The 47,143-nt window shown below is 37.1% G+C and carries 47 protein-coding genes and 3 pseudogenes; 9 read left to right on the plus strand and 41 right to left on the minus strand.

Going from position 1 to position 47,143, the window contains the following annotated elements; all coding sequences use genetic code 11:
• Positions 1-149: 149 nt before the first annotated feature.
• Positions 150-392 (plus strand): helix-turn-helix domain-containing protein, encoded by a 243-nt coding sequence (locus KVG29_RS10295; protein ID WP_252228356.1) that lies wholly within the window; start codon positions 150-152, stop codon positions 390-392.
• 124 nt (positions 393-516) lie between these two features.
• On the opposite strand, the pseudogene KVG29_RS10300 reads toward KVG29_RS10295, so the two are convergent.
• From KVG29_RS10300 to KVG29_RS10315, 4 genes and pseudogenes are all read right to left on the minus strand, one after another.
• A pseudogene (locus KVG29_RS10300) lies at positions 517-810 on the minus strand (DUF2442 domain-containing protein).
• A 675-nt stretch (positions 811-1,485) separates the two neighbouring features.
• Entirely contained in the window at positions 1,486-2,526 is a 1,041-nt protein-coding gene (locus KVG29_RS10305) for a substrate-binding domain-containing protein (protein WP_252228358.1), read from the minus strand.
• A gap of 71 nt (positions 2,527-2,597) precedes the next feature.
• The gene (locus tag KVG29_RS10310; RefSeq protein WP_252228359.1) at positions 2,598-3,584 is read right to left on the minus strand and encodes an ABC transporter permease; all 987 of its coding nucleotides are present in this window, start codon (positions 3,582-3,584) and stop codon (positions 2,598-2,600) included.
• Between the two features lie 35 nt (positions 3,585-3,619).
• Positions 3,620-5,119, minus strand: coding sequence for a sugar ABC transporter ATP-binding protein (locus KVG29_RS10315; protein ID WP_252228360.1), 1,500 nt, complete (start codon positions 5,117-5,119; stop codon positions 3,620-3,622).
• A 277-nt stretch (positions 5,120-5,396) separates the two neighbouring features.
• On the opposite strand from KVG29_RS10315, the gene KVG29_RS10320 reads away from it, so the two are divergent.
• Positions 5,397-6,176, plus strand: coding sequence for a DeoR/GlpR family DNA-binding transcription regulator (locus tag KVG29_RS10320; protein WP_252228361.1), 780 nt, complete (start codon positions 5,397-5,399; stop codon positions 6,174-6,176).
• 6 nt (positions 6,177-6,182) lie between these two features.
• Entirely contained in the window at positions 6,183-7,667 is a 1,485-nt protein-coding gene (locus KVG29_RS10325; protein WP_252228362.1) for a sugar ABC transporter ATP-binding protein, read from the plus strand.
• Positions 7,668-8,310: 643 nt separating this feature from the next.
• Here the strand turns inward: KVG29_RS10325 and KVG29_RS10335 are convergent.
• From KVG29_RS10335 to KVG29_RS10350, 4 genes and pseudogenes are all read right to left on the minus strand, one after another.
• Positions 8,311-10,007: pseudogene (locus KVG29_RS10335) on the minus strand (AAA family ATPase).
• Between the two features lie 99 nt (positions 10,008-10,106).
• Positions 10,107-10,358, minus strand: a complete 252-nt coding sequence (locus KVG29_RS10340) for a type II toxin-antitoxin system Phd/YefM family antitoxin (RefSeq protein WP_252228365.1) — start codon at positions 10,356-10,358, stop codon at positions 10,107-10,109.
• Between the two features lie 144 nt (positions 10,359-10,502).
• On the minus strand, positions 10,503-11,420 hold the full coding sequence (locus tag KVG29_RS10345) for a plasmid pRiA4b ORF-3 family protein (protein WP_252228366.1): 918 nt from the start codon (positions 11,418-11,420) through the stop codon (positions 10,503-10,505).
• Positions 11,421-11,504: 84 nt separating this feature from the next.
• Complete coding sequence (locus tag KVG29_RS10350; protein WP_025747282.1) at positions 11,505-11,756, minus strand: hypothetical protein; 252 nt, start codon at positions 11,754-11,756, stop codon at positions 11,505-11,507.
• Between the two features lie 709 nt (positions 11,757-12,465).
• Between KVG29_RS10350 and KVG29_RS10355 the strand changes: the two genes are divergently transcribed.
• Positions 12,466-13,071 carry a hypothetical protein gene (locus KVG29_RS10355; RefSeq protein ID WP_252228367.1) on the plus strand — a complete coding sequence of 202 codons (606 nt, stop codon included), beginning with the start codon at positions 12,466-12,468 and terminating at the stop codon, positions 13,069-13,071.
• A 201-nt stretch (positions 13,072-13,272) separates the two neighbouring features.
• Here KVG29_RS10355 and KVG29_RS10360 read toward each other — a convergent pair whose 3' ends face one another.
• The 5 genes from KVG29_RS10360 to KVG29_RS10380 form a co-directional block, all read right to left on the minus strand.
• Positions 13,273-13,716: a PPC domain-containing DNA-binding protein gene (locus KVG29_RS10360; protein ID WP_252228368.1), complete on the minus strand. Its 444-nt coding sequence runs from the start codon at positions 13,714-13,716 to the stop codon at positions 13,273-13,275.
• Positions 13,717-13,979: 263 nt separating this feature from the next.
• Positions 13,980-15,044: an ADP-ribosylglycohydrolase family protein gene (locus KVG29_RS10365; RefSeq protein ID WP_252228369.1), complete on the minus strand. Its 1,065-nt coding sequence runs from the start codon at positions 15,042-15,044 to the stop codon at positions 13,980-13,982.
• A gap of 66 nt (positions 15,045-15,110) precedes the next feature.
• The gene (locus tag KVG29_RS10370) at positions 15,111-15,944 is read right to left on the minus strand and encodes a carbohydrate ABC transporter permease (RefSeq protein WP_252228370.1); all 834 of its coding nucleotides are present in this window, start codon (positions 15,942-15,944) and stop codon (positions 15,111-15,113) included.
• Between the two features lie 14 nt (positions 15,945-15,958).
• The gene (locus KVG29_RS10375) at positions 15,959-16,900 is read right to left on the minus strand and encodes a carbohydrate ABC transporter permease (protein WP_252228371.1); all 942 of its coding nucleotides are present in this window, start codon (positions 16,898-16,900) and stop codon (positions 15,959-15,961) included.
• 75 nt (positions 16,901-16,975) lie between these two features.
• Entirely contained in the window at positions 16,976-18,379 is a 1,404-nt protein-coding gene (locus KVG29_RS10380) for an ABC transporter substrate-binding protein (RefSeq protein WP_252228372.1), read from the minus strand.
• A 165-nt stretch (positions 18,380-18,544) separates the two neighbouring features.
• On the opposite strand from KVG29_RS10380, the gene KVG29_RS10385 reads away from it, so the two are divergent.
• From KVG29_RS10385 to KVG29_RS10395, 3 genes are all read left to right on the plus strand, one after another.
• Positions 18,545-18,895 carry a helix-turn-helix domain-containing protein gene (locus tag KVG29_RS10385; RefSeq protein ID WP_420840554.1) on the plus strand — a complete coding sequence of 117 codons (351 nt, stop codon included), beginning with the start codon at positions 18,545-18,547 and terminating at the stop codon, positions 18,893-18,895.
• A 544-nt stretch (positions 18,896-19,439) separates the two neighbouring features.
• Positions 19,440-19,679: a type II toxin-antitoxin system Phd/YefM family antitoxin gene (locus KVG29_RS10390; RefSeq protein ID WP_252228374.1), complete on the plus strand. Its 240-nt coding sequence runs from the start codon at positions 19,440-19,442 to the stop codon at positions 19,677-19,679.
• Positions 19,663-20,079 carry a type II toxin-antitoxin system VapC family toxin gene (locus tag KVG29_RS10395; protein WP_252228375.1) on the plus strand — a complete coding sequence of 139 codons (417 nt, stop codon included), beginning with the start codon at positions 19,663-19,665 and terminating at the stop codon, positions 20,077-20,079. Before KVG29_RS10390 ends, KVG29_RS10395 begins: the two co-directional genes overlap by 17 nt.
• A gap of 109 nt (positions 20,080-20,188) precedes the next feature.
• Here KVG29_RS10395 and KVG29_RS10400 read toward each other — a convergent pair whose 3' ends face one another.
• The 7 genes and pseudogenes from KVG29_RS10400 to KVG29_RS12635 all read right to left on the minus strand — a co-directional run.
• A complete protein-coding gene (locus KVG29_RS10400) occupies positions 20,189-20,500 on the minus strand; it encodes a nucleotidyltransferase domain-containing protein (protein WP_252228376.1) in 312 nt (103 codons plus the stop codon).
• A 105-nt stretch (positions 20,501-20,605) separates the two neighbouring features.
• On the minus strand, positions 20,606-20,818 hold the full coding sequence (locus KVG29_RS10405) for a hypothetical protein (RefSeq protein ID WP_252228377.1): 213 nt from the start codon (positions 20,816-20,818) through the stop codon (positions 20,606-20,608).
• On the minus strand, positions 20,815-21,072 hold the full coding sequence (locus KVG29_RS10410; RefSeq protein ID WP_252228378.1) for a hypothetical protein: 258 nt from the start codon (positions 21,070-21,072) through the stop codon (positions 20,815-20,817). The genes KVG29_RS10405 and KVG29_RS10410 overlap by 4 nt, the downstream gene beginning before the upstream one ends.
• Positions 21,073-21,129: 57 nt before the next feature.
• Entirely contained in the window at positions 21,130-21,603 is a 474-nt protein-coding gene (locus KVG29_RS10415) for a hypothetical protein (RefSeq protein ID WP_338084643.1), read from the minus strand.
• The gene (locus tag KVG29_RS10420; RefSeq protein WP_252228379.1) at positions 21,597-21,788 is read right to left on the minus strand and encodes a hypothetical protein; all 192 of its coding nucleotides are present in this window, start codon (positions 21,786-21,788) and stop codon (positions 21,597-21,599) included. Before KVG29_RS10420 ends, KVG29_RS10415 begins: the two co-directional genes overlap by 7 nt.
• Positions 21,785-23,053 (minus strand): hypothetical protein, encoded by a 1,269-nt coding sequence (locus KVG29_RS10425; protein ID WP_252228380.1) that lies wholly within the window; start codon positions 23,051-23,053, stop codon positions 21,785-21,787. Before KVG29_RS10425 ends, KVG29_RS10420 begins: the two co-directional genes overlap by 4 nt.
• 216 nt (positions 23,054-23,269) lie before the next feature.
• Positions 23,270-23,410 (minus strand): annotated as a pseudogene (locus KVG29_RS12635) (UDP-N-acetylglucosamine 2-epimerase (non-hydrolyzing)); the annotation flags it as partial.
• A gap of 250 nt (positions 23,411-23,660) precedes the next feature.
• Between KVG29_RS12635 and KVG29_RS10430 the strand changes: the two are divergent.
• Both KVG29_RS10430 and KVG29_RS10435 read left to right on the plus strand, forming a co-directional pair.
• The gene (locus tag KVG29_RS10430) at positions 23,661-24,002 is read left to right on the plus strand and encodes an AbrB/MazE/SpoVT family DNA-binding domain-containing protein (protein ID WP_252228381.1); all 342 of its coding nucleotides are present in this window, start codon (positions 23,661-23,663) and stop codon (positions 24,000-24,002) included.
• On the plus strand, positions 24,002-24,298 hold the full coding sequence (locus tag KVG29_RS10435; protein ID WP_252228382.1) for a type II toxin-antitoxin system RelE/ParE family toxin: 297 nt from the start codon (positions 24,002-24,004) through the stop codon (positions 24,296-24,298). Before KVG29_RS10430 ends, KVG29_RS10435 begins: the two co-directional genes overlap by 1 nt.
• A 26-nt stretch (positions 24,299-24,324) precedes the next feature.
• On the opposite strand, the gene KVG29_RS10440 is transcribed toward KVG29_RS10435, so the two are convergent.
• The 21 genes from KVG29_RS10440 to murJ form a co-directional block, all read right to left on the minus strand.
• Positions 24,325-24,864 carry a hypothetical protein gene (locus KVG29_RS10440; protein ID WP_252228383.1) on the minus strand — a complete coding sequence of 180 codons (540 nt, stop codon included), beginning with the start codon at positions 24,862-24,864 and terminating at the stop codon, positions 24,325-24,327.
• Between the two features lie 19 nt (positions 24,865-24,883).
• Positions 24,884-25,093 (minus strand): hypothetical protein, encoded by a 210-nt coding sequence (locus KVG29_RS10445; protein ID WP_252228384.1) that lies wholly within the window; start codon positions 25,091-25,093, stop codon positions 24,884-24,886.
• Positions 25,078-26,022: a DUF5685 family protein gene (locus KVG29_RS12525; RefSeq protein WP_252228385.1), complete on the minus strand. Its 945-nt coding sequence runs from the start codon at positions 26,020-26,022 to the stop codon at positions 25,078-25,080. The genes KVG29_RS10445 and KVG29_RS12525 overlap by 16 nt, the downstream gene beginning before the upstream one ends.
• 53 nt (positions 26,023-26,075) lie before the next feature.
• Positions 26,076-27,011 (minus strand): DUF1848 domain-containing protein, encoded by a 936-nt coding sequence (locus KVG29_RS10455; RefSeq protein WP_252228386.1) that lies wholly within the window; start codon positions 27,009-27,011, stop codon positions 26,076-26,078.
• A gap of 13 nt (positions 27,012-27,024) precedes the next feature.
• On the minus strand, positions 27,025-27,486 hold the full coding sequence (locus tag KVG29_RS10460) for a hypothetical protein (RefSeq protein ID WP_252228387.1): 462 nt from the start codon (positions 27,484-27,486) through the stop codon (positions 27,025-27,027).
• A 36-nt stretch (positions 27,487-27,522) separates the two neighbouring features.
• Entirely contained in the window at positions 27,523-28,050 is a 528-nt protein-coding gene (locus tag KVG29_RS10465; protein ID WP_252228388.1) for a hypothetical protein, read from the minus strand.
• 383 nt (positions 28,051-28,433) lie between these two features.
• On the minus strand, positions 28,434-28,706 hold the full coding sequence (locus tag KVG29_RS10470; RefSeq protein WP_252228389.1) for a hypothetical protein: 273 nt from the start codon (positions 28,704-28,706) through the stop codon (positions 28,434-28,436).
• Positions 28,690-30,033: an SIR2 family protein gene (locus KVG29_RS10475; protein WP_252228390.1), complete on the minus strand. Its 1,344-nt coding sequence runs from the start codon at positions 30,031-30,033 to the stop codon at positions 28,690-28,692. The genes KVG29_RS10470 and KVG29_RS10475 overlap by 17 nt, the downstream gene beginning before the upstream one ends.
• A 196-nt stretch (positions 30,034-30,229) precedes the next feature.
• A complete protein-coding gene (rfbD, locus tag KVG29_RS10480) occupies positions 30,230-31,066 on the minus strand; it encodes a dTDP-4-dehydrorhamnose reductase (RefSeq protein ID WP_252228391.1) in 837 nt (278 codons plus the stop codon).
• A gap of 14 nt (positions 31,067-31,080) precedes the next feature.
• Positions 31,081-32,100: a dTDP-glucose 4,6-dehydratase gene (gene rfbB / locus KVG29_RS10485; RefSeq protein WP_252228392.1), complete on the minus strand. Its 1,020-nt coding sequence runs from the start codon at positions 32,098-32,100 to the stop codon at positions 31,081-31,083.
• A 15-nt stretch (positions 32,101-32,115) separates the two neighbouring features.
• Positions 32,116-32,667, minus strand: coding sequence for a dTDP-4-dehydrorhamnose 3,5-epimerase (gene rfbC / locus KVG29_RS10490; protein WP_252228393.1), 552 nt, complete (start codon positions 32,665-32,667; stop codon positions 32,116-32,118).
• Between the two features lie 15 nt (positions 32,668-32,682).
• Entirely contained in the window at positions 32,683-33,561 is an 879-nt protein-coding gene (gene rfbA, locus KVG29_RS10495) for a glucose-1-phosphate thymidylyltransferase RfbA (RefSeq protein WP_252228394.1), read from the minus strand.
• Positions 33,562-33,691: 130 nt separating this feature from the next.
• Complete coding sequence (locus tag KVG29_RS10500) at positions 33,692-34,831, minus strand: coenzyme F420 hydrogenase/dehydrogenase beta subunit N-terminal domain-containing protein (protein ID WP_252228395.1); 1,140 nt, start codon at positions 34,829-34,831, stop codon at positions 33,692-33,694.
• A 5-nt stretch (positions 34,832-34,836) separates the two neighbouring features.
• Entirely contained in the window at positions 34,837-35,988 is a 1,152-nt protein-coding gene (locus KVG29_RS10505; RefSeq protein ID WP_252228396.1) for a polysaccharide pyruvyl transferase family protein, read from the minus strand.
• A 14-nt stretch (positions 35,989-36,002) separates the two neighbouring features.
• Positions 36,003-37,400: a glycosyltransferase gene (locus KVG29_RS10510; RefSeq protein ID WP_252228397.1), complete on the minus strand. Its 1,398-nt coding sequence runs from the start codon at positions 37,398-37,400 to the stop codon at positions 36,003-36,005.
• A gap of 698 nt (positions 37,401-38,098) precedes the next feature.
• Positions 38,099-39,397, minus strand: coding sequence for an O-antigen ligase family protein (locus KVG29_RS12640; RefSeq protein ID WP_420840553.1), 1,299 nt, complete (start codon positions 39,395-39,397; stop codon positions 38,099-38,101).
• A gap of 799 nt (positions 39,398-40,196) precedes the next feature.
• Complete coding sequence (locus tag KVG29_RS10515; RefSeq protein ID WP_252228398.1) at positions 40,197-41,030, minus strand: glycosyltransferase family 2 protein; 834 nt, start codon at positions 41,028-41,030, stop codon at positions 40,197-40,199.
• On the minus strand, positions 41,017-42,021 hold the full coding sequence (locus KVG29_RS10520; protein ID WP_252228399.1) for a glycosyltransferase family 2 protein: 1,005 nt from the start codon (positions 42,019-42,021) through the stop codon (positions 41,017-41,019). The genes KVG29_RS10515 and KVG29_RS10520 overlap by 14 nt, the downstream gene beginning before the upstream one ends.
• Before the next feature lie 846 nt (positions 42,022-42,867).
• Complete coding sequence (locus KVG29_RS10525) at positions 42,868-43,941, minus strand: glycosyltransferase family 4 protein (protein WP_252228400.1); 1,074 nt, start codon at positions 43,939-43,941, stop codon at positions 42,868-42,870.
• A 90-nt stretch (positions 43,942-44,031) separates the two neighbouring features.
• Positions 44,032-44,694, minus strand: a complete 663-nt coding sequence (locus KVG29_RS10530; protein WP_252228401.1) for a nucleoside-diphosphate sugar epimerase/dehydratase — start codon at positions 44,692-44,694, stop codon at positions 44,032-44,034.
• Between the two features lie 600 nt (positions 44,695-45,294).
• Positions 45,295-46,851, minus strand: a complete 1,557-nt coding sequence (gene murJ, locus KVG29_RS10535) for a murein biosynthesis integral membrane protein MurJ (protein WP_252228402.1) — start codon at positions 46,849-46,851, stop codon at positions 45,295-45,297.
• Positions 46,852-47,143 lie beyond the last annotated feature (292 nt).

Below are 47,143 nucleotides of genomic sequence, written 5' to 3' on the forward strand. Positions count from 1 at the left end.
TTTTAAAGGAATATTATTTATATTTAAGCACCACCCACTCTGGGGAGGTATTTGAAAAATATACCTAAAAAATCAGTTATATTCAGCAACTAAAGCTGATTTTGTATAAAAATTTTTGACACTACGTCCAAAATGGAGAGGTATATACTATGACTATTAAAAAAGCGATTTCTTTGAGGATCTTACAACTATGTAAAGAAAACAACATAACTATAAATAAACTTGCAAACTTGGCAGGCATACCTCAGTCAACACTTAATGATATCGTACATGGAAAAAGCAAGAATCCCACTGTAAAGACGATATACTATATTTGTTTCGGATTAGGAATCAGAATGAAAGATTTTTTCGACTCTGATTTGTTTTCTGATTTAACCGATGATGATGACTAATCAAATTCCAAAAAAAGCCGCTCAAAAACTGGTTAAATTATCAGCTTTTGAGCGGCTTCTTCATAACCAACCTGTTCCAGCTGTGCCCCACCACAACTGGGCTTTTTAATTTTTGCATCTGCTTTCACTGATCTGATTTGTTAATATCACGAATATCCAAATGCCTTGCCCATGAAGTAGGGTTATAAGCTTTGCTATTTTCATAAAGAACTTCCAGATCAATGTCCGCATGGTTGCTCCACTCAATGCTGTCAAAACTGACACGTACTGTTGTAAACATTTTCTCATTTTTTAGCTCCTGGAAAATACCTTTATCCAAATAGGGCTTTATATCAAATATCCTTCGCTCACCATTTTCAAAAGTCAAAAGTAATTGATAATCCTATAACGGTTTTACTTCAATAACAGATAAATACACGAATCATCATCCCTTATTTCAACGGTTCAATCTTAAACACACACTTCCGCCATCATACTGTTGTTTTTAAACGATATTGCTTTGGAAATCTTTCATCATATACGTGCGCAGGAGACTCCATCTTCTTCAAGATGGAGAGGCATGCGCTCTTTCCTCCTTTCTAACATTAACGTCTTTGCCCTCTCTATAAGTTTTAAGCTGCTATGTTTTGCACTGTCATGTATCTTCTACCCTGAAAGACTTCTTACAGCAAAATACCCGCTACTCCTTAAACCCGTTATTATCACAACCATACCTTCGTATTCTACTCTGTCGTATCGCCTAAAACCATATGCTTGCTTAATTGTGTTAATCAGTTGGTACCAACGGTTTTCCCGCCTTTGAAATCACATACATCACTTACTTACAAGCTCAGCAGAAACTTCCACTCCGTATAGCTCCTTAGTTTGTTCATAAATGTCTCCGGTACCAATTCCCCTGGTATATTTGGTAAAACGCCAAAAAGCCCATAAACAAAAAGCTCCTTTCTGATTTGTGTTGTAAATTTAACCAGAAAGGAGCTTTATTATTCATACACAAAAATCTGGGTAGACTTTAATAATTAAAGATATTAAAGATAACCTTCTTAAATCAGGCTCTTCAGTTTGCTTTCATAAAATTCCCTTAAATTTACTCTTATTCTACCTCATTAACCTTATAGAATGCATCCACATTCTCCTTTGTGACAACCATTGTACCTGTATCAACAACAGGAGGAAGAGGATTTATCCCATACTTTTGCCAATTGTCTACTGGATTTACAATCCCATGATTCAAGTAGAACAGGAATGTCATGCCCCAGAATCCCATGTTCCATGTACCCTGTGCAATTGATGCGTCAATTATTCCTTCCTTGATAAGATCAAGTGTACCTTTGTCTGTGTCAAAACTAACTATCTTTACCTTTCCAACCTTATTGGCTTCTTTGATAGCTGTTGCAGCACCTACACCACCAAGAGCATCTGTGCAAAAGATACCTTTGATATTTGGATGAGCTTGGAGCATAGCAGAAATTTGTCTTGCTGCTTTTGTCTGGTCATTTTCATCATTCACAATGGCAACAACCTTGATTCCTGGAAATTCTGCGTTAAGAGTTTCAATAAACCCCTGTTTTCTCTGTTCATGGTTAAGCTGTGCAGTAACTGTTGAAATTCCAACCTCACCTTCGCCACCAAGAAGTTTTCCTAAATATCTTGCAGCCATAGCACCTGCATTGTAGTTTCCTGTTGACAAAACCGAATATCTGCTGGAATTAGGGGAGTCCGCATCAAATGTGATAACAGGAATACCTTTTTCGATTGCTTCATCAATGGGAGCTTTTAAAGCATCCGGGTTTGCACATGTAACAAGAATTCCAGCTGGCTTTTTAGCAATTACTTGTCTTAGAACTGTAACTTGTTGATTAACATCAAACTGTGGTGCACCTGTATAGATTGCCTTTACACCATAAAGATCAGCTGCTGCCTTCATTCCCTTAAAACAACCTTTCCAATACTCGATACCGGATACAAACGTGACCATATAGTATTCTTCATTTGGATTTCCTTTTAGCTTTGAATCCCCACCGCTGCTTACCTGAGCTACATCTTTTGAATTTGAAGCAAAAGCATAAGCCAATGAAATAATTAATGCAACAGCTAAAACGATTGATAGATACTTATAAATGTTTTCCCTCATGAGGCATCAAACCCCCTCTAATTTAATTTGACTTTTTATTTTAACTCCTTTTAAAATAAGGAGTTAAAACCTCAGCTTCTCTTTTGATGCGTAAGATAGTCAATTATAACAGCTGCAATCAAAATAACACCACTTACTAAATTCTGCCAGTACACAGAGACATTTAAAAGGACAAGGGCATTGTTGATGATTCCAACAAGGATTGTACCAAGGATAGCTCCAAGAACAGTCCCTTCACCGCCTGCCAAAGACGCACCGCCAATAACGCATGCAGAAATTGCGTTTAGCTCTGAGCCAGTTCCCGCTGTTGGTGCTGCAACTGAAAACCTTGAAAGTGTGAATATCCCAGCAATCCCTGCCAAGACTGACATTAGAACATATACAGAAATTTTCACCTTTGGAACATTTATGCCAGATAGTTTTGCTGCGTTTTCGTTGCTACCTACATAGTACACAAGCCTAAACGGTGCTGATTTTCTCATCAAAAAGTCAAACATAATGATAAGGAGTATAAAGAACAAAATGAAAAATGGAATTCCTAAAATCTTTCCTTGTCCTAAAAAATCAAAACCTCTAAGGTTGCCATAAAGTGAAAGCGGTGATCCCTGGGTTAAAACATAAGCAGCACCTCTTGCTATCCCCATCATAGCAAGAGTTACAATCAGAGGTGGAATACCGATTCTTGCAATGAAATATCCATTGAAAAGTCCAATCAATGCACAGATTATAAGTGCTATCAAAGAACCAATCCAGATATCAACACCAAAACTTAAATACAAACCTCCCGCGATGACAGCTGCTAAACCCAAAACTGAACCAACTGACAAGTCAACACCACCTGAAACCAGTACCACCGTCATTCCAATTGCCAATATTCCATCTGCCGCAAGACCTAAAGCTGTTGTAATTAAGTTTTCTCCTGTCAAAAAGTTTGGACTTAAAACTGAAACTATTATGCTAATGACAATAATGATAAATATCAGCGTCATCTCCCTAAAACCCATAACCCTTTTAAGCAAACTATTATCTGTAGTAGTAACATTTGTGGGCAAAGACATCTTTTCAAACCTCCTTATTCCTTATTAATGTGAATTTATCTATGTGCAGCAAGCTGCATGATGTTTTCTTCAGTAATTTGATCGCCAGAAAGTTCACCCGTTATCCTGCCTTCTCTCATAACAAGAACTCTGTCGCACATTCCAATGATCTCAGGCATCTCGGACGAAATCAGAATAATTCCAATTCCACTTTTAGCAAGCTCTCTCAGAAGATTGTGTATCTCTGCCTTTGCTCCAACGTCTATCCCCCGTGTTGGCTCATCAAGAATCAGGATCTTTGGATTTATAGCAAGCCACTTTGCAACCATAACCTTTTGCTGATTACCACCAGAAAGGCTCATAACAAGCTGAAAATAAGATGATGTCTTTATATTAAGCTTTTTAACAAACTCCTGTGCAAGTCCCCTCTCCTTTTGCCTGTCAATCAAAAGCCTTTTGCAATCATACTTGAGATAAATAGCAGAAACATTGTAGGCAACAGGAAGCCTCAAAAAAAGTCCGAACTGTTTTCTGTCTTCTGTGACATATCCAATCCTGTTTTTAATCGCATCTTCAAATGATTTTATCTCAAGCCTTTTACCTTCAAGATAAATTTCCCCGCAGTGGCGTGGTAAAATCCCACAGATTGTCTGGGCGAGCTCTGTCCTACCTGCACCAACAAGCCCTGCAAACCCTAAAATCTCCCCTTCGTGCAGGGAAAACGACACATTTTGAACCTTTTCAGAACTAATATTCTCTACCCTGAAAATCTCTTCCCCAATTTTACTACTCTTGGGCGGATACATCTCTTTAATTTCTCTTCCAACCATCAGGCTTACGACCTGGTCGGGATTTGTTTCAACAGTGTTTAAAGTTGCAATATATCTTCCATCTCTCAATACTGTTATCCTGTCTGCAAGCTCAAATATCTCGCGAAGCCTATGTGAGATGTAAAGGATACTAATACCTTTGGATTTTAAATCTTTTATTATCTTGAATAAAACTTCTGCATCTGCTTCAGACAGAGCCGATGTTGGCTCATCTAAGATCAAAAGCTTACAGTTAAATGTAATCGCCTTTGCAATCTCAACTATTTGCTGCTGTGCAACATTCAAATCTGCCACTTTATCTATTGGCTTTATATTAACCTCATCAAAAAGTGCCAATACCTCTTCAGACATCTTATTGAGTTTATCGTAATCAACAATCTTTCTAGACTTTTGAGGAAGTCTTCCTATGTAGATATTCTCAGCAACTGTCAAGTGCGGACACAATGCAAGTTCCTGGTGAACAATACTGATTCCCAAATTTTGTGCATCACGCGGTGATCGTATTTTAACTTTTTTGCCCTCAAGATAAATCTCACCTTTGTCAGGTTGAAGGTTTCCCGAGATGATGTTCATCAGAGTTGACTTTCCTGCTCCGTTTTCACCAACTATTGCATGAATCTCTGCCCTGTTTACTGAAAATGACACATCAGAGAGTGCCACTGTACCAGGAAATATCTTTGTTATACCATTTAGCCTAAGTAGTTCAGCCGATGCAGAGACCTTCACATAAATCCACCTCGCTTTGATACCATATTATCAATTTTTGTGAATCAGATGCATCTTTTCTTGAATTTTGCTTTTTTATAATAATTATATTCTACTTTAAAATCAAAAATCCTTCTTTTTTAATCAAAAAATTTTTCTTTTTTGATTAATGTTATCAAAAGTATTCATATTGTTGACAGACTCTACAAAATATAATACACTGAAGAAAAGAAGGATTTTGAACTTATATTGTATACAAGTTTTTTCAAAACTAAAAATAATAAGTGGTGAATGGTAAATGCTTGTTGCTGAAAGGTTAAAGAAAATAAAAGAAATTTTGCTACAAAAAAAACATGTTGACGTAGCAACACTTGCTGAATCTCTAAATGTATCCGAAGTAACAATAAGGCGTGATTTAGACAAACTTGAAAGTGAAGGTTTTTTGATAAAAACCTATGGCGGTGCAATCTTAAAAGAAGAGGCCTCAAAGATTCTGTCACCAATTGTAGAAGAAGACTCAGAAAAAGAGGCAATTGCAAAAGTCTGTTCATACATGATTGAAGACAACCAGGCAATAATCTTGACAGGTGGTAATATCTGCAGACTTATACCAAAGTATATTAAGGAAAAGAAGAATATAACAATTGTCACAAACGACCTTATTTTGGCTTTAGAGTGCATAAAGTACTCAATTCAGACAATCGTGACAGGAGGATATCTTATTGGCAACACCTTTATGTTAGCAGGACCTATACTTGTAAATCCTAATATGGATATTTTCGTAGACAAAGCATTTATTGAGATTGATGGAGTGTCTTTAGAGCGCGGTTTTACTGTCAACAATATTGATCTCGCAAACGCATACAAGTATTTTAAGTCTATCTCAAAGGAGACAATTATTGTTGCTGATTCATCCAAATTTGACAAAATTTCTCTGTTTCAAATTGCAAAGGTTGATGAAATTAAAAAGGTAATAAGTGACACAAACGTGCCTGATGAGTATAAATCTTTTTTCTTTGAAAATGGAATTCAGATTTTCTGCAGTTTTGATTTTTCTGACCTTGAAAGAGAGGTTTGAAATTATATGCCAGTAATATTATCTAATGTATCAAAGAAGTTTGACGAGTTTTATGCCCTAAAGAAAATCAACCTTGAATTTTTCGAAGGCGAAATACATGTAATACTAGGGAAAAATGGATCTGGCAAGACTACCATTACAAAAATCATAAACGGAACATATGCACCTTCTGAAGGAAAAATTATAATAGATAATAAGACATTTTCAAGTCTTAATCCTCTTTTGGCAAAGTCACTTGGAATTTTTACCGTACATCAAGATCTTTTATACTTTCCGCACCTTTCTATTGCCGAAAATATATTTATTGAAAACAAGCCCAAAAACCACCTCGGTCTTATTAGTACAAAAAAGATGATAAAGTTTTCTTCCGAAATACTTTCGAAAATGGGTGTTAATATTAATCCAGCAGCACTTTGTAAAAATCTTGGCACATCTCAGCTTCAGGTGATAGAGATTTGTCGCGCCTTGGTGCAAGACGCAAAAACTATTATTTTTGATGAACCCACAGCTGGACTTACTTCGTATGAAATAGAAAACCTTTTTAAAATCATCAATGATCTAAAACAAAAAGGAATTATTATTATATTCGTTACAAATATGGTAGAAGAAGCACTGTCTATTGCAGATAAAATCACAATTATTCGTGATGGTGAGGTTGTTGCATCAGATAGAGTTACAAGCTTTAACCTAAACAGAACAATTTCCCTCATCTTTGGAAGTATAAACAGAACATATCCAAAGTTAAAAGTAGAAAAAGGTACGGTTATTTTTAGTGTTAAGAATTTAACCAAATCCGGGATATTAGAAAATATATCATTTGATGTTAGAGCTGGTGAGGTGTATGGAATAGCAGGGCTTGTTGGTTCTGGAAGAAGCTTTTTGGCAAAAGCACTTTTTGGCGCCGAAAAGATAGATTCGGGTAATATCTATATCAAAGGAATCCCCTTAAAACTTTCAAGTCCATCTGATGCAATTAAAAACGGTATTGCCTTTATGAGTGAAGATAGAATTGGTACAGGGCTTTTTAAGACGTTGAATATTGCAAATAATATTATCTCGTCTAATATTTGGAACATTGTAAATGGATTTTTCATCGACTCATCTCGTCAAGAAAAGATTGCAAATTTTTTTATAAAACGGCTTGGAATAAAACCAAAGGAAATTTCTCAAAATATAGCAACTCTTTCTGGTGGTAATCAGCAAAAGGTGTTGATTGCAAAGTGGCTATTTTCTCAGTCTATAGTGTTTATCTTAGATGAGCCAACAAAGGGGTTGGACTTAGCGTCAAAAGTTGAAGTTTATAACATTATAAACGAGCTTGCTAGAATTGGTTGTGCGATTGTCTTTATCTCATCTGAGTTTTCAGAACTTATTGGAATGTGTGATAGAATTTTAGTCTTGAGACAAGGAAAAATTGCAAAAGAATACTCCAAAAAAGAAATGAACTATGACTCAATTCTTAAAAGTGCAATTGGTTTACAAAATAATTAAAACCCGGCTTTCATATGTAAAAAATTGTTAAATTAAATTATATTTATCATCATAACATACAACTCATCAAGCATACCGGTACTGTTTGAGCTGTGCAGAATTGGGAAGATCGCTGAAACTATTAACAGCATGGTAAATTAAAATATAGCAAACAGCGGAGGCCTAAAACAGAAGATAGTTGTCAAGAAGTAATAAAGTATCATGTTTCACATACTACAAGAGAAAGGCGTTTAGATCGAAGCTATTCAAAATTTTATGTATGGATAAATGATGAAGCTCCTTTCTAGTAAAAATCAACAACATAAATCGAAAAGGAGCGTTTTGTTTATGGGCGTTTTACCAAAGGAAATATCAAGGGAAAATACATTTTTCAAGTATTCCCCAGAGATAACGAAACTGCCTGAAATTTTATAAAGGAAGTAGTTGATGTAGAGAAGGATGCTGTTACCAGAGTGAAGTAACACTTCAAACAACACCAGAAAGGAGCTAAAAGCTATCATACACAAAAATATTTACACTCCCGCAAAATACGTCAAGCTATGTGTCTTTTTAAACGGTATACCCAGATATACTAAAATACGCTTTTAGTGCTTTTTCTACTACCTGCTGGCAATGGAAGCGTATCATCAAATCCCATAGGCAATCACCCAACCTCAATTACCCGGTATTCATCTTTTCCTATGAATATAAGCAGCGCTTGTTTTAAATCTTTTCTGCCTTGCAGGCCTTTGCTCTCACCATATCTCTTGAGCTGCTTCAACCCTTCTTCAATTATCCTGTCTATGCTGTTTCTTTCACCCTTTTTTATATATTTCAACTCGATTAACCACTCGTATTTTACATCCGGTATCCTTGCATCCCTTTCCAGATATATGTCTATATACCCTCCTTCTGTTTCCCTTTCGCTTACCGGCCTGTAAGCCTTGCTGTTCACAAGGTAGATGATCAAAATCAATTTGATGTACTTTTCGTCGAAATTTATCATGTCCCTGTTTGACAAAGTCTTCAGCACGTTCTGGCTTATATATTCTACGTACGGCTTTATCCTTCCTTTATATGCCATCTCCTCTATTGTCTTCCTCAACTCGTTTAGGTCAATATCTATACTGGCTGTTTCTTTAAGTTATTTTCGATATACTCCCACATCATTGCTTTAACTACATAATTGGGTATTTTCAAAAACAACCTCGTCTTTTCCTGCCTTTCTATGGTGAGCAACCCCATATAGAATAACAGCGAAACAAAGTACTCCTCATCGTACATCCTGTCAAATGAAAATTTTGTCACTATCTCAGCTACTATCCCTTCATCTTTTATGATTTTTTCTAATAATGACCTGTTCTGCTCATTCATTGTAAGCCTATTTAACCTTTCATAGTCTGTTTTCATGTTATCATCTATCAAATATTCCGGATATCCTCCTGTGCTTTTATACTGTCCCAAAAAATACAGAACCATATCGGGATTATAAACCCTAGTTTTAGCATTTTTATTGAATTTATAGCCATCGTACAACTCTCTCAGGTGGTGAATCAGCTCATCTTTTTTCTCCACCCCTATCTCTTCTAATACCTTCACTACTTCTTCTTCCGTGAAGCCCAACATTTCATTCAAGCTTAAATCCATTGTAACGTTTAAAGCTATGTTAAACCCGCTTGTTAAATCGTCCAGCATTACCGGAGATATCCCTGTTATGAGCATTCTGTCTATTACCGTTTCCGTCCCTATCTTAAGAGTTTCGTAAAAATCCCTTACAAAACCTGATGCCCTGATTATTTCCTTGTAAAATTCACTGTCACCCTGGGCTATTATGTCATTGGCAAAGTGGTCGTATTCATCTATAATCAGGTATATCTTTTGCCCTACTTTCTTTACTTCATTTACCAGCTGACTAACTATTGACTTTATATCCGGGCTTTTGTAGATACGTTGTTTTATCTGTTCTATATCATTAAATATATTTCGGTAATCATCCAAAAAACCACACATTGCATCAATCAGATTTTGTTTAAACGATATCTCCAACCTGTCCCTATTGCTTGTATCCAAGCCCGAAAAATCCAGCCTGAATATCATATAGCTGTTCCTCATCTTAGTGGGGTTCTTCCCTATGTAGAGGTCACCAAACAGCCTATCGAAATCTTTCTTGCTGTTTATATCATAATAATGCTTAAGCGTAGAAAGAAAGAGGCTTTTCCCAAACCTTCTTGGCCTTATAAAGAACAGGTATTTACCGCTCATGTTCTCTATCTTCTCTATATACATCGTCTTATCGACATACAGATATCCTTCTTCTCGCATGGCCTTAAAATTGGACATACCATAATGTATCTTCTTCATGCTATCCTCTCCATCATATCCCTAACCATAATCAACATCTTATTGACAGCCTTAAAAAATGGTTGGCTGTGAAGCAAAAAATCAAGAGAGATGTTTGTATCAAGTAATACTGTCATATTTATTTAACCTCTCTTTTCTCATGACATCTAAATCAATATCTTCAGTAACCGGTTCACTCTGTTTTATCATATCTAATAGCCTGCTGTAAGCAATTTCTTTTTCATTTTTTGATACTGATGTAAGTTTTGCAACAGCTTTACCTTTTCTTAAAATCAGAATATCTTCTTTCTCTGAAAGCTTTATATATTCCCCGACATTGTTTTTAAACTCCGTTGCACTAACCTGGATCACATTGTCCACTTCTTCCGACTAATATTCTGGCCTATAAAATTATTATAACTTATATTGGCTATTCTGTATACTGCTCAATCTAGCCACTTTAAGAAAATTAAAATATCTACAAGCTTTCAGCAGAACAATCACCTGCTCAATAATCTAGAAATCAAAACAAAGCTTTATCCTTTTATTAACCTCTTCTACATCGAAATCCCCATATCCCTGGCTTTCTGCCCAGGCCAGCATATCTCTATGCTCTGGATGTTCCTTGTCGTTTATAATTTCTAGAAATTCCTCATAGCCCCATTTTCCTCCCACATCCTCTGGCGGAGCATTACCTTCACCATCTATACAGATAGGGTAATTTTTATCATAATTCTCTATTACCTCTTCCACATCAATATATATCTCCCAGTTATCACCAAAATCATACCTGTATTTAAATTTCCTGTGCCTTGGAATGTACTCCAAAAGGTCCACTTCTTTTACATGTCTAAACCCGACATCATTAAAGGGGGGTAGATACCCCTCCTCTCGAAAGCCATAGTCATCCTCTTCGTCGCAGTAAAGAGTGAGCAATGGCTTGATGCCTTCTCTGTGATATAAAGGATGGGTTTTCCAATGCCTTTCATCAGGGCTTAAAAACTGATAGACAGTATCATCGCATACATAGAACTCATGTAGATGATAGTCCACCCAGTAGAAGGCCTTTTGAATGACTTTATGCAAATCATAAAAGCTATAGGTAAGCGGTATTATTATCCTGCGCCACACGTTTTGTTTTTCAAGGTCAAGGGTTAGTTTGAGCACCGCAGCCCTGCAGCCGAATATATTCCCGCCAAACAACGCCTCCAGGTCCTTGTACAATTCAATGTGGGAACATACATATTCGCCCTTTTGATTCTTATACGGGCGCCTGCTTGCGTGTAAACTCAAAAATTTTTGTACTGCAGACTGTGGAAAACTCCCGTCATCAATCATATATACCTCTTCGCAGGCTGCTCTCATCTTTGCAACCGATAACCTGTCCTTTGTTTTTGTATAGATTATTTCGCCGGCACAGCAATAGGTATACACAAATCTTTATTTTCTAACAACACCGCGGCTTTGTCTGCTAATTCCTCTACATCATTTAACAGATATCGTAAAACCACATTGGCATCAACTAGATTCATGTTTTTCTATCACCGCTTTCGCCCATGCAGTATTTTCTAAACTTTGAAGTTCCTTATTTCTGTATTTCTGCAGTAACCCTCTAGCCTTTTTAGCCTTATGAACTGAAAAATTATCTTCGTTATCTACATTATCATAAGGCAAAATAATAATTTCTACCTTCTTATTTTTCAAATGCTCTGGTATTTCAATAATATCCGCTAAAACGTTACTATTAACTACCTTTCTAACAAAATCCATAGTTCACCACCTTCCATAACCTTTCATAAATATTATACCATATTAATACGAAATGATAACATATCCCATCCATAAATATCCAAAATAAAAGATATCACTTCAGTGGCAATGTTGTGCAGCTTTACAAAGCATTTCTAATTCACCATCATACTTTTTCTTAAAAAGTGTTGCATTTAATATTACAATTCAGGTATACAGGATATGATGCTCCATTTGATGCTTGCAGTTATTGTGTTTTGGGAAAAAATAGTATATAATAGTCTTACCCGCAAATGGCCAGGAAATGCCTGGTGGCCGGGAGGAGCGAGCGCTTTTATAAAACCTTCATTGCCTGTCCATCCGCAAAACAACAAAAACCGCAAAACAACAAGGAACTGGACGCTTAAAAGCAGCATTATAAAACACAGCTAACGACAATACAGCCAATCACAAGGCTGTCCCTACCAAAGATGAGCAGCTCATTCCAATGCACATCCGTAAACTTAAAAAAGACACACCCGATAAACACCGGGCATGACATGACAATTAAAATATATAAATCCGTTTTCCTTCTAGTTCTATATTATGTACCATGCCCGACCATAAATACCAGTTTTAATAAAATTCATTAAATGGCCATATGTTTTACATGCTTGTCCACATTTTTACATTTATGTTGTTTTATGTATCTGGCATGGCATGTTAAACCTTTGAAAGGGAGGAGGATAGCTTGAGGAAGCGAGAGAATTATCTTGAAGAAGGGATAAGCGCCGTGCTCCCGGTTTACACCGAAGGCGTGGGGGATACCACCGTACTCATCAACCAGAAGGGCGAAAAAAGGGTGATATACAAAAAGATGAAGGCGGTGCTGAAGGGCATAGCATCCAGCCTGTCGTACGACCTTGTAGAGCTCAGGAAAAAGTACGGGGAAATCATAGACCAGAAGGTCAAAATACCCATACCGCTGCAGCACGACCTGATACTGATGCCCGTCGTGGTAAGGCAGCCCCTCGTCCAGGGGGACGAGACATACGGGTATATAAACTACCGGTGCATAGACCAAATAATAAGGGAAGGCAAGTACTGCAGGGTGATCCTCAAAAACGGTATCGAGATACAGCTACTGCAGTCATACAGCACCACCCAGAAGAACATATTAAACGCCCAGCTGGTTGAAAAGCACTTCCTTGAAAACAACTACAAAGGCATCGAAAAGATAAGCTCCCTTCAGGAGCTTAACCAGGAACTGCACTGCCCCGCAACCCGGGGCGATATCGTGGTGCTGTACGAGCATATAAAGAAGCTTATTGAGATGCTGGAGTCAAATTTAAAGTGATTTTAAACAATTTCCGGGGGGATATATTTCCTCCTTCAAAATATATTTCTCCTTCAAAAGAAAAATGTATCCCCCCGGGAACTGCGATTCCTATTTAAGGAAGTATTGTAAACTAATTGATATAGACTGCTCAATCCACTGTATATTACGTCATACTAAGTTCTCGTTCCTTTATGTTATACACCAAGCAATAATCCCGGTTTATCTTCCCGCTTTATCTTCCGTCAACATCATGATGCCTTTTTCGTTTGGAACCCTGCGTATGTCTGTATCCTCTATCTCCTGTATCACGATTTCACCGAGATACAATATCCTGCATCCCTCTTCCAGGTGTCCACCATAGGCCTTTTCCTTATCGGACACCACCATATGAAGATGTGGACAGCCATCTGCGATTATGCCTTGTAGGGATAAAAGTTCCAAAGGCTGATTCTCCCATGATGCAAAATACTCCTGCGGTGGATACCCGGTAGTGGTAACCATGTGCATAACACATCGATCCAAAGTTCCAATGCCAGATACGACTACGCCATGTCGAATGTTTTTCTCCTTTATTAGCTGGCAAATCGATTCCAAAACATAATCTCCCTGATCCAGCCTAAGTATATGGACCTTTCCCTTATTTGCGGCAACAAAGGCTTCCATCTCTTCGACCCCCTTTTCAAAGTAGCAACTGTTAAACTGATAAACTTAAGTATACGAATAATGCGCATCACAGCAGCGGGTTATATCGCAAATGGCGGTGACGCAGGGTTTATCATGGGTTATACATAGTGTAGAAAGCGTTAATAGTCAAGCAGTTTTCACCTGGCCTCGCAGCATACCTTCAACCTGCGACATCATTCTGCAACATCCTTGCTCAAACATCATTACCAGAAACAAAATCACAAATAAGACTGCTCACTTCATCAATAATCCATAATCTCCACGTACTTCCTGAGCTTATTTACCCTGTTTAGCCATGCGTTATACAGCCCATCGGCGGTTTCCCGCAAGGTCCGTTGGGAGTTGGTGTACTTGTTCACGCTGGTTGCATAGTCCACCTGGTCTATATACTCCTGAGGCAGGGAGCTTGCACCGGTTAAAGCACCGGAAATGCCAGCTGCTATGGCAGCTATACAATCGGTATCTCTCCCCATGTTCACCGCGGCGATCATCGCATCCTTTGTGTCTCCGTTTACCATTCGGAATATGCATACGGCTTTGGTCACCACCTCATTGGCATAGCTGGCTGCATAGGGCATACCACGGCCATTGTATACGCTGTCAAACGCCTTCCGCAGCTCTCGAAAATCTTTGCAGCCTGCAGTGCGCTTGAGTTCCCTGTCCAATTCGCGCAGCACTATATCCGGGTGGCAGTAATCGTATATGGCCCCCAGCACGCTGTCCACCGTAGCATCAGGCCGGGTGGCTGCAGCAATGGCCACACCGGTCACAACAGCCCATTGCAATCCCCTGCTGTTGGTGGTCTGATACAGCTGCCCCACCTCCAGCACATCCTCTTTGGCCGCCTCCATATCCCCTGCGTTGATAAGGCCTATGGGGTGACATGAACGCGCAAAGCTATTCAAGCCCGAATAATCGCAGTAGCGCCCTATATCCCTTGCAGGTATCCCGCTTTTGGCCATTGCGAGCAGTGTAGCTTCAAAAGGCTCAGATACCATCCCCACCGATTCCGGCTTAATGTATTTAATCCAAGCGTTCTTTACGTCTTCGGCATTGACTCGATCGCCCTTTTCTATAATAGCGGTAATCATCAATTTCTGCCTTTCTATGCCATCTTCGGTAGTACCGGGCTCCCGGACCCATCCATTGTTGTAGTGCTCATACGGCAGCAGTCGATCCAGAGTACCATACTTCTCCTCTATCATCTCATACGTCCACCCTTCCACCGGCGCTCCCATAGCTGAACCGATATGCGCACCGGCAATACACCCAAAGAATTTCTCACGCAAACTGACCTTATTCCCCATCTTCAGACACACCCTTTCTTTTAATTTTTATATTGAAAAATATAACCTAGATTAGAAAAATATAACTCAACCTTTTACACCACCAAATGTGATACCCTGGATAAAGGATTTCTGTACAAAAAAGTAGAGAAGGATTATAGGCAGTGCCACCAGGACTGAAGCCGCCATCAGCTGATTCCATATGGTATTGTATGCCTGTTTAAACTGCTGCAGACCCAGCTGTAAAGTGTACTTCGCCTCATCATTGAGGTATATCAAAGGGCCAATGAAGTCATTCCACGAGTTCATGAATTGAAACAGAGCAACGGTGAGGATAGCCGGCTGAACCAGCGGAAGCATAATTTTAAAATATATGCCGAATTCACTGCAGCCATCAATCCTTGCCGCGTCCTCCAAATCTCTTGGAAGCTGCTTAAAAAACTGACGCATCAGAAAGATAAAAAATGGTACACCAAAGCAAGGAGGCAATATCAAAGGCAAAAAAGTCCCGACCAGGTCCAACTTTGAAAATATGATAAAAAGCGGTACCATGGTAACCTGCGAAGGTATCATCATTACGGCCAGGGTGATGATGAAAAGCAGCTCTCTCCCTTTCCATTTAATCCTCGCCAAGCTATAGCCTGTAAGAGGCGTGGATATTACAGCACCGGCTGTCGCTAAAGATGCGACAATTAATGTGTTCTTCATATAAGTAAAAAACGGGACGACGGTAACGGCGCGGTAGTAGTTTTCCCATGCTATAGGGTTGGGTATCCATACAGGTGGAGAAACAAACAGCTGGGTATCGGGCTTTAAAGATGTAGACACCATCCATATAAAAGGCAACAGGAAAACCGCTCCAGCGACAATCAGCACTATATACGTAAGTATAATCGGATACTTCTTTCTTATAACGTTCACAGTCCATGCCCCCTTTACTGGTCACCGTGGTAATACACCCATCTACTGGAAGAACGGAACAGCAGCAGCGTTATGGTCATTATCACTATAAACAGTATCCATGCCATGGCCGACGCATAACCCATCTTCATGTACAGAAAAGCGTTATTATACAGATGCATACTGTAAAAAAGAAGCGAATTGGCGGGATTTCCTGTTCCATAAGTCAACGCATAAGGCAGTGTAAACACCTGCAAAGCGTTTATAATCCCCATTATCATATTGAAGAAAATCACCGGGGTCAAAAGCGGCAGGGTGATATGCCACACCTTTCGCAGTCCACTGGCTCCGTCCACCCGGGCAGCATCATCGTAGTCCTTTGAGATGTCCTGCAGCCCGGCCAAATAAATTATAACGCTATTTCCAATGCCCCACTGGGCCATTAATATAAGAGAGGGTTTTGACCACTTTGGGTCGCCCAACCAGGGAGGGCCGCCAATCCCTATTGTCTCCAGCAAATGATTTATCAAACCAAACTGCGGATTTAGCAGCCACTGCCATATAATAGCAGTCGCCACCACTGGCACTAGAGTAGGAATAAAGAATACCGTCCTAAAAAAGCTACGCCATCTTATGGGCATATTCAAGAGAAGAGCAAGGGATATGCCCAATACCACGCTAATTGGAACGGCAAACAAGGCATAATAGAGCGTATTTTTAATCCCTGTCCAAAATAACGGGTCATTGAACAGCTCCTTGTAATTATTAAGCCCCACCCATTCAACAGGGCTTATCACGTTGTACTTGGTAAAGCTGTAATAAATAGAACTCAGCAGCGGATATGCGTAAAAGAAAAGCAGACCTGTCATCCAAGGAAGAGCAAAGATATAACCATACTTGGCCCTTCTGCTTTCTATCCCTCTTCTCTTCCATACCATCCTTGGCCTTATACCTGCAATTGTCCTTGCCGAAAACAACTGTATACCTCCCCGCCAAGTTTATTTTAAGAGGGAGAAGGATTTTACAACCCTTCCCCCTGCTTTAGTAAATCTTTATTGGCTCCTCTTCTTCTTTTCTATTTCGCTGTTTATCTTATCAGTGATCTGATCCAGTATCTCCTTGGGAGTGCCCTGCTTATTTATTACCAGATCAGGCGCTTTGGCCAATTCATCCCACATCATGTTTCCTGCAAGGATCACCGGACGATGTTTTCCATTCGGCAATACTTCGAGGAATATTTTCTGTCTTGGATCATCACCGTATATCTTCGCATTTACATCGGGTCTGGCAGAGAATTCTCCCGTCATCTTTTTTAAACTTTGCGCTTCTTCGCTTGTACACATCCATTTTACAAACGTCCACGCTTCTTCCAGATTCTTTACACCTTTGGGTATTATCAACGCCCTTCCACCAACATAGGTTGTGAAGCTTTTGCCATCCGTTGTAGGGATGTAGCTAATTCCGTAGTTCAAGTCCGGGTTATACTGCTCAATCTGTGCAATCATCCAATTACCGGTAACCATCATGGATAGCTGTCCCGAGATAAAGGGATTCATAGCAGCACTGCCGGCCGAACTGGTAAAATTGGTCACATTTTCAATGCCAAATTGTTCTGCAAAGCTGGTCATCCACGTCAAGGCTTCAACAACCTTAGGATGATTTGCCGTTACCTTTCCCGTCTCCTTATCGTAGAATTCTCCACCAAAAGCCCATCCCCAGGTATAAAGCCATCCTTCCCCATACCAAGGTATAAAGCCAAATCTGGTGATTTTGCCATTTTCTCTTATCGTTAACTTCTTTGCGTACTCTTCCAGTTCGCTAATGGTCAATGGCGGTTTTTCTGGATCCAGCCCAGCTTCTTTAAAGTGGTCCTTGTTATAAAATAGCGCTCTTGCGGTACCGTCATAAGGAAGGCCCAAAAGCTGTCCATCGTAAGTTGCTTCTTCCCATGCCCATTCGTAAAACATGTCGGCATTGATATTATCGCGTTCCGCCAAATCATTGAGAATTGTAACGGCATCCATGTATTCCGCTATTCCGTATCTGCTGGCCAACATTACATCTGGAGGATTTCCAGCTGCTACTGCAGTCAGCAACTTAGAAGTTATGGAGTCTCCTCCATCCGTTGCGACAAACAAAGGTTCAACTATAATATCATCTTGGGATTTGTTAAACTCCTCCACCGATTTCTTGATGGACTCGCCAGACGGTCCCGTAGCCCAGTTATGCCAAAATACAATTTTGGTCTTCTCCTTCTGTGTCGATTGGGATGATTGGGAATTGCCGGTATCAGTAGACTCGCTAGCATTGTTATAACTTCCCGATTGGTTAGCAGTTGAACTTGATTGATTTGTTTCGTTCTCGTTACCCTGACTAGAACATCCCCCTAGCATTACAAGAAATAGTACCATTGCCAAGCAAAGACATACTCCCTTTAGCATTTTACTGATTCCCATTATTCAGCCCTCCCTTAAAATTTTGTGTTACTTAAAGTTACTTCTGTACACTATTATATGTCACTATTTGTTACATGTCAATACCTTTTATAACTTTTCGTTACAATTAATAATTTGGGTCACTTACGGTGATATAATTTATGTAAAGATGATGAAGCGGAGGTACTGAAAATGGGATTTCCTGAAAGATTGGTTGAACTGCGCACTCGACATGGTATGACTCAGAAGGAACTGGCAGAGAAGCTAGGCGTCTCCCGCGGTACAATAGGAATGTACGAAATAGGCCAGAGGGATCCAGACACTGAAACCATAATCAAACTGACGAAAATATTCAATGTAAGCGCCGATTACCTTATGGGGCTATCGGATATTCCAAATCCTTACAAGGATATAACAAACGATTCATTGAGTAATACTGAGAATAATAGAAAACCAGATGATAATGAAGAGTATTTCACAATTTCGGAATTGATTGCTTTTATAAAGGAGAAAAGGAAGAAGAAAGAGGGGAAATGACCACAGTATATTTGTATACAGGCATAGGAATCATATACATTAATTGTAATAGCCGTGTTGCATAAAGAACATGGATAAGGGAACCACATACATGTCGCATACATCCTGACTTCGTCAGTTAAAGTTCCAAAAACCTTGAAATCAAGCGATTTTTTCTTTTTAAAATGCGCAAATTGTACCCACACCTATCCCTTACCATGTAAAAGCTTTTGCTTCTTCAATGGATAGGACATTCTTGGGTGGCGCTATTCACAATACCCTTAATATCTCATTCGTTCCTTCGCTTAATTTCATCTTGATCAAGTAAAGTTGACCATTTATTTCTACCTCCGTAAACATCATCGAATTTAAAGCTTCCCTTATTTTGTGATGATTTAAATCCATTTCGGGTATACCCAAAATACAAAGAGCGTCTTTGGTAAGTACTCAGCTTACTCATAGGTGACAAATATTTTTTAAGTAAATGGTCAATTTAAATGTTGATATTATAGTCTATTTCTATTATACTAAAAATAGCTAAAACATATTTTGGAGGTGCTCACTAATGATTATAAATGCCACCGAGTTTAAGATGAGGGTTGGCAAATATCTGAAATTGGCAGAAAAACAAGAGATAGTCATTACAAAAAACGGGAAAGAAGTGGCAAAGCTAGTACCCATCAACAAACAGGGAACGCCCAACGCTGACTTCCTGTATGGACTCATGCGAAACTATCCAAATAAAGACATTTCTCCCAGGCAAATAAGAGAGGAAAGGATAGGCAGGTATGAAAATCCTAATTGATACCAACGTTATACTGGATGTTATCCTGCAAAGAAGTCCGTTTGATACAGCTTCTTATAAGGTTCTCAAAAGCGCTGAAGAGAAGATAATAGAAGCGTATATCGCTTCTTTTGCTGTGACTGACCTTTATTATTTTATATCAAAAAATTTGGGAAACGACAAAGCCGCTCTGGCAATCAAAGCCCTTTTGAGCATCGTAAAATTAATCGGCATAACGAACAAGGATGTAGAAAAAGCCCTGCGCAATCCATCCATCGAAGACCTTGAAGATGCGTTACAGGCTCAGTGTGCCAGAAAGGTAAAAGCAGATTACATTATCACACGGGATGACAAGCTTAAAAAGCTCGTATCAAATGCTATTTCACCTTTGGATTTTGTTGAAATACTTAATTCTGATTGAATCACGATATATCAAATCTCTAAGTTCGGGCTTATACTCCATCGCCAATTTAGCCATTTCCATATCATGAACTGCTTTATATAACCAGTTTTTTACTAATTGCAGTTGTTTATTCATAAAGGACCTTCCCTTTTTCCATTACTTCATTAATAAAAGAATTCTTTACTCCCCTCCATTCATCGATCTCTTTCGGTGTATAAACGATTAAATCTACCGGAATTTTAATCCCCCGTAAATACTTTTTTATCTCTCTCACCCTTTCGTGTCTGGGTAGGACGCTTTCTTTGATTACAAGAATATCCAAGTCACTATCCTCGTTAGGCTTACCATAAGCATATGAGCCAAACAGTATAACCTTTTCAGGCTGAACATTTTTTACAATTCTTTCGACAACTTCATTGATTTTTTCTTGTGGTATCATAGACAATCACCACGCCTTATTAAACATTTGATTAAATCTGTTGCTCTCTTTGGCCTATAACTTATTATAACCTAAGTTTGCTGCTGTGTATACTGCTTAATCCAACTACTTTGTTGCATATTCCTTCTCAGCTTTTTCATCAATTATCATGACCCCTTCTGCATCGGGTGCAAGTTCAACAAAGACTTCAGCGCCGGCTTCCTTCAACGCCTTCATGGTCCTCTCGGGTTCCAGAATCAGCGCTATGATGGTGCCGCCGCCACCTGCCCCCGCCAGCTTGGCAGCCAGCGCACCGTTTTCCCTGGCCACCTTCATCATACCTTCATCATATAGAGGTTCTGCTCGCCCGAATCGGCCAGGTTGTTTTGTATCTCGTGGTTTTTGTTCATAAGATAAGCAAGCTCGTCCCAGTCCTCGTTCAAAAGTGCCTTTTTGCCTTCGCGGGCCAAACATGCAATCTCCTTGTAGCTTCCAATTACAGCTCTATCGCCTTCAAGCCATCTCTCCCTCAATGGCTTATGGAAGTTCCCTGAGTGATGTTTTATGCCGGTGTGTGCAACCACATTTACCAAAATTGCGGCAGAACCTTTTTACTATGCACATATAAGCCACATATACATATATTCTCTTTATTTTTCAATCTCCTCTTCTATTACCTCATTTGCTTTTGGCAAAACAGGCCTGTCCTTAAATTCGTTACAAATTCTCTTTTTTGTTTTTCTATTATTTTTTGAAGTACATATACACTTAAATACAGCTGGATCGCATTCTATCAACATATATCTCGTTCTTTCAAGCCAGTCAGGTTTCTGCGTATTACTCCAGTCAAGCATTGTCCTCAACTGCTTTAACCTTGGAATCTCCCATAGACTTACTTTATCTTCTTCTGATATGTGTGTTAAAATATAATTTTCAAAAGCTTTCTTAAATTCATCAGCTTCTTCTTTTTTCTTTGCCTCATTCCAATAATCATTATCAAACAATGATTTATATCTTTCTTTTCTATTTATAATGTAAAGTGTCGGCGTGATCTTCACGCTTCCAAGTCCAAGGGGTTTGCCCATTCCAAGTTTATGATAACAGTTTTCGGGTAATTTCAACACAAATAATAATGCCCCAAGTTCTTCTTTTGTAAGGTTTTCAAAACGAATACGGGATTTGAACCTGACTCCTCGTATATCTTTTTTACCAGGTATGAGGCACCTACGTTTTCCTTGAGTTTATTGCTTGAAAATATATAACTTTGTATGGAAACGGTGTCTATAATTACTGCAGCAAACCCGCTCATTTAAAAACCTCCCCTAACACTTTATCGCCTATATCTTTCAGATTATTCTTGCCGTAGACTATAAACTTTTCCTCAGAAACCCCGGTAATAAAAGACAAATCCCCTTGGGAGTTTTCAACTTCTTTACTGTCCATCAACGTGATCAAAATAGCTTTGCTTTCGTCTCCCCCTATTTGTCTTACCCTATGGATTATTTCAAATCCTTTTTGTTTACAGTTACTCTCTTTTGTACCAGTGGTGATAGATATGCCTGTAAGCTCATATCCATTTATTATAAAGATGTCAATTTCAAAATCTTTGTTTTTCTTGGCCTTAAGTGATATTCCAAAGTGTTTCCCTTCTTCTAATCCTTTCCGTTTGAGTTTTTCAGATATTTCCCGATAGATGTACCACTCAAACCATTTTCCATCAAGGAATTCAACGGTATGATCTATTCTGTCTTTAAAATCATTATTGCTAACTCCTTCGTCAGGTATCCACAGCTTTCTTCCTTGATTTATTCTTTTTCCTTCGGGAAATGCATCAAGAATGTTCCATATAAAATCAGGTGTTTCATATTCAAACTTTTGAACTGCACTTTTGACATGATCAGACTTTACGTGTTCTTGAAATTTTTTCTTCTTTTCTGTTATATCTTTCCCGTCTTTAAAAATCTTCCTGAACGGATCCTCAAGCCACTTTACAAAATAATCAATTTTATCTTTTTCTATAACTTCTTCTTTAATCTTTTCAACAACACCTGAAAATTCGCAATCTTTCCAGGTTTGAATCTGTTCGCACTCATATAGATGAAGTTTCAGTAGAGCTTCAATATCTACTTTAATGTGAGATCTTAAGTCACCATCTACAGGTTCAACTTTACCGTCATCATAAATTATTTTGAAGGTTCTTGCATCAAGATATGAGCCTTTGAAATTGTCAGAATATCTTTCTTTCAATAAATTATATATATGAGCAACCATGGTTTTTGTGCCGCCCGTATAGTTGAAATGTATACTTCCATTAATATTTTCATCAAGTTGTTCTAGCAAATCTTCCATAATCTTTTTAGGATTCCCAACATCCCTCAAAGAAACAAACTTGTAATCACTAACCGCAAGAAGCTTTTTCAATGCCTCTGAATATTCCTTCGTTCCTTTCTGCGTTTGAGTTTCCTCAGAATAAATAAGAATTAGTCTATCAACTTCTCCTTTCTCTACAAAATACTTTCCAATAACGTAATTTGGCAACGGATTTGTACCTATAAGCAAAACAAGATTTTTCATCTTCCCCAATCCTCCCACTTAATATTTCCGTGTTCTGGCTGATTTTTTATCCAACTATCAATTATTTGTTGTACATTAGGATTTGCAAGATCTTTGCAAACTTCAGGACTTATACTATTAACCGAACAGTGAATTGCCTTTTAAAAAACCAAATCATTCGGAAATAATCATTCCTATCCCTTCCCAGATTTTCAGGGTAGTATCAAAGTAATATTTTTACAAACCAAACTCTTCTGGCTTCTCGCCAAGGCCAAACCTATGCAATATGGCCTTAACTATCCTTTCAAAAGCTTTACCATCACCATATGGATTCACTGCTCTGGACATTGAATCATATACCTCTTTATTTGTCAAGAGCGAGGCTCCGCCTCAAGCTTTTTTATAAGCGGTGCCATTTTGATGGCTTCAGGTCTGGTACCGAATATTGTTAGGACTTTAAGTTTAGACATTGATAATGCACTCCCTGATATCTTACTATCTTGATTTTTCTTTGTTTCTTTGCTATGATTAAATCAAAGAAAATTTGTATATTATATTATTACTCAACATATACTGAGAAGGAGGAATAATTATGTTACAACCACACCAATTGGGAGGTGTTAATTCCATGTTGAAAAAACGTATTTCCGTATCAAAGAAACGACAGATTACTATTCCTATAGAATTTTATAACCGTCTCGGCATTGAAAAGGAAGTTGAGTGCTATCTCCAGAACGATGCCATTGTTATCCGCCCTGTGCGTGAGAGCACCGGCGAGTTCGATGAACAAATCCTTGCTGATTTAATATCTCAAGGCCTTTCCGGGTCTGAACTTCTCGAAAAGTTCAAGGAAATGCGGCGCAAAGTCCGCCCTGCTATTGAACGCTTGCTTAATGAAGCTCACCTTGCTGCTGCCGGTAAAACCAGATTTTTCACATACGAAGACGTTTTCGGTGAGGGGAACGAATAATGTATAAGCTTATTATTCTGCCTCCCGCCGCACGTTTTTTAAAAAAGCTGAAAGAAAAGCCGCTTAAAATAGCTTTTCAAAAAGCCGTCGATGAAATCCTCAAGAATCCTTATATAGGTGAACCTAAAACGGGCGACCTTTCCGGCATCTTATGTTATGATATCTACTACAATAAAACAAACCATGAGTTGACCTATACAATCATCGAAGAGCCTGATTCAACAATTGTGGTGATACTTGCCGGCACCCGTGAAAATTTTTATGAAGAACTGAAACGATACATGAAAAATCTTTAACTATTTCTATTTATAAATTGGATATACTATCTGAACCACCCTCTCAAAACCCTCTCCAGCCTCCTGTGATAAAAGCCTATGAACATGGTATAGACGATATCGTATACTAAAAATAAGAATTGAGCGCCCAGCCACAGCAGCGGCAGAGGGAGCCTAGATGAAATACTTTCGCCAAAAACAAGGCTGACCAGAAAATACATAACTAGTAGACTCACATTAAATGCAACAAACTTCAAAGCCCAGCCTATAGCAGCGTTCCTTATCTGCTCGCACAAAAACTTTACAATACCATATACACCAAAAAAAACAATATACGCTAAAGCGATACTCCTTGACGGAATCATGAAAAATGCCAGCAGAGCTGTTGCCACATAGAGCAAAACGGCATAAAGCAAGTCCACCTTCATAATCATAATTGACACAAAAAGTGAGCTGACTGCAAGGAAGAACAGCCTGTTTACAGGTATGAAATAAGCTGCTGTCAGCGAAATCATAACAAAAGCAGCCAGTATACCTCCCAAAGCCACCTTTTTTTGAACAGGCATTGAACGGTTTACAAATATCACCTTCGATCACCACCTGCTTTTAGCAACAGGAAATCAAATCGCCGCCCATGCATTCACATAGGCAGTCGGCACAGTACAATGCAGTGCATAGCCTGCAGCAGTCGGAATCATCCCTTGATGTTTTCTCCGAATAGGGCTGATACCTGTAGTTGTTCATGGAACTGCTCAGCATCATCAGAGCATTGCGGTACTCTAAGTTGTCCGGGTCCATATTTACAGCAACCTGCAAATTTGAGTAGGCTTCGGAATACCATCCCCTTCTCCCCTTTCATCCAAGACCATCTGCGTTTTGTATGGCAATCCTAAAAATATAATGTTCTCCAGCAACCCTTCGTCTCGCCTTATATCAAGAAGCTCATACGCCTTGCCTATTTCAGCCAGGCAGGTGTTCAATATAAACTCAACCTCTTTTCTGCTTTCCTCCATAATACGTACAGCAAGCTTGTCCTTTTCATCCTGCTGAGCAGACCTGTCTAACCTGGTCTGCCAGGCAAAAAAACTTTTTCCCCCCTGGCATACAGACTTGTTCACTCTATCCTGCCGACCAGACCCGTTTTTTCCGTCCTTGTTTGCAGAGGCACCCTCCTTGTCCAACATCGGATGCTTACTTTCCCCTCCCTGCCAGACAGAGCCACTCACTTCAACCTGCCCTAAATTTTGGTCAGGCGTATTTTCCCCATTTCGCTGAGAAGAAATGTCATCCCCGGATAGCCAGGCATGGGTATCCTTCCCATACCTTGCAACCAACACATTGTAGCTGCCGGATCTAATGTCGCTCTCTATATCCGAAAAGGCATCCACTACATAAATCCATTTTCCCAGGTTATATCCCATCCATTCCAGAACCCTTCGCTCGGTTTTCCCCTGCTGTGGAGCTGGCAACACAATAGACAGCAGCCTTGCAAAAGGCTCGGCGGCTGCGTCTACCGATGAAACATTTTCAGCCTCCACCAGCGCCAGCCTGCCAAGTTGCTCATGCACCGCTTCATACACCGCTGGATATGCCGACCTTATTCGCCCTATATAAGGGCTTAAAATTCGGAACGCCAACAGCGACGGAATACTCCTCTCATCCCTCCAACCATCCTTCAGCTTGAAATACGCCATGAGCAGGTTTACCGCGGCGGCGTAACGAACAGCTGCGTTTTCCCTGACCACCGGTTAATGCTATATCCTGCAGTACTCTTCAATTAAATCAAAATATACTTGTTTCAATCAAAAAAGCTTATCTGACTATCTATCAATCTTTGTGCCTTCCTTTTGATAATCACATCCTCCGGTTCCACATTTCCTATAAGCATAGGGGATCTGGGATCATGCATCTTTACGTTGCTGTTAACCGCCTTATTGCTGTAGTTAGCATAACAGTATAAACATCCATGCTTGCAGGTATTATAAACGCCTATATCTACGCTTTCAACACAACCGCACGCCGCTCTCTGATTTTTATCCTTTTTGGCATTTATCCTACGGCCGCTTATTCGGGCGATAAGGTCGTCATCGATGCATTTGCCATGGCATATTCCTACTCGGGACAGATCAATGTCTTCACAGCAGGTTTCAACTTTCAGCCCGTACGCACGGGCAATCTCAGAAATAGCTGTAGCTATCTCAATTTTTTGGGCATCGCTTATGTTTTGTACGTTCAGGCCTTTCATATTGCGCTCGGTTTTTTTATACATATCCACAAAACTGATGGTACAACGCTGGGTATAACCACTTAATTGGGATGCAATAAATTCAAATTTCTTGCGGTGATATTCGACATCAATATCACGGGATATTATTATGGGGTCATATCTCCAAATTACCCTTTCACTACCTATGATTTGAGAAAGCTTTTGAAACGATTTTATAATATGCTCCTTGGGTGCCACATTGGGTTCTATTTTTCTATCATACCCGGTTATTGTAATGTGAAAATAATAGATATAGTCATCTAGCATAGAGATTTTATCTAAAATATTGGTAGGGTCCTTTGTCCAAAATACTATACAGTCTATATCCGAAGCGCTTAAATATATCTTGCTAACCTGATGATAGTTCATGGGGTTGCGTACCAGAACATACCCTTCCTTTAACCTATTAAAAAACCAATCAAGATAAAATGCAACTATATCAGTCCTGCGGCTGACGCTTAAAATCATCTATATTTTCCTCCTAGTAGTCTATTTCAATCTCGGTATTATCCTGTATCTCAAGTACAATCCCAGGACTTACCGAGCTGACTTTTACTTTCCTCAATGTGATTTTTTCTGCCGCAATTATCGGCATATAAATACCCTGCCTTCTCAACTGCTCCTTTTTTACAGGCTTTATCCACACCGCATGCTTGTCGCTGTCAACGCACAAACTTCCATCACAAAGTGAAATAGCTATATTTTCTCCCTTTTCAATTACTGTTCTGATAATGGCTTTTATATTTACCTGCTCATCTAAATATTGTCGCAAGTCCTTAAGCTCTATGTAATGGTTGTGATTTCCCTCTATTTTATATTTCGTTGAACCATCCTTTCTCAAAACAACATAAGTAAAAGGGACATCATACCTGGCAGCCTTTCGCAGGCCGTGCATCCTTAAATATTCATATATCTTGGGTATATCCCAAAAACATCTGACCATATTAAAGCAAGCGCAGTGATATTGGGTTTTAGGCTCTCAAATGCTGACACAGGGTGAATAGATATTGTATATACCTCGATTTACAAGGGCATTCCTTATCCTTTTGAAAGACTCGCAATTTTGTTTGCTTCCGTTTTCAATGATTATAATCGAGCCATCCTGCTTTAAATTATGGCTCAGCCCGGTTATTATATCTACGGCTCTTTCCCTTTGTGGCTCAGCCAGCTTGCTGCAGGCATATCCTATTTCATATAGTACCTCATGATTATCCCATTCATCTCTTTCATGTATTTTTTCCAGAGGTTCAAACAAATCACATATGCTTTTCCAGTCATTTCTACTACTCAGCTCACGCAGGTGGGCTAATATATTTTTATCCTTTACAACCCTGAAAGTATTTTTTCTTATCTCATCAAAGTCTTCTTTATTGTCAACAATACACAAAAGAGGCAAAAATCCCTGCTTTTTATTTATCCATCCATTTCTATACCCGAATCTTATCAGGCTAACATAAATATCTCCGCTTAACATATCTAGCTTTCTACAGTTGTTGAAATAAATCACAATGCTGTCGCTGTATACTTGTACAGCTTTTACATCGGCCCAATAGCAATTATTTTCCTTTTCTTTGTTGAAATATACAACACACCCTTGAATGCCCGCCTTAAGCCGCTTTTTGAAGTCAGGAAATGCCTGTTCAAATGTTTGAAGATATTCACCTTTCAAAGTGAACATATTTTTGGATATGTCTGTTTCTCTCCACAAAGTCACAAATAGATACATACCGACTCTCCTGTGACAAATATAGAATAGGCGGTAATACCATTTTTTCGTATTACAGGCAATAATCACTTTATAAGCAGGGCAGCACACCAAGCTACCTTTTACGCCAAGCATACAAATATAATAGATAAGGAGTGACTATACACCCCTTATGCTCACTGGATCTATAAAACAACTTCGCTTTTTAATGCCTTTTCTTCCTCAACCTTGACCCCCTCGGGATCAGGTGCAAACTCAACAAATGTCTCGGCACCGGCCTCCTTCAATGCTCGTATGGTCCTCTCGGGCTCCAGTGTCAGCGCTATGATGGTGCCGCCACCACCTGCCCCTACCAGCTTGACAGCCAGCGCACCGTTTTCCCTGGCCACCTTTATCATATAAAGATTTTGCTCGCCCGAATCGGCCAGGCTGTTTTGTATCTCATGATTCTTGTTCATAAGATAAGCAAGCTCGTCCCAGTCCTCGTTCAAAAGCGCCTTTTTGCCTTCTCGGGCTATAAAAGATAGAATAAAAAAGACTATAAACAAATCCATGATCTCTATTCATTCTTGCTATATCCTCATAAGTAATATTTCTTATCTGGATGGGCTCTAATATATGATCTTTAAATAGATTTTCAATAACTGAACGATTTCCAATAGCTATAATTGATTTTGGGTACGCAAAACTAGCCAATACCGGCTGACCCTTAACCAATCCATCTAATTCTGACCATTCATTAATATCTGTTTTAAAACTATATACAGTTGTAGGATATTCTTCAATTTTAATCCAATTTGTCTTTAAATGGGGTCTTAAATTACTTTTCTGTGGTTTATAAAAGAATGGTTTTTTATTTTCCTTGGTACTAGCCAATTCGGCTTCAACTTGTTCATCCTTAATCCCGCAAAAATGATATAAGTTGATCATGAAGTCATCAAAAGATGTAATTTCAATAAATGCCGCATTACGGCCGCTCTCTCTTAAAAATTCTATTAAAGACTCTACTCTTTCGTATTTTCTTTCTCCTTTGAGAATACACCAGTAAAAGCCTTTTGGAAAACTATTAAGATTATGACGAGCAGTTTCTTCCAATACTTTCATAATTGAATCATCACGGCCACTATAACCAAGTATCACTATACCAAATTGATTTAAAAATTCTTTCATTTTAAACTCTAAAATTTGATTTAACTGTTTTAATTCCTCAGTTGTATTTCTAAGATGATCGTAACGAAAATCACCATGTAACTTTATTAATTTTGGATAATTATCAACCACTCTAACTTTATGTACTCGAGCGGCAGATTCATCAGATATTACAAAAATATTTGGATATACTGCCTCAACAAGTGTATCAAAATTTGTTGTAAAAATATCTCTGATTTTACCAGCTTTAATTAATGCCCCCAAACATTTATAACCTATAATAGGAGTCGCTTTTATAACATACTTTTCAATAAACTCTCTCCTTACATCTTTTGTAGGATATATAGCTTCAAAAAAATGCGAATATTCTTCCTCCCACTTAATATTTCTGTGTTCTGGCTGATTTTTTATCCAACTATCAATTATTTGTTGTACATTAGGATTCGCAAGATCTTTGCAAGATTCGGGACTTATATTATTAACTGAACAGTAAATTGCCCTTTTAAAAAACCAAATCATTTCGTTAGCTGTAGGAATTCCTGATGTCCTAGAAGCCCCTGCTCCTAGGAAAAATATAAAAGATGCATCTCGCACAACTTCAAACTCGCGGATAAATTGAGCCTCTGAAATAATCATTCCTATCCCTTCCCAGATTCTCAGCGTAGTATCAAAGTAAGATTCTACAAACTAAACTCTTCTGGCTTCTCACCAAGGCCAAACCTATAAGCTTTAACTATCTTTTCAGAAGCTCTACCATCGCCATATGGATTCACTGCTCTGGCCATTGAATCATATACATCCTATTTATCAAAAGTCATCCAACATATAAATTTCATGTTTTAATATATCTCTCCAATGCATCTCTCCAATGTGGCAATAAATTAAATCCCATCAATTCCAAACGCTTTTTTGACAACCTCGAATTTGCGGGTCTTTTTGCCTTAGTTGGATATTCATTACTTTTTATAGGTATTACTTTAACATCCATTCCAGCTGTTTTAAAAATTTCACAGGCAAATTCATACCAGCTACAATATCCTTCATTCGTTGCGTGATATATGCCATACTTATCGGTTTGTATCATCTCACAAAGCAACCTGGCTAAATCATAAGTATATGTAGGTGAACCCACCTGATCACAAACTACCCTTACCTCTTTTCTTTCCTGTCCCAATCTCAACATAGTCTTTACAAAGTTACTACCATTTTTGCCAAACACCCAGGATATTCGAACTATAAAGTATTTTTGAAGTATGTTTTGTACTTTCCTTTCACCAAGATATTTAGTCAATCCATAATAGTTTATCGGATTGGGTTGATCATCTACTTCATAGGGTCCCTCTTTCTCTCCATCAAAGACATAATCTGTACTTATATAAAGCATTTTCGCATCTATTTCTTTACATGCCTCCGCTACATATCTTGTTCCAAGTACATTTACTGCATGGCAGAGCTCCTTTTCATCCTCAGCCTTGTCTACTGCTGTATATGCAGCACAATGAACGACTACATCCGGTTTATAGCTCTTTATAAACTCTTTTGTTTCCTTTTCATCTGTCAAATCAAACTCTTCTTTATCAACACCTATATGCTCTATATTCAACTCTTTTAACCGCTCAACGACATCATATCCCAGTTGACCTCTTGCTCCCGTAACTAACACTTCCATCCTTGACATCCTCTCTACCTATTTGAATACATTCTCTCATAGTAATCTTTATACTCACCGCTTATTATCTCTTCCCACCAATCTCTATTATCTAGGTACCACTTAATCGTCTTCTTTATCCCCTCTTCAAAACTCGTCTTGGGCTCCCATCCCAGTTCATTTTTTATCTTGCTTGGATCTATTGCATACCTTAAATCATGACCCGGTCTGTCTTTGACAAAAGTTATTAACTCTTCCGGTTTCCCTAATTCTTTCAGGATGGTCTTCACTACCTCTAAATTCGTTCTTTCATTACGTCCACCTATGTTGTATACTTCCCCTTCTCTACCGTGATGTATTATCAAGTCAATTGCAGAGCAGTGGTCTTCAACATACAGCCAGTCCCTTACATTCCTGCCATCGCCATAAACCGGCAAAGGTTGATCGTTTAAAGCTCTAATTATCATAAGCGGTATCAATTTTTCCGGAAAATGATATGGGCCATAATTGTTGGAGCACCTTGATATGGTAACAGGGAGTTTGTACGTCCTGTAATATGCCAGGACCAGCAAATCCGCCGCTGCTTTTGAGGCTGAATATGGTGATGACGGCCGCAGAGGAGTCTCCTCTGTAAACAGCGAATCAGGTCTATCAAGCGGTAAATCCCCATACACTTCATCTGTAGAAACCTGATGAAATCTCTTTATGTCAAATTTCCGCGCAGCGTCCATTAAAACCTGTGTACCTATTACGTTTGTCTTTAAAAATATTTCAGGGTCTTCTATAGACCTGTCTACATGTGACTCCGCAGCGAAATTTACAACAACATCAAAATTTTTTTCTTTAAAAAGCTCAAACACAAACACTCTATCTGATATATCCCCTTTAACAAACTGAAAGTTCGGATTCTCAAAAGCCCTTTTTAAAGTGGATAAATTTCCTGCATAAGTCAGCTTGTCCAAACAAACTATTTTATAATCCTTATATTTATCCAGCATGTAATAAATAAAATTGCTTCCTATAAAACCCGCTCCACCTGTTACAAGTATATTCAAATCACATTCCTCCCATCAGTAAACAAAATTGCAATCACTGTCTTTTAATAAAGGTGCATTTTTATCCTTTTCTGAAAGTATAGGATTATCTATCCCCCAGTCAATGCCTATTTCAGGGTCATCAAACCTTATGCTTCTATCATGTTCTTTGGAATAATACTCGTCTACCTTGTACTGAACTTCTACATCATCTGTTAAAGTCAAAAAACCATGGGCAAATCCCTTGGGTATCAACAGCTGCCTTTTATTTTCAGCAGATAGCTGAACGGCAACCCATTTTTTATACGTAGGTGAACCCTTTCTCAAGTCAACAGCTACATCCAATATCTTCCCTCTCGTACATCTTACAAGTTTTGTCTGTGCCATAGGATTGTTCTGAAAATGTAATCCCCTGAGTGTGCCCTTTAAAGCCGAATAAGAATGATTGTCCTGTACAAAGTTTATATCCAAACCTATTGCCTCAAAAACTTTTTTTGAGTAGCTTTCCATAAACCAACCGCGATTATCTTCAAAAACCTTGGGCTCTAAAATATATACACCTTCTAGCTCTGTTTTTATAATGTGCATTTATCCTCACCTCTTTTAATACTTAATTCTACCCTCTGCAACCTTTTTCAGATGCACTCCGTAAGGCGATTTACCATATTTCTCAGCTGCAGCTAACAATTCTTCTTTTGAAATCCAACCATTGATGTATGCTATCTCCTCCGGCGCTGATATTACTATTCCTTGCCTTTTTTGTATTATTCTAACAAACTCAGATGCTTCAAGCAGGCTCTCTACAGTACCGGCATCAAGCCATGCATAACCACGCCCCAGTATCTTGACATCAAGCTTGCCCATCTCTAAATAAATTTTATTTAAATCGGTTATTTCAAGCTCTCCCCTTGCGCTTGGCTTTAGTGTTTTTGCGTATTTTGCTACATTGTTATCATAAAAATATAGCCCCGTAACAGCATAGTTTGATTTCGGGTTTTTTGGTTTCTCTTCAATGGATATTACTCTCCCATTTTGGTCAAATTCCACCACACCAAATCTTTCAGGGTCGTCCACGTAATATCCAAATATAGTAGCTCTTCCTTTGTTCTGTACAGCTTCTTTCAGTAAAGTAGTCAAATTATGGCCATAAAAAATGTTATCCCCTAGTATCATTGCACAGTCATCATCACCAATAAAGTCCTCGCCTATTATAAAGGCTTGAGCCAGGCCATCTGGCGAGGGTTGTTCGGCATAGGATAACCTTATTCCAAATTGGCCACCGTCACCTAATAATCTTTTAAAGTTTGGCAGGTCATGAGGAGTTGAAATAATAAGTATTTCCCTAATTCCAGCAAGCATAAGTGTTGACAAAGGATAATATATCATTGGTTTGTCATAGACTGGCAATAGTTGCTTGCTAGTGACTAGCGTCAATGGATATAGGCGTGTCCCCGAACCCCCGGCAAGGATTATGCCTTTCATATATTGGACCTCCTCTATACAAATTCTACCATTAAAATTGCGTTGTATTATTTTGTTTTGTAGTGTTTTATAATATTTGTCATATATTTCATGTATTTCACCGTATAAGGCTATTTACACTTAAAAATTTTTATTTCTGATTTGCTGACGTTTTTTTAATCTCAGCTAAAATTATGCTTCTTAATATATACAGTACCTTCGTAAACAAGTAATCTTTTGGGAAAATTCTATAAAGATACTTTAAACATTTGATCTTTTTATTTATTGATTTTCTGTCGTTATATTTTAAAGAATAACCTAAAGGTTGTGATTTTTTCAATTCATCAAGGGTTGAAATACTCATCTCTATTAATGTATTATTTTTTAATATTTCTAATCCTCTTTCCGTATTTGCAGTAAATATTGCTATTTTATCTCTACTCTGAATGCCCCAATTATCTCCTACAGAAATATCCGCATAATCTACACCAAATAATTTTTTACACCTTAGACATCCTTCTGGCATATAAAAGTAATCTTTGCTTACCAAATAATCTTCGCAACTAAATTCTATCTTTTCCTCTTCTGATTCTATAATAATATCTCCAGGCCTTTCTACTCCATACCTTGACTTATATTTTAAAATTTGTGTATTGCCATTCAGCTGAAAATTCTTTTCCTTTAAATACTCTACCATTCCATTTTTCATTCTACCAATTGTACATGTTAAACTAATTTTAGCGTAAACATTATTTATATTGTATTTATTTATAAATCTGTCAAAAATAACATTTTGACAAGGTAAACCCACAAATAAAATTGATTTATAGTTTTTTATTTTTTTTACATTTTTGAGCATATTTGAAGTATGATAAAAAGAACCTGAATGTTTTAAAACTTCACTCTCTGAAGTTATAAAATCACCGTAAATATTTAATCCTTCATCAACAAAAGCAACTATAGCCGCGTCTATTTCTTTTTTACGAAAAAGATCTATTAGAATAGAAGACACTACGCCCCCAGACGCTGAATTTTTAATTATGTCTTTATCTTTCGACTTCCCAATAAAAACATGTTTTATTTTATTAAGGTCTTCCTTTTCTTCAATCAAATCAACAGAACAATAATCAATGCATAATCCGCAGTTAGTACATTTCTTGTAATCAACACAAGGAATGATCCCTCTGTTTGAAACCTCATTTAACTTTATACATTTTTTAGGGCATATTGTTTCGCAGAGGCCACACCCTACACAGTTAAAAGCAACTTTTTCGTAAACATTGTTTTTCATAACTTTTATTCCCCTTTTTCAAGTTTTAAATTTTTAATAGATTCAATAGATTCCATTAAATACTCTTTAGATTCTTCAATTAGTTTAAGTATTTTATGATTTTGCTTTATACTTGCATATTTGTTTTCCTGCAAAATTTTTATAATATTTTCCACAGTCACATTGCCCCCATCTCGTATCTGATTATTTTCCACTCCATATAATTTTAAAAGATTATCTATTCTTTCATTCACTGTGCTGTGAGAAAACGTAACAAATTCTTTATTAAAAATTAATGAAAAAGCTGTTCCATGAAAAGAATTTGTCAAAACCCACTTTGAATTTAAAAATAATTTAATAAAGTCTATTGGCCCAACATCATGTAATTTCCTAATTCCTCTCATTTCAGGTTTTAACCTTAAAAATGGGATCTCTACGCTGATCACAGGTAAATTATATATCCTGGATAAGTTCTTGGCTATATTTATTAAATTTAAATTATTTTCCAACATATACACAAGTATGTATTCTTTTGCAGGTAGTTTGTACTCACTTTTCTTAGCGACAGTTTCCCATTCCTCTTTATTTAAGAGGAAAACCGGATCGACGCATAATTTATAATCTTTCCCTTTACAAAATTCGCTTAAATAATATATTGCGGTCCCCTCTCTTAAAGAAATAAAATCAAAATCTTCTAGAGATTCTCTAAATAAGTTTACCAGGTCAGGTTTAATTTGATTTTTGCCAATACTGGCAGCATAACTTATCTTATTACAATTTATACCATTTAAAAGATAATCCCTTAAATAATCATTTGTTATATCATAATTCCAAACCTGATCACTGCCTACCACCACTACATCTAGTGCATTTATTATTCTAGTCAATTCCTCCCTATTTTTAGCTTTATTAGTTAACAACATACTAGTATTAATAAACTCTTTGAATTTTTGAATTTGTTTATACTTAATTGGTTTCTCTAGAGCTTTCCTTATCATCGACTTAATCTTTAAAGGTTTAACAAAAATCTTAGTACTGTATATATTAGCTAAATAATCTGGAACGTAATTTATAATAAAGACTTCATTACTTTTACTCAAATACCTATACAGTGCATACATTTGTAATATAGCTCCATAATTGATTGCCCAATTAAATGTCAGTATTCCTATTTTCATAGAATTTTTGCCTCCTATATACTCTCATAGCAATTTAGTACTTCCTTACAGTGCTCTTCCATAAGATATTTAAATTTTCCCTTCAATATTTCTTCATGATAATTTTTCAGCAACATTGGATGTTCTAAGATTTTTATTAATGATTCTTTTAAATTTTCGTTACTATCATCATCTTTGTAAATAATTCCATTAACGCCATTTGTAATTAAATCGGTAAATCCTACATTATCCGAAACCACTGCTGGTATTCCATATGAATAAGCCTCTAGGCCAATAAACCCAAATGTTTCCTTCCATTTACTTGGAATAATTAAAACACTAGAGTTAGAAAATATATTAGATAAGTCTTCATGTCCATACTTTCCATGAAATTTAAAGAAATTTTTGTCCAATTTACTCATATCTATATCGGAACAATCTCCATATATATTTAGTTCCCAATTTGTATATCTTTGTCTTATTTCATTTAAAACGTTTATTAAATCAAAAAAGCCCTTTTTCTTATTCAAATACCCCATAAAAAGAAAGCTAACTTTATCACTTATTAAAGGCTTGTACTTAATAATATTTCTATTATCTTGTATTCCGGAATGTGTGATATTTAAGATTTCATGTTTTATATTATTTAAATTGACATACTTTCCATATTCGCTTTTTGTAATCCTGCTATTAAATAACACAATATCGAATTTTTCTAAGATTGTCTTGTAGTATTCTCTAAAATGCATAAATGCTTTTTTCTTTTCTTTATTATGTTCTATTTCTTTGTAGTCTATATTATTATCAAACGATAGAGTGTTGTTTTTTGCTTTTTTTAATAATCGTAGCATTAAATTTATTGTGTAACTTGATAAATAATGTTTATTAATTAAAATTTTCAAATTTCTCTTACTATAATTATAATTCCTGGTATGATAAGTACATAAAAGACATTCTTCGCCATTTTTATAATCACTACACAATGAGTTATCATATTTAAAAAAATCGATACTAGGACAAAGGCCAAAATAATCATGAGTAGTAAATACTGTTTTTATATTTAAAGTTTTAGCTTCATTTAGAAGTTCTATTGGAAATCCCATTAACGAGTGAACATGTAATATTTTAAACTCATGTTTTTTCAAAAAATCTCTATAATTATTAGTTGATTTTTGCTTTATAAATCCATCTGAAGTATTAACCCATGGAAAAACCATCAATTGTGGATTTATAATTTGATATATTGGTAAACCTTCCTGCATTTTATAAAATTTTATCTCACTTTTAGACATATCTCCAGTATATATCCCGGGCATTAACATAGCAACATTATGACCCATTTTCAATTGTTCTTTCGCCAAATCTGTAGCATAAATCATAAGCCCTCCATCATGTAGTGGTGGAAAACCCAAAAAATAGTGCAATATTTTCATGTTATCATTCTCCTATACTTAAGTTTTCTAATTTTGATTTCTTCTATTTTTCTACGGATTCTCATTCCTACTTTTAAAAATTGATTAAACTCCTCTTGCTTACAGCTAACATACCCTTCCGACAATATAATTTCTTAGGAAAACAATATAATTTCTTAGGAAAATTTTGATTCTGGTGTAAAAAAGCCATGTTTTTATCTTCAACAATTGACCTTTAAAAACTTTATAAGGCAACAATTGGGAATTTAACGTTATATACAACCTATCTCAATAAATTTCTTATTTTCTCGTATAATAGTGTTTGTAAAGAACAAATCAATCGGCCTTTAGACCATTTGTTTTTTTCAGTTATTTACTGGTAATTAACTCACCACTTCTTAACTCCCATTCAAAGCTCGCTACAGCTTTTGAATGGAACTTCAGCTATAACCATATACTCACCTCTGTTAAGTTTAAAAGTTTCAAAAGGTTTGAAAAAGCCAATAGTTGAAGCAAACTATAATGTTAAAACTAATCAAACCGAAATAGTTTCATTGGTATTGTAATCAGTAGTTAAGAATATTATTCTATTGATAGGGTAATACTAGCTTTCGTTTATTTTTGCGTGAAGAAGTATTATTTGGACAAAGGTGGTTATATTACCTCTTGCATATATAACTACTGGTATATTGATATTAGGAAATTTTATACATTTTCTCTCAATTCTTTTGTTTGAAATTTAGGTATTTAACATTCTTTAACCTTGCCTGTTTACGATCAAAGGAGCATATAGCATAGGAACTAAAAATAAAATATAAGTATAATTGATTATAATCATATATGGGATTCCCAGTTAAAAAATAAATAAGAAACATAAACTGGAGATATAACGTAAATCGAAAAGTTATCAGCAAGTGCTTGTCCTCAGAATACTTCAAATTCTTTATACTAACAATGCCAGAGAGAAGAGTTACTATAAAAGAAGCAATTATTAATATGGTTCCAATTATTCCTGTTTCTGATAATAATTGTAAAAATACGTTATGGGTATACGTTTTTTCTAGCATGTCAATTCTATAAAATGTATAATACAAAAAGGTATTAATTCCATGACCCAAAATTGGTCTTTGTAAAAACAATTCCCACGCAAGATTATATAACTTAAATCTATTATATATTGATTCCATGTTCATAAATCTATCAAATATAGACGAAGGGAAAAAGCAATATGACAAAAGTATACAAATAAATATTAATACTATCAGCAAAATAAATTTTGTTAATCTTGATAAATGCGTTTTCTTATGATAAAAGAAAAATACTACTAAAACCATTGAAAGAATCGAAGCTAAAAAAGCATATCGACTTCCTGTCAGAAATATTGAAATAAAGAAAATGATAATATATACCACGTGAATTACCTTTCTTTGCGTTAACATCTCACAAAGAGCTATTCCCAAGCCGAGAGATAATATAAATCCGTTATTACCAGCGAATCTGCCTATGCCAACATATCTATTGAATACAATCATTAAACTCTTAATTTCTGAGACACTTTTGGAATCAAACAAAAGTTCTAAAATTCTATAATACAAAGTCACATCTAACAAAGGCAATAAAGTAAATACAGCAAAAATTACCGAAAAATATTTTTGTATCTTCATAACATTTAATAACAACTCTTTATTGTTACTAAAATAGATGAAATACAACACTCCAATCAAAAATAGCATCGTATATTTCAAAGATTCTTGTTGAAAACGAGAAATAAGAGACGATAAGATCATCACAATGACAGATACTATCCACAAAAGATGTATTTTGTTAATGACTACATTATTTTTATTTAAAAGTAGTAGATAAAAGATTATACATGCAATAATTATTGAACCCCTAGTTGACAAAAAAGCAAGTCTGTCAATTTTAAAACTATATATTACAACAACCAAAAAAAGCAAATTTAGATTCTTTAAAGTACCTATAACATCAATATAACACAATCTGTATTTACAATTCATTAGCACATAACTCCTTCAAATACATTAGTATATTATTTGGCCCTAAACTTATTTAAAAATTTTATTTTTTCAACCAATATTTTAAAAATCCATTTTTGTACGCTCTCAAAAAGCACGAAAGTTTTATCTTTATATATTTCCAGGGTTCAGCTTTTAAGCTTCACCTCTATTTTATAGACACCTTTCATACACAAATTTCCATTTATTACAGCTTCGCTTTTTTAGCTTCTTCCCTCAAAATAGTTTTATGTTTACCAATTCTATTTCGTTTGAGAGGTTTTACCTGCTAAGAAACTGGCAATTTCATTATGATTATCAAAAACATCCTTTACAACACCTATCCATCCCTATTTAAAAAGAAAAAAGCAGGCTTCCCCTCCTATTATGACATTCACCGGAGAATTAGGCCTCGCAGCAGCATTATCACTATACAACACCCTGAATCTCTCTTCATCTATCTTTGGAAAAATATATTCCCTAAAAGCATGACACCAACTATTCTTCAAAATGTCTATTAAATACTTTGGCATTCTATTCAGTGGATCAAACATCGATATTTGATAATTTGCATTCCTACAAAACATAATGGCATCATCCCTTTTCCTAGAATTTGATACCATTATTATATCATATTTTGCTATATTTGTTTATATTTTCTAGCTTTTTGTGGGACAATCATTACATAATTTTACAGTTGCTTATTAATTAACTACACATATCAAACTAAGAAGAACAATTGGCGTTCAGCCCTTTAAATTTCTCCTTTTTAAAAATTCTAACTTTAAACTACTTTTACTCTTTAACAGTATCCTAATTTTTGAAGCGTAAGCTTATTTTTCATATCCCTTTCTTTATCAAAAAACCAGCCCCATTTATTGAAGTACTTTATAGCACTATCAATGTGATAATAAAGAAGCTTAAAATTTTCGTATGAACCTTTTCCATATTCGTGATATATGTGAACGTAAGGGAAGTAAATAGTCTTAGCAACTTTATGTATGCGTCTTGTTAAATCTGTATCTTCTAAATACATAAAAAATCTTTCATCAAATAAACCAACTTTTTTAATTATGTTTGTTCTCAAAAACATACAACATCCTGATAAACATGGAACCTCCATAATTTTATCATAGCCAGTAAATCTTAACTCATAAATTTTGTTCCTTTTTTCTATGAATTTTTTAAATGGACCACAGTTTAAAAATCTTCTTCCAAATAAATCTATTGGTTTCGGCAGCAATTTGCATAAATACTGTAATTTACCATCAGGATATAAAACTTTTGGCATTACAACTCCTACATCTGGGTTATTTTCCATAAAATTATAAAGTTCTTCTAAAACTCCTTTTTCAAAATATACATCAGGATTTAAAACCAGATGATATGGTGTATTCTCTTCAATTGATTTTCTAATGGCTATATTGTGAGCTCCACCAAAGCCAAGATTAGTATTATTGAAAATGTATTCTATTCTATTATCTATTTTTGCCAACTCTTTTAAATCGTTGTTTGATGAATTATCAACTAAATATAATTTTACTTTTAAATCTGTATTCAAAAAACTGTAAATTGCCTTTAAAAGCTGTTCTTTTTGGTTATGATATAGAACTATAGATGCATTAATGTGCCTCATTTAACTCACCTGATTTTCCAGTAATTCCATGCCAAAAACCTAATACAGTATATTTTAAGTGAATTAAGTGCGGTTTAGATAATAAAGCAAACAAAAAAATGTTTCTAAATGTTTTTAAAAATAAAATCACACGATGAGGAATATCTAGATTACTATTTCTTAATGCTAAATAAGTACCATTTCTTATTGTATAATAGTGTCTTAATGGAGATTTTAAAGTAACATTTTTTGAAAAAAACCTAATAGATTTTTCACCATGTTTATGAAGTATCTTTACATCGGCATTTCCAATTATCTTATATCCTTTTTTAACAGCTCTCCAGCACCATTCCATGTCAACCCAATCGATAAATAAATCTTCTTTCATCAGACCAATATAGGATAGATAGCGAGAATTTAAAATTGTCCCTGATGCGATTAGTTGTAAAACCTCATGCTTCCCTGAAGTTGGGTAAAATCTTTTAAAACCAAATAACCCTTTTTTTATAAAAAATTGTTTTCTACCAGTATTTGCATCTATAAATAATGGTCCACACGCAGCTATTTCTTCCTCTTTAAAACACTCCAGCATTTTTTCTACAAAATCCGGCGGATAAACTGTATCTTGGTCAGAAAGTAATATATAATCTGCATTATTTTCTAAAGCCTTTTTTATTCCTACATTTTGAGCATAAGCTATTCCATAGTTATCTTTTAAATATATAACTTCTAGGTTGGGAAACGTTTTAAAACTTTCAAGCTTTTCACAACCACCATGAGTATTATCTACTATAATGACTTTGTCTAATTGATTTTTTAGACTATGAATACACTTTTCTAAAATTACCACATCTGGTTTATAAGTTACTATAACTCCAAATATTTTGCTCACCAATTTTACCTCCAGCTTATTTTTACGTACGCTCTCGAAAAGACCGAGAGTTTTATCTTTATATGTTTCAGGGCCTAGCTTTTCAGCTTCACCCCTACTTTGTATACGATTTTCATACACAAATTTCCTTCTATTTCCTTATATTACACCTTCGCTTTTTAAACTTTTTTCCCCAAAATAGTTCTCTATCCACTAATTTTATTCCATTTGAGGGGTTTTACATGCTTAGAAACTAGCAATCTCATTCTGATTATCAACAACTTCACAGCACCTATCTATCCATGCTCAAAAAGAAAAATATAGGCTTATCCACTTCGATAAAGCTATCTCCTAAGCTCTATCTCCTCAACCTGGATAACCTGCTTCCCATAATAAAACCTCTTCACCTTGAATTCGGGCGCCCAGCTAAAAATCAACAGGGCATTATCCGTTCTTTGGTATTAATGCTCGAACTACAGGTATATTCTATCACAAATTGGGTAAAAACTCTACAACATGATCAACTTCTTTTCGATATTTGCGGCTTCGATTCCGATAAAGCCCCCAGCGTCGGCTCCTACTACGACCTGCTCTGGCGCCTCTGGTTTGCTTCACACAAAAAACTTCTGAAAAGAATACGCCATCTCCGCCCCTTCTCACCTAAACCAAACAAAACTTAACCAAAAACTGACCAACAAACACACAGGTATCGTAAGAAAACTTGTAGATCGCACTATTAAATGTAAGCTCCCTGACTTTAGACCTGAAAAAATCCTTCAAGAATTCCTGGCACGCTGCCTGGTCGATACCTCCGTCAAAATGGACCTCTCTTAGGCGATATTTCCCAATTATCCATTGTTTTCGACGGCTCGCCTTACAAATTTGTATAATCCATTTTTAAAATCTTGGTAACTATTCCTAAGATAGTTTTCGGGAGTGTTCATTTACATTCATTCGCACATACATCTTTCTACTCCTCTTTTAGACTCATTTAACATACATATTCCTTTCGCCAGTAGAAGCTATCTCGCCATATGTTTTTTCTATAGCTTTTCTTATCCTTAAAAAACTTCTAAAATTAATTAAGATCCCTAACACCATAAGAAAACCTATCACTATAGCCCCAATATAAAAATATTGCTTAATATCCACAATCACTCCTACCAAAGCAGCTAACACTGCTAAACTATAAATTATAAACACCGCTTGTCTCTGACTAAAGCCTTTTGCTATAAGTCTATGATGAAGATGATTTTTGTCTGCTAAAAACAAGGGTTGCCTTTGCGCGATTCTTCGTAATATCGCCAAACCTGTATCAAAAATTGGCACCGCCAAAATAATTATAGGAGCCACTATCGAAGCAGGATTTTCTGGTATATCCAAAGCTATTATGCTTAATACAGCCAACAAAAGCCCTATGAATGTACTACCCATATCTCCCATAAATACTTTGGCGGGATAAAAATTATAGAGAAGAAATCCAAGAATTGCACCAGCAAGCGATAACGCGATTATATATCCGATATAATCTGACCCTTCTCTCCCCAAAATAATTATAAATGCAATAGAAGCGATAAATGATACTCCTCCCGCTAAACCATCCAAACCATCTATTAAGTTAACTGCATTGATTATGCCAATAATCCAGCACACGCTTATAAGTCCATCAATTAAAAAAGCTAAATACACATTATCAGTTATGTACTCACTTATATTAACCCTTATCCCTGCTACCACAACTAAAGTGGAACACAGTATTTGTACAACCAATTTTTTCTGGGCTTTAATGTCGTAAATATCGTCAAACATTCCTACCACAACAAGTATAGCAGAGGCAACTGCTATACTGATAACCTTAAAATCTATCTTTGAGAATATAACAAAAGGAATGATAAATCCTATAAAAATAGCAGCCCCGCCTAATAGTGGAACGGGTTTTTTGTGAATTTTTCTACCGTTGGGTTTGTCCACAATGCCGTTTTTATTAGCAAACTTAATAACCAATGGCATTAATAATAGCGAAATCAAAAATGCAATAACAAAGGCCCATAAATCTCCCATATGTACCACCCTCATAAAATTAACTTGTTAATTTTATAGCTTTATTAGTAGACAATTCTGTTTTAGAAATTTCTTTCTACGCAATCCTCATCAATCGCTCCTGGGCGCCGAAGGTATGGCCACTATAATCTCATCAATGGCCTTTTGCTTGGCAATCTCCTTTATGCGCTCCCTGCCGCCGTATACCGGCACGCCCAAAATTTTCGACCCATGCTTGGCCTTATCATCATCAATGGCTGCCACGGGCTTTAAGCCCATCTCGGGGTGGTTCTTGAGCTCCTTTATGACCATTGCACCGGCTTCACCGGCACCGATTATCATGACCCTTTTGTACTCCTTGACGCCGTTGCCCGACCATACAATGCGGAGCCTCCTTAAAATCCGGAAGCTCAACCGCGTCCCACCCGTAAAAGCCATGCTGAAAAAACAGTAAAGCAGGTATACGCTCAAAGGAATCGAAACAATCAAAAACGTGCAGTATATGTAAGCCGCCAGCGAAGCGATGATGGATGAGGATATTATCATTATAAGTTCATTTATGCTGGCATATTTCCACAGGCTGCTGTAGAGCTGAAACACGTAGTAGATGGGAATGCTTATAACCGTAAAAGCAATGCATACTTGAGGGAGAATCTTTAAAATTTCCTGCGGTATGTTTATGCCGTATACCCCGAGAAATGCCAGCAGCACGGCAATATTGATACAGACTATATCGGCTGCTACAAATGCTATTTTACGCCTCAGAGCAACCACGCTGACCCCCTGCTTTCATCGATTAACTTATCTTTTCCTAAAAACAATGTCTGTCTTTGAAAACAGGCACTTTTGCACAAAAATTGCCGTTATTTTACTATTAATATGATACTTTAGCACTATATGGGATATGCGAAATTTGCCGCAATGTGTATAATGACTTATAGTGAATACGGGCAACTTGATGCGGATATACCGTTTTTTCGAGTTTTTTGAAGTGTTTGCAGGACAAATCCTGGAGGAAAGCATAATGCTGCTATTTCCCCTCCATAATAGAGGAAATGCCTACTTCGTCTAATCCCCGTATGACCTCCGTCAGGAAAGTTATGCGCCGAAACAGCAAAACCTTCCTTCAGGATTTTGTCCATTTCAGTTAGAAATAATAATACATATGGCATAAGATGTCAACCATTTTTATTTTATGAGACATAAATAATGTACAATTTTAACGTTTCGGCACAAAAAGCCTTGCGTGCACCTTTCTAGGCTGATAACCCAGCCTTCAGAAAACAAGTTGCTTACTGCTTACGTTCTAATTATGATATAATTCGATACACACTTACGTTTTCCTGCAAGCCGAAACAAAAAATTTAATAGTTTTTACTCAGAAATTCTCAAACGCTTTTTGACCATGTCGATAAGCCACTTGACCTCTTCCACCCTGAAAAGGTAAACAAGCGCAAAGTATAGCAAAGCGCCAAGCCCTATCTCCAACGCGAGAATTAAAAATCCAACCATCTTGCTGAACATGGAGATGTATTCCGCCGCAATGCCGTTCAGCCAGTACACAACGATACCCATTATCACTGATGCAATGCCGCACTTCAAAAACGCACCAAGCAGCTTCCTTCCGCCAATGCCGCCTATCCGCTTCCTCAAGTTTGCAAACAAAAGCAGCGTCATAATCATTGCAGACAGGCTGGTGGCCAGCGCCAGACCATCGTGCTGCATAAATCTGACCAGAATAAGGTTCAGCACTATATTGCACAACACCGTCAGCACACCGTTCAGCGTGGGCGTCCTGGTATCCTGCAGCGAATAAAAAGTCCTGCTCAGCACATCACGATAGCCATAGAATACCATGCCCAACGAATAAAACATGAGCGCCGAGGCGGTCATGGAAGTTGCCCTGGCATCAAATTGCCCCCTCTCAAACAATACCGACACTATCGGCTGCCTTAACACCACTGCTCCAACGGTAATGGGAAGTATGATAAGGGTGATGACGTTGAAAGCCTTTATAAGCGTGTCCTTAAAACCGGCCATATTCTCTTCGGCACTCAGGTGCGAAAGCAGGGGATAGATAACGGTAGCCACCGATACGGTAAAAAGGCCGTACGCAAAGCCGTTCAGCCTGTTGGCAAAGTTGAGCGCCGAGATGCTGCCCTCGGGCAGGCCTGAGGCCAGCATCCTGTCAATCAGGGCATTGAGCTGCTGCACCGTTGAACCAAGCATAACAGGAAGTGCCAGGGCAGCAACTTTTACCACGTATGGGTCCTTAAAGTTTAAAACCCTGCTGTATCTGTAATCTTTTTTAAATACACCGGGCAATAAAACGGCGAGTTGTACCACGCTACCTATCAGAGTACCAACCACTAAACCATAGGGTCCAACCATACCGCTTAAGAGCAGCACTGCTATAATTATCATATTATTTGGAATGCCTATAAGAGCTGGAAGCACAAACTCGTTGTTAGCCTGCAAAAAACTGATAAAAATCTGGCACATCCCTATAAATATGATCATAGGAAAGGTTATCCTGGTAAAATTGACCGCCAGCCTGAGAACCTCTCCCTTGAAACCCATGGCTATTAGGGATACTATGGGCCTCGTAAACACCATACCCACGACCGCCAGTGCGGCACTTACAACCAGCACAACGTTGAGTACCCTGCTTGTAAAGCGAACAGCCTCCTCGGGGCCCTCTTCAACTTTAATGCGGGAATAAAGCGGTATGTATGTCGTACCAATTGCACTGGCTATACTAAGAAACAAGGTCTGCGGTATGGTCAGGGCCACGAGATAGGCATCGGTGACGTATGTGGCGCCGTATGCGCTGCCCAGGAATATTTCTCTCAAAAAACCGGTTATCTTGCTGAGCAGCGTGATTATCATCACGAGTATTGTGGCTTTTTTGTAGCTTATCTGTTGTTGCATTTTGAGCACCTCATTAAAGTTTATTTAAATAAATAGAACTGAGCTATGTTATTTTGATTATGTATCATTTGCCTGATCAAATAGAACGCTTTTGATTTAATCATTATATGTTTTTACTATTGGCGGATTAAAAAATATTCCATAAAAATATCCTTTTACGAGCATACGTAGTGTCAAAAATTTTTATACAAAATCAGCTTTAGTTGCTGAATATAACTGATTTTTTAGGTATATTTTTCAAATACCTCCCCAGAGTGGGTGGTGCTTAAATATAAATAATATTCCTTTAAAA

Origin of the sequence: Caldicoprobacter algeriensis, assembly GCF_023838525.1 — a bacterium.
Classification (GTDB): domain Bacteria; phylum Bacillota; class Clostridia; order Caldicoprobacterales; family Caldicoprobacteraceae; genus Caldicoprobacter; species Caldicoprobacter algeriensis.

What these genes read in the sequence shown, in the direction of transcription:
- KVG29_RS10295 (WP_252228356.1), top strand. Translation starts at nt 150, where the DNA reads ATGACTATTAAAAAAGCGATTTCTTTGAGGATCTTACAACTATGTAAA.
- KVG29_RS10305 (WP_252228358.1), bottom strand. Translation starts at nt 2,526, where the DNA reads ATGAGGGAAAACATTTATAAGTATCTATCAATCGTTTTAGCTGTTGCA.
- KVG29_RS10310 (WP_252228359.1), bottom strand. Translation starts at nt 3,584, where the DNA reads ATGTCTTTGCCCACAAATGTTACTACTACAGATAATAGTTTGCTTAAA.
- KVG29_RS10320 (WP_252228361.1), top strand. Translation starts at nt 5,397, where the DNA reads ATGCTTGTTGCTGAAAGGTTAAAGAAAATAAAAGAAATTTTGCTACAA.
- KVG29_RS10325 (WP_252228362.1), top strand. Translation starts at nt 6,183, where the DNA reads ATGCCAGTAATATTATCTAATGTATCAAAGAAGTTTGACGAGTTTTAT.
- KVG29_RS10350 (WP_025747282.1), bottom strand. Translation starts at nt 11,756, where the DNA reads ATGGATTTTGTTAGAAAGGTAGTTAATAGTAACGTTTTAGCGGATATT.
- KVG29_RS10360 (WP_252228368.1), bottom strand. Translation starts at nt 13,716, where the DNA reads ATGGAAGCCTTTGTTGCCGCAAATAAGGGAAAGGTCCATATACTTAGG.
- KVG29_RS10365 (WP_252228369.1), bottom strand. Translation starts at nt 15,044, where the DNA reads ATGGGGAATAAGGTCAGTTTGCGTGAGAAATTCTTTGGGTGTATTGCC.
- KVG29_RS10380 (WP_252228372.1), bottom strand. Translation starts at nt 18,379, where the DNA reads ATGGGAATCAGTAAAATGCTAAAGGGAGTATGTCTTTGCTTGGCAATG.
- KVG29_RS10390 (WP_252228374.1), top strand. Translation starts at nt 19,440, where the DNA reads ATGATTATAAATGCCACCGAGTTTAAGATGAGGGTTGGCAAATATCTG.
- KVG29_RS10395 (WP_252228375.1), top strand. Translation starts at nt 19,663, where the DNA reads ATGAAAATCCTAATTGATACCAACGTTATACTGGATGTTATCCTGCAA.
- KVG29_RS10400 (WP_252228376.1), bottom strand. Translation starts at nt 20,500, where the DNA reads ATGATACCACAAGAAAAAATCAATGAAGTTGTCGAAAGAATTGTAAAA.
- KVG29_RS10405 (WP_252228377.1), bottom strand. Translation starts at nt 20,818, where the DNA reads ATGATGAAGGTGGCCAGGGAAAACGGTGCGCTGGCTGCCAAGCTGGCG.
- KVG29_RS10420 (WP_252228379.1), bottom strand. Translation starts at nt 21,788, where the DNA reads ATGAGCGGGTTTGCTGCAGTAATTATAGACACCGTTTCCATACAAAGT.
- KVG29_RS10425 (WP_252228380.1), bottom strand. Translation starts at nt 23,053, where the DNA reads ATGAAAAATCTTGTTTTGCTTATAGGTACAAATCCGTTGCCAAATTAC.
- KVG29_RS10430 (WP_252228381.1), top strand. Translation starts at nt 23,661, where the DNA reads ATGTTGAAAAAACGTATTTCCGTATCAAAGAAACGACAGATTACTATT.
- KVG29_RS10435 (WP_252228382.1), top strand. Translation starts at nt 24,002, where the DNA reads ATGTATAAGCTTATTATTCTGCCTCCCGCCGCACGTTTTTTAAAAAAG.
- KVG29_RS10455 (WP_252228386.1), bottom strand. Translation starts at nt 27,011, where the DNA reads ATGATTTTAAGCGTCAGCCGCAGGACTGATATAGTTGCATTTTATCTT.
- KVG29_RS10460 (WP_252228387.1), bottom strand. Translation starts at nt 27,486, where the DNA reads ATGGTCAGATGTTTTTGGGATATACCCAAGATATATGAATATTTAAGG.
- KVG29_RS10470 (WP_252228389.1), bottom strand. Translation starts at nt 28,706, where the DNA reads ATGAACAAGAATCATGAGATACAAAACAGCCTGGCCGATTCGGGCGAG.
- KVG29_RS10475 (WP_252228390.1), bottom strand. Translation starts at nt 30,033, where the DNA reads ATGATTATTTCAGAGGCTCAATTTATCCGCGAGTTTGAAGTTGTGCGA.
- rfbD (WP_252228391.1), bottom strand. Translation starts at nt 31,066, where the DNA reads ATGGAAGTGTTAGTTACGGGAGCAAGAGGTCAACTGGGATATGATGTC.
- rfbC (WP_252228393.1), bottom strand. Translation starts at nt 32,667, where the DNA reads ATGCACATTATAAAAACAGAGCTAGAAGGTGTATATATTTTAGAGCCC.
- rfbA (WP_252228394.1), bottom strand. Translation starts at nt 33,561, where the DNA reads ATGAAAGGCATAATCCTTGCCGGGGGTTCGGGGACACGCCTATATCCA.
- KVG29_RS10500 (WP_252228395.1), bottom strand. Translation starts at nt 34,831, where the DNA reads ATGAAAAACAATGTTTACGAAAAAGTTGCTTTTAACTGTGTAGGGTGT.
- KVG29_RS10505 (WP_252228396.1), bottom strand. Translation starts at nt 35,988, where the DNA reads ATGAAAATAGGAATACTGACATTTAATTGGGCAATCAATTATGGAGCT.
- KVG29_RS10510 (WP_252228397.1), bottom strand. Translation starts at nt 37,400, where the DNA reads ATGAAAATATTGCACTATTTTTTGGGTTTTCCACCACTACATGATGGA.
- KVG29_RS12640 (WP_420840553.1), bottom strand. Translation starts at nt 39,397, where the DNA reads ATGAATTGTAAATACAGATTGTGTTATATTGATGTTATAGGTACTTTA.
- KVG29_RS10515 (WP_252228398.1), bottom strand. Translation starts at nt 41,030, where the DNA reads ATGAGGCACATTAATGCATCTATAGTTCTATATCATAACCAAAAAGAA.
- KVG29_RS10525 (WP_252228400.1), bottom strand. Translation starts at nt 43,941, where the DNA reads ATGGGAGATTTATGGGCCTTTGTTATTGCATTTTTGATTTCGCTATTA.
- murJ (WP_252228402.1), bottom strand. Translation starts at nt 46,851, where the DNA reads ATGCAACAACAGATAAGCTACAAAAAAGCCACAATACTCGTGATGATA.